The following is a 57,671-nucleotide window of genomic DNA, read 5'->3' on the forward strand; positions in this document are numbered from 1 at the left end:
TGACCTGTAAAACCTTGTGTAGACGGTTTTTAGCGCAGACAATATCTTCAGTAAGATTCTGATAGAAACGGCTAAGGTCTCGTAATTCTTGATAAAGCGCTTCTTGGACATAGCTTGGTTTACGATTGAGGATGAACTGAGACGCAGCTAGTTTTTCAGCGTCAATCTTATCAGTTTTACGTACTCGTAAGCTATCTAGTTGTTTTTTGGAGTCTAAGGGACTGAGGCGTGTATAAGCGTAACTATTATCCTCAAAGAAGGCCTGAAGACGACGAGAATAGACACCAGTCGCCTCGAAGACAATCTCTGGCTGGTGAACAGTCTTCAAGTCTCCAAGTAGTCGATTAAATCCGATGGCATCATTGGGTATGGTATAGCCATGTACTTTCTCTCCATTGATCAAGATGGCTACTTCTGAACTTGCTTTACTCACGTCAATCCCAAAAACTACTCGCATTATATTACCTCTTTGTCTTGAATGATTCCTTGCTTTAGTGATGTCATTTTCAATACTCGACGTTTTTCGTCCCACATACTTTGATAACATTCTTCCTAAAACAGGTGTCTTGCCAGTTTTAGTTACGACGTCTAGCGCCAAAGGACTCATCGACTTAACAAGACACCTCTACTTTAACATAACGAAAAAAAGTAGTGAGTACTTTCTCCCGTCGGAGATTTTCTCACTACTAATCTTAGTATGTTTTAATTTTACCTTAATTCGTTTGTTGTTGTAATAATCAATATAGTCTACAATAGCTTGTTCCAATTGCTCAAGTGAGTGAAACGTCTTCTCATAACCATAAAACATCTCAGACTTAAGAATGCCAAAGAAGGACTCCATCATACCATTGTCTGGACTATTTCCCTTACGTGACATGGACGGTTGAATCCCTTTATCCTCTAAAAATTGATGATAATACTGATGTTGGGATTGCCAACCGTGGTCACTATGGAGAATTGTATTTTCGTAATGCTCCTCTGTGAAGGCCTGGTCTAACATAGCTTTCACTTGTTCTAAGTTTGGTGAAGTTGAGAGATTATAGGCGAAATTCAGGAAAATTATTATGAGCATAAAGGAAATTATGGCTATCGCCGAATAGTGGACCATCTAGAATACAACAAACGATAGACTTTTGGTGGACATCAATTCCACAACAAGTTTCAATCATAACTTCCATTACAAAAACCTCCTGTTAACTATTGAACAATAGAACAAGAGGCTACTAGTAATTTTATTTTCATGCTCAAGGCATATTCGAGTTATCTCATGACTCTTGTTCATCCAGTTTTTGTTACAGGCTAGGCAAAGCCCTATTAAAAACTACGGATTTGTATTGTTCACCTTCATTATAAGCCGAACTTTCTTTTCTGTCATGAGTTAGCAGGCTAATCCTGCTTAGAGTTTTTGTTGCACTTCATTTTACAACAGGGTGAAAAGTTTTCTTCATGTATTTGTCGAAATTCTAAATTGAATAATCGTGAATAAATGTTATAATACAGACGAGTAAGCGATTTCTTTAGACGGAGGAAAGTATGGTCGAAAAAATTCGGATGTACATCGGAGTTCTTTCTTATAAAAAGGAAGGCCGAGAGGGACAAAAGGGAACAGGTTGTATTTTTAGTTATAAAGGGAAATGGTTCTTAGCAACTGCAGCACATTGCGTTTATGATATAGATGAAGATAAATTTTACACCGATTTTAAATTTACTCAGCCAAATAGTGGAAAGGAATATATACTTGGTGATGTTTACTTACATAAATTTTGGTCGAGTTTATATGCCCCAGAGTATGATATTGCTTTTTTTAATATTTATTGTGATGATAATTTTTTTAATTTGGATAGGACTTATTTAACACCTTATTTTGAAATTTCAAATGATAACAAATTTACAATTGCTGGTTTTCCTGGAAAGATACTTAGAAATAAATTATATATAAAGAGGGATAACAACGGGATTAGCGATAGAATGTATTCGTCGAGTTTAATAGGAATAAGGACCTGTAAAAAAGAGGGAATGTCGGGAGGACCTTTAATATGTCAAAATGAAGATAGTTTGAGTATAGTTGGTACTATTAGTTTGTCTTTTGTATCTGAAAAAGGGATTTTATGGTGTGCTCCATGGAATAAAGACTTCAAGGCTATTCTTGAGTTTCTGACAAGTGATAAACAAGCGGAGCCAGACTTTATGGAAATGTATAATTGGAAAATATAGAAATGGAGGATAACAATGGATGTAAGGTATGAAATGTATTTAGCCCCCAATAATAAATTTTACAAACGAGCAGGAGCAACCAACAAAAAGAAAACTATGCTTTATGTAAAAGATTTACCAGAGGGATGGTATTCAAAAATTGGTAAGGAGAAGCACTGGCATTATTGTGGTCCAATTGGTGTTCCTATCCCACCACAAGGTTGGAAGATTCACATCAGTTCTACATTAGACAATGCTCAAAAAACACTTGATATCGTATCAAAAATACTAATCTCTAGAAACACTCATTTTAAATTTGTAATGAGTTCATGGGATTTATTTGTGAAAAATTCAAAATATGGTGATAGAAGCGCTTCGGGAAAATTTATTACAATTTATCCGGCGACGATTTATTTGTTTTTTACTTTACTTGATGAATTGGATAAAGCACTTTCTGGATTAGAAAATGGGGCTTATATATTAAATGATAATCGTTGGTTCTTTGGAAATGTATACTTTAGATACGGTGGTTTCTTAGAAATGCATACTCAAGAGGGAGAAGATGGTATAATTAATGAGTACGGAGAAATTATACCAGATCAACGAATTCCTGGATATGTTGTTCCTTCTTTTGTGGAAATACCTGAGAAATTAAAAGCGATGGAGTTGGAAAAAGAAAATAAGTCTTTAGATGCTAGTAAATTAGATGATTATAATATATCTGAAGCAATGCATTTTAGTAATGGAGGTGGAGTTTATAAAGCAACTAACGTATCTTCTGGAGAAAATGTAATAATAAAGGAGGGAAGGCCGGAGGCAGGTCTGGACAGTACAGGAAAAGATGGTTTTAAAAGGCTATCAATTGAATTTGAAACATTGTCTAAATTGGCAGATGTTGATGAAGTTGTTGATGTTTATGAATATTTTAAAGCGTGGGAAAATGTTTATTTAGTTGAAGAAGTGGTAAATGGGATTCCTCTCCAATCTTGGATTGCTCAAAATTATCCATTTGGTGGATCAGAGGATAAAAAGAAAAGCTATCTTCGTAAGACGTTGGATATTACAGAAAAAATAAAAACTGGTTTACAAAAGATACACGATAAAGATGTTGGAATAGGTGATTTATCACCATCTAATATTTTAATTAACAATGATACACTCGAAATCAAGTTTATAGATTTCGAAACTGCGGGAGTTGCTGATGCTAAATATTCACCAAGTTTAGCCACTCCGGGTTTTGTTTCAAAGTATTCTAAAACAAGGAAACAATCTGATTGGTTTAGTTTTTATAGGATTGTATATTCTATGTTAGCACCAATTGCTCCAATTCAAGATATCGAAATTAAAAATGAACAAAAAATAGATAAGTGGATTTTAATGACATTTGGTAGCGAGGCATATAATTACGTTAATAACTTAAAAAAACTTCTTCCTCTATCTAAGCGTATGTATTACTCAGATGTTCAAGAAAACAGATTGGATTATGATTTAGATAATTTAACTTCAAAAGTTCGTCTAGGAATAATATCTCATTTACAACCTAGTAAGAAGCAATTGATTCCGGGAGACATAAGGCAATTTGAATACTCAGGTGGTATGTATAATGTTTTAACTGGTGGTTTTGGGGTAATAATGTCACTTGTTAGAACTGGGGAAATTTCACAATCTATTAAAGAATGGGCAATTAGATATTCAAAGGAAAAGTATTTGGCGGAGTTAGATTCGGGACTATTTTCTGGAAAATCAGGAATTGCTTGTATATTATTTGAATTAGGAGAAATCCAACGCTCTAAGGAAATAATTGGCTCAATTACTATTCCAAATGAAGCTTCAGATATTTCTCTAATGACAGGTCTATCTGGGATAGGACTTGCACTTTTATCATTTTATACTTCATTAAATGAACATTCATATTTAGAAAAGGCTACCAAAGCTGCTAATGAGATAAAAAATATCTTTAGTAAAAATACTGAAATCTATTCAAAAGATCCAGATTTTTTTCCTAAAGGTCTATTTGATGGATGGAGTGGAGCTGTGATGTTTTTCGGTGCATTATATACAGTCACAAAAAATAAAGAGTGGCTTGATTTTGCAGAGAAAATGATGAGTAGAGAATTAGAAAGTTGTGTTTTAGATGATGATGGAATTCTTCATATTGAAGATGAGCAAAGACTACTTCCCTATTTAGCGGGAGGAGGAGTGGGTGTAGCAGTCGCTCTACTTTCTCTTGCTAAGAAAACAAATAAAGAATTTTACTTTAAAAAATTTGAACAGACTCTTCCATTAGCCTCAACTGTTTGTTGTTATAATAGTGGTCTATTTAGAGGATATGCTGGTTTTTTACTTTTTGTTTCCTTTTTAGAACAAGAGTATGGTATAATAAATAGAGAGAAAACGCTGACATTACTGAGTACAATTCAATTGTATGCAGTAACAACGACAGGGCAGGAAGTAATGTTTCCTGGAGACTATGGCTACAGATTGTCAGGTGATTTATTTTCTGGTTCTTCAGGTGTACTTATTGCTCTAGAAGCAATGAGAGGGAAGAGTTGGAAAAACTGGATTCCATTGATTTCTGAAACGATGGATGTGTTATTGTGATTGAGTTTTTATTAAGATATTATATTTTATATAATCCCAATTTGTAAAATTAAGCTAGACAGAAAAAGCCATCTATGTTAGGCTCAGATAAACACCACATTTGTCTGAAAGGAACTAACATAAATGACCTATACTCATCTTATCACAAACGAGCTTGTAATGATAGAGGCTTACTATCAAGAAGACATAAAAGTTTCAGATATTGTGACTTCACTTGGCAGATCAAAACAGACAATCTACAATGTCATCAACTATCTGAAAGAGGGGCACTCTGCTTATGATTACTATAACCGATATAAAATCAATAAGAAACGCTGTGGCAGGAATAAAACCAGTCTTACGCAATCAGAAAAAGATTTTATCCAAACTCATTTAGAACAAAATTGGAGCCTTGATGTCATTAAAGGAACTTATCCAGATAGGGTTGCTTGTTCTATGAGAACTCTCTATCGACTAGCAGACCATGGTATTCTAAAGAAAGAGGATCTCCCTTGGAAAGGCAAAAGAAAACCAAATGGTCATAGCGAAAAACGAGGAAAACAAGCGTTGCGCAGAGATTTAAGTGAGAGAGCAGACAGTCATCCTAATTTTAAGACGGGATTCGGTCATCTAGAAGGGGATACAATTGTGGGAGAAAAACACAAAAGTGCAGTCATTACCTTAGTAGAATGCTTCTCAAAAGCCATCATCACACTGAAAATCAATGGATGGAAAGCAAGTGATATTGAGGCCTCCATCAATCAATGGTTGTCTCAAGTTCCCAGTCATCTCTTTAAGTCGATAACTTTTGATTGTGGGAAAGAATTTTCTAATTGGAAATCTATTTCGAATGCACATGACATTGATATTTTCTTTGCGGATCCAGGATGTCCTGGTCAAAGAGGTCTCAATGAACATTCTAATGGCTTATTAAGACGAAATGGATTACCGAAACAGATGGTTTTTACTAATATTTCTCAAAAATATTTATCAGCTATAGCTGATAAAAGAAATAGAATTTCTAGGAAATCATTGAATTATCAATCACCATACCAAGTTTTTCTGAGTTACTTGAAAAGTCTAACTTAATTTAACAATTTAGGAATATAGGGTATTATTAAGTGAAATCAATTTTTTTACAATAGATTCATACAGAGTCACTTATTCTTAAATAATGAAGGAGAACAGAAATGAAAAATATCTTATCTTTACAACAACTTAAAGTAAAAGAAAATACTAAATTGATGGCTAAATCATCAAAAAGCATAAACTGTAAAAATAGTAGCCATGCTAGCTGGTTTGTTTGCTAGTCTCTAAAATTAAAATTACTTTTCATTTTTTATCTTAGTTTTATAGGAGGAATCAAATGAAGAAAATACTATCTTTACAGCAATTAAAAAAAACAGAAAGAGCTAAAACGAAATCTAGTATGAGTTTGAACTGTCAAATGAGTAGTAATAATAGCTGGTTTTTCTGCTAAAAAAGTATTTTAAATGTTTACCTAATAATACCCTAACTAGCCTTGAAAGTTTTTCAAGGCTAGTTGCATAGTGAGAGTAATGATATGAAAAAAAATAATTATTTAGATATAGCTTATTTAAAAAAGTATCTACCAAATAATTTTTATCTTTTCTTTTTGAGCTTACTAATACTAACTGGTACGATTGTCTCTTTAAGTATTCCAATTTTTATTATGGGAATAATTAATAATATGAAAAATGGGATTCATATCAGTAGTATATTAGTTGTTATTTCACTTTTCCTTATAGAATTATGCTTCACAGCAGTTTCGTATTATTTCATTAATAAAACATCGGAAAGGATTGTAGAGCAGATACGTAACGAAATATGGATGCACATTTTAAAGTTGCCAGTCTCATATTTTGATAAAAATCGTTATGGGGCGGTTGTAACAAATATTATTCATGATACTGAAGAAATATTAGAATTTTTCAACAGTCAAATAAGCTCTTTTTTTACAAATGTTATATCTATAATTGGCTCTATTGTAATTTTGTTCGTATTGGATTGGAAGTTAGCAATTTTATTAGGTGTGGCTGTTCCTATAGCTGTTCTGCTTACTAGTTATTTTGGTAATCAAGAATACACGATATCAATGAGATATAGAGAAAGTATTGCGCACTTACAGAATAATCTTACATCTACTCTTTCAAAAATTAGGTTAGTAAAATCGACGACTTCGGAAGAGACCGAGTTTCAGAAAGAGAGTGAATTATTTAATTCTTTATATAAGACTGGTGTAGAAGAAGGAAAAATATTGGGTATTCTTTCACCAATTTCTTCTATGGTAGTTATGCTACTCTTAGTTGTAACCTTTGGTTACGGTACCTACCGGGTATCAAATGGAACCCTATCGAGTGGAGCATTAGTTGCAAGTATTGTATATTTATTTCAATTAGCTGATCCGTTTTCGCAAATTATTTCGTTTTTCACAAGCTATCAAAAATTTAGAGCCTCGGTCGTGAAGATAGGAGAATTACTTCAAGAACCGATTGAAGCTGATTTGGTTTTGGAGTTCAAACAGGCTAAATGTACAGATAGAGATGGTTTATTATTTAAAAATATCGATTTCTCTTATACAAAAGAAGATGTCATATTTAATAACCTAGACTTTGAATTTCAATTGTACAAAACAACGGCCATTATTGGTAGGAGTGGAGTTGGAAAAACAACAATATTTTCATTGATAGAAAGATTTTATGTACCAACTCAAGGTAGTATCTTATTCCGCAATAAAGATATTGCCAGTATTCCTTTAAAAACTTGGCGGTCTAAAATTGCTTATTTATCGCAGGATATTGATTTGTCATACGGGACACTTTTAGAAAATTTAACTTACGGTATACACAATTATACGATGAACAAAGTAGATAACTTAGTTGAGGAATTTGGATTAAAATCATTTTTAGATAGTCTAGAAATGGGATATAATACTATCATTGGCGAGAAGGGAGTAACAATTTCGGGTGGTCAAAAGCAGCGAATTGCCCTTATTAGGGCAATATTGAAAGATGCTGATATTTACTTACTTGATGAGCCAACCTCAGCACTTGATGCACATACAGAAAAACTTGTTCAAATCACCTTAGAAAGATATTTGAAAGGAAAGACTGTCCTAGTTATAGCACATAGATTGAAAACAATTACCTCTGCAGATGAAATTGTTATTGTAAATAATAAGAAAATTGAATATCACGGTACTCACAATGAATTATTAAATTCTTGTCACTTGTATAATCAGTTACTGGAGGATAGTGTACTATAAGAGAAAGGAATATATATATTTACTATTATGAACCATATAGTTCATTTAAAAGGATTTATTACTTTCTAAATTGGAATTTATATAAGGAATGCTATAAAAAATATGAAATCATTTTGTGAGTTGAGTCTTATTTTTTCAGGCTAGGAAACACCCCAATAACGAGGCGCCACAGAATTACCAAAGTCAGCTTGAGACTTGATTACGGATTTTCTCTTTATCCTAGAATAAATGTAAGCGTCCAATAATAAAGTATCTCCCCCTTACCTAAACTCCCTACTAAACTATTACTATGGAGCATGTAACGACATTACAATAAATAAATCTGGGACAGGTCCATATCTTTTGCGGAAAAACAGGCTTAAGAAAAGGAATTGACTCCCTGGTTTTTTTGGTGAAATCACAATACGATTTAGTCCCATTTTCAAAATCTATCTTTATCTTTTGCAGTAGACGAAGTAATCGCTTCAAAGTACTTTACTGGGATGGTGAGGTGGGGTACTCTACAAGAGGTATGAAAATAGAAAACTACCCGGCTAAGAGATGTTAACGAAGTTCGAGTTCTTACGGAAGAGGAAGTGGACTGGCTCATGAAGAGGGCTATTCACCGCAAAAAAATAGTACAAGAAGTCGTGTTCTCTATTGAGTCATGGATTTTGAACCAGTATAATAGAAAAATCAGTGTAACGTGGCTCTTTTCTACCATTTGTCAAGTATAATACGGTTTCTGATTCAACATTATTTATGAAAGTGTATGAAGGGAATTTATTGAGGAATAGTTCAAGCCGTTTTTTCTGACATTTGAGCATATAAAAACGACACCTTATCTGGTATTTTTTGAAACAAGGTGTTACAATAATACGGCATAGACAGCCTTATCGATTTTGGGTCAAAGAGTAATCGTAAAGTTTGTTATGCGTAATGAGGTAATACATTGTTCGAATGAGACGATGTATAGAGGCAATCGTATGTGGCTTAGTTGAAGCTATTGTCGATTGTCTTTTTCGTTTCTCATAGAAATCTGCGATATGGCAGGGATTGGTATGGCTAGCTGAAGCGATATTGTGAATACATTTGTACAGAATTTTTTTGCATAAGGATTCCCACGCTTAGTAATATGCTCTTGACCTAGGAAATCTCCCGATTCATAGTGTTTGAGATCAATACCGATAAAAGCGTTGATTTGATTAGCAGACGTAAAGCGACGAATGTCTCCTAATTCACCAATAACGCTTGTAGCCGTTGTCTCTGCGATGCCAGGAATAGAGAGAAGAATCTCATATTCAGGTAGAGGTTTAGCTAACTCTATCAACTGTTCTAAAACTTGTTCCCGACGGTTTGTCAACCTTATAAGTTCCTGTGCATTATACTTAACCTCTTCTATTATAGGAGAGGTTTTTGAAATGGCAGAATAAGATTGCTTTGCCAGTCCAACTAACTTCTCAGCCAAGTTATCTACTCTGTTCTCTGAAATGCGTTTAGAGGTTGACTGGCGAATAGTCTCTTTCAACTCAACTTCCGATAATTCCAGCACCCAATGCTTTGTTGGGAAGATGGACACGAGATTCCAATACTGCTCACCTGCAGGAGTAGATAGTAGAATCCCGATTTCTGGGAAGGCGACTTGAAGAACTTTGTGCAGCCTATTCTTCGTCCTTACGATATCCTCTGTCAGATTTTGGTAGAACCGGCTAAGATCATGCAAGTTTTGATAGACTTTTTCTTGAACATAAGTTGGCTTACGGTTTAAAACGAATTGTGACGAAGCTAGTTTCTCTGCGTCAATTTTATCGGTTTTCCGGACTCGTAAGCTATCAAGTTGCTTTTTAGCTTCCAAAGGATTAAGACGTGTATAGTCATAGCTGTTTTCTTCTAGAAAAGCCTGAAGTCGGCGAGAGTAGACACCAGTAGCTTCGGAAATAATTTCGGGGTTACTCACGGTCTTTAGGTCCTTCAGTAGACGAGAAAATCCGATAATGTCATTAGACATAGTATAACCGTGAACCCTTTCACCATTCACAAAAATAGCAACTTCTGAGCTTGCTTTACTCACATCAATTCCAAATACTGTCCGCATTATGTTTACCTCTTTGTCTTGAACGATTCCTTATTTTAGTGATTTCATTTTCAATACTCGACGTCTAGCGTCCAACATACTTTGATAAAATTCCATCTAAAACAGGTGTCTTGCCAGTTTTTTATACGGCGTCTAGCGCCAAAAGAAGCCACGACTTAACAAGACACCTCTACTTTAACACAAAGAAAAAGTAGTGAGTACTCACTCCCGTCGGAGATTTCTTCACTACTAATCTTAGTATGTTTTTTATATTCAGAGTGATGAAAACACGCTTCCTAAAGTTAATAAAGTTTCTAAAACCGAATCCCAGACGTTTGATGTCTTTGATAAGCTTATTGGTGCCCTCCAATTTTGCATTTGAGTAATGTGTTTCTAGTGCGTTTTTGATGTATTGTTTGTGTCTAAGAAAGGTTCTAAAGACAGTTTGAAAGTAGTGATTGACCTTACTTATATTCTCCTCTATGAGTTCAAAAAACTCATCAATTCTTTTTTCTGAAAATAAAAAAGCAAAAACTTGTAGAGGTTATAGTCATTAGCGAGCTCTTTTGAAAAGTCCAATATCTTCACGGTGACTTCATTTGACTTAAAGTTTGACAAAAGGTCTTTGAGTGAAATGAGTTACAAGATAACTTACGGCTATCCTTTTGGAAGAGTCTCCAGTGATTTTTCAAGGCTCGGTAGGGTAGTGACTTCTTATCAAACTGATTCATAATGGCAATTCTTGTCTTCAAAAAGGCTCGACCAAGGTGTTGGATGATGTGGAAACGATCAATAATGATTTCGGCATTTGGGAAAAGTCTACGAGCTAGTGGGATATAGGCTCCTGACATATCCATTGTAATAAACTGCACTTTTTGGCGAACCTTCAATGGATACTTCAAAAAGTGGTTTCGAATAGTGGTTTGACGGCGATTATCAAGGATGGTTATGAGTTTGTTGGTCTCATAGTTTTGTGCCACAAAAGCGAGTTCACCTTTCTTGAACCCAAACTCATCCCAAGACATAACAGCTGGGAGCTTGTCATAATGCTCCTTGAAAGTAAACTAGTCAAGCTTACGATAGACAGTGGACGTTGATACACGAAGTCTTCTGGCAATATCTGTTAGTGACACCTTTTCAGTAAGGAGCTGTGCAACTTTTTGCCGGACTAGATTGGAGATTTGGCAGTTTTTCTCAACGATTGATGTCTTAGCTACCGTGACTCTCCTACAACTTTTACACTGGAAACGACGCTTTTTAAGACGTAATAGTGTAGGTGTTCCAGCTTGTTCAAGGAGAGAAATTTTAGAAGGCTTTTGAAAGTCATATGTGATCAACTTTCCTTGGCAGTGAGGACATGATGGTGCAGGGGAATCCAGTTTTGCATGAATTTCGATATGAGTATCAGTTTCAAAAACAAGAGAAATAATGATGTTAGGGTCTTTAATTCCGATTAATTCTGTGGTATTCTTAATAAGTCTCATAAGTTCTTCCTAATGATGGTTTGGTTGCTTTTCATTATAGTTCTTATGGGACTTTTTGTCTGCATTCAAAAAGCTCTATAATCTCTACAGTGGTTTTACCCACTACAGAAATTATAGAGCCTGTTACACCTTGTTATTGAATACTTACGAATAAATAGCCAATTTTTTAAAATTATTGACAAAAAAATATTATTGTCTTACAATAATATCGAAGAAAGAATTATTGTAAGGCAATAATTGAGGTGTTTAACATGAAAAAAATATTAAAAATAACAAGTCATCTCTTGTCTCTAATGAGGTATCCTGTTTGGGGAATAAATTTCCTGTTATTTTTAGGAATAGTAGGAGTTTTATTTGGGGGACAGAGAAGTCATTGGATGTTTACATTTGACTATGGTGATTCCATTATTGATGTTCCAATAATTTTTCCATTAGTTATTCTTATATTGTTGATTATAATTTTTGTTTTTATTATCCAGTTATTAAAAATTTGGAGTAAGTTGTTATTTGGTTTCAGTAAGGGTCAATTTTTTAGTGGTGAGAATCTTAAAAAATTAAAAAGATCGATGATATTTCTAGTTTTGGTGACTGCTATTCAATTATTGATTAATCTAATATTCAACTATTTAAGTGTAGAAAATGTTAGTGAAGTATTTGATTTTTCGTTGAAAAATTACGTGGTACATACTGTATTCATATTATTTAACGCTATATTGATTATCGTATTGGAAAAAGGAAAAAATATTCAAAAAGAAAATGAGGACTTTATTTAATGTAATGGATAAGATACAAATAAATTTAGAAAAGTTAATTAAAGAAAAGAAACTTACATCTAAAGAAGTTGCAAAAAGAATAAATATCACAGAGGCAAATCTATCAATTTTGAAAACGGGAAAAGCAAAAGGCATACGTTTCACTACACTCTTACGAATATGTAGAGCACTTGATTGTCAACCTGGTGATATTTTAGAGTATGTTAGGAGTGAAAACCATGAAGATTAAAAAAGTAATATTATGTATGATCTTTACTCTTGCAAGCATTATGCTAGTTTCATGTAGTATAAATGAAACAGTAAAAGATGTTACACAAGAAATAGAACAACAAATATCCAAAGATGATACAGATAATTTAGGTATAACTTATATTACGGAACAAAAAGAAGGGGAGACTCTAAAAGCATCATTTACTGATTTTGATGGGGTTATTTATGTAATTAGTACTAAAGAGAATATTGAGTCAATAAAGAATTCAGATTTTAGTTTGGATAATAAAAATTTCGAAGATGTTAAAACTGATTCCTACGATGATTTCAATATTCGTTATAAAAATAAAACTTATTTTTCGGTTAAAAAACTTGATATAGAGTCAAATAATATTACTTCATTAAAATTTAATTCAGATTATTCAAAGAGTATTTTATTAGTTTATAGAACAAAAAACTAGTTTGTAGTCATAACTAGGGGGGTAGTAGTACTATGGCGAATATTTCGCTTATAGTGCTTTTGTGTACGACGTCATGTCGTACATCTGTGGTGAAATTCCCACGGTTCACTTGTTACGGGCGAAACAAATAACCCAATAGAGACTCCTAAGTTTGACGATTGTGATCTTGAGGAGAGGGGAAGTGATAGCAAAATTGTGGCTCTACAAACAAAATCAGATATAGGTAGATGAGGAAATCTAAAGTGTTCTTGCCAAAGTTTAGTTGAGCAGTCGTATGCCGAACGACATGTACGGTGGTAGTAGAGGCGCTACAAGTTGGCCTCTACTCTATTTTAGTGATTTTAGTCCGTTTTATTCCGCAGGAGAAAAAAACACTAGGTGCTAGAGGTAATTGAAAAAGTCAGTCACAGCAAATATTATTCATATAATATTTGCTGTGAAGAAAAGTACAAACATAAAATCGAATGATAGACAATTTCTGAGTTTTATAGGAAATATATCATTCGGTTTTTACTAACTGAAATGCTAATGCTTTTACAATTTTCAGTTGACTAGGCAAGTGCTGACTGGTTTATAGCCTTTTACAAGATGCACGATTGATGGGTGGTTGTTATTTTTTTCTGGAAGAGACAGGAAAAATCAAAATCTTACTGATTTTCTCAAATTTTAACAATAAGAAATCATATGATATCAATTGACATCAATGTTTTTTAATAAAAGATTTAAAGCGATTTTGTTAATTATGTTAATATAGATTTTTGCCCCAAAATATCATGGCCAAATTATTAATGGACGATATAAAGCAAGTATCGGTCATAATAATTTGAGATTTGTGTGAACGAAAAGGTGTTATCATACATGAAGCTAATGCTTGTTCAGATTATATTCGCATATTAGTCAGTATATCATCCAAATTAAGTGTTTTAGGTTTTATGGGCTACTTAAAAGGTAAAAGTTGATTGATGATTTTTGGCAAATGTGTGAATTTTAAATACAAATAAGGGAACAGAAAATTTTGGTGTAGTGGTTACTTATTATGGTCGCAATCAAAAAGTGATTGCAGAATATATACAAAATCAATTGCAAGATGACAGGGTAGCTGACCAACTGACCTTGCTTGAGACAGTTGATCCGTTTACAAGCGAAGCAAATAAAAAAGTAGGATAGTGGTGCGCAAGGAAGCTACTTTGGGTGAGGTTGTGTCCTAGGTCGGTAAGAGTGACCTTTCTCGATATCTTTAGAATCTTGTCCATTTCTCAGAAACAGTCTTGGCTAAGAGATGTTTTTTGGGGTTATTTGGGCGTAATAGAACTTTTTTCAAAAATCATACCAAGGATAACTTTATAGACATGGGGTGCCGGTGCCTTATTGAGTGGGTGACAACCACCTTATCCTTTAGTAGAATGGGCCTCTTAACGCTCTTTGAAATAGCTGTAGGCGCTTATACTGCCCAATGTTTTTGAAAGTCGTTCTATATGGATATCCACTCTATCTGAAAGAGTTAAGTGTTTATATTTCATAGCTTCTTCTCTAGCAGAAAAGCTTCAGACTTGATACCACCACAAAACACGATTCATGTTAACTTCCGATTTTGAAGATAATGTGGAACTTAATATGAAAAATAACTCGATGAGGTAATTTTTTATTTTACTTTCCAAATTTAAAAAAGATATGATATAATATGTAAGAAGAAAGCGCTATCACTACCCTGAAATGAGGTGAAATTACTTTCCGATATGAAAATAATATTCAATAATTACAATATTCACTAACATATTGGGTATTCGATTTTTCTAATTTATTAAGTGAAATTAATTCTTTTACAATAGATTTATACAGAGTCACTTATTCTTAAATAATGAAGGAGAACAGAAATGAAAAATATCTTATCTTTACAACAACTTAAAGTAAAAGAAAATACTAAATTGATGGCTAAATCATCAAAAAGTATGAATTGTAAAAATAGTAGCCATGCTAGCTGGTTTGTTTGCTAGTCTCTAAAATTAAATTACTTTTCATTTTTTATCTTAGTTTTATAGGAGGAATCAAATGAAGAAAATACTATCTTTACAAACGTTGATTTCTACTGAAAAAGCAACGTTGTGCAATGCCTCCAATCTTAGTGTGACGTGTAAAAAACAAAGTTCAATTAGCTTGTTTTTATGTGTTAAAACTACGGATAAATAGCTGATTGCAATAAGACTTTGATTTATTGTTTAAGGTTGATTTAAAACTTAACAACTATAAAAATTGTAAATTAATTTTTATAGTTGTTTTTTTGTATTACCTCTAACCTTCGTACTAAGCTATTGCCTTCCAAATAAGAAGTGATAAGTACAATAAGAGTCCTTCCATTACTTTGGAGTCTTGGAGTGGTTTATCAACATCCCTTGAGGAAGATGACTTTTTGGAAGACAAACGTCAAGTAACCCTTGTTCAACCTGGAGAAACAAGTGTTAAAGCGTTTGGTATTGATATTTCCCTATCTGAAGTGAAGGTTTTAAGAGCCTCTTTTGGAAATAGCTTACAAAGTTGTTCGATGGCTGAAAACATGGATTTGGCTGTTCTGTCTGGTATCTTGAAAGCTAGGTAAAAGTGCGTTTTTCGCTCTAGAAAGGTCGCTAAACAGCCCTTGCTTTTGCCTCTGGAAGACACCACAGTATCGCTCTCCCAGTGACCAAAGGTCTCACGATTCCTGACCTCTTTAGGACGTTTGGCAATCGACGTACCAATCCTAAAGGTTCCACGTGTTTCTTTGGGTTGTCGAGTTTTTCCTTTACGACGAAGGACGCTTAAATCCAGATCAATCAAACCAGCATAGAGCCAGTTATAGATAGTTTTAAAAGCTACCATTGCCTTTTGTTCAAGCTGATAGCGGCCACAAATCTGTTCCGGCGATCAGGAGGATTTTAAACCGTCCTCAATTTCCTTTTTCAACTTTGGTGTCAAACGAGACTTCCGACCTTTTTGCTTAGCCCTGTGGTCATACTGTTCCTGTGCTAAGGCTGCGGAATAACCATTTTGGTATCGTCTTAACTCTCTTGAAATAGTAGACTTATGGACGCCAAGTTTATTTGTAATTTGGCAAGGTTTCAAACCTAATTCCAAGTAGGTTTCTATCTTTATTCGGTCGGTTATGGTAAGATGGGAGTAGCTCATAGTTTTTCCTCGGGTTCTGTTTGTGTGGTTACTTACAGTTTACACCAATGAAACGCTATGAGTTTTTTTGTTGCACTTGACTTGACAATTAGGGATTTTTCTTTAAATTCAATACGAAGTATAATAAGAACAGTTCAAATATTTATGTAGCTATTTTAAGTGATGGAGGTAAAGAAATTAAAATCAATGAACTTGATTCAAGTGCTAAAGACGATAATTATGTTTATAATTTCACTGGTAAAGCCGAATAGAACAGAAACTTTTTACTCTTATAATGCAAAAGAAGCCCTTAGAAGAAAAACTTCCGAGAGCTTCTTTTTTAGTCTGAGATTAACCATAGGTTAGTCTTTTTATTGTTCATTGAGCAATAGTTATAATCGCAATAAAACCAATGCTACATAAATACAACCTTACCAAAGATGGTGAAGTCGTCCTTTTCAGAAAGGGTATTTGGTACCTTGCTAGAATTTAGTGAGTTTAGAAGAATGTCACCATTATCTCTATTTTGACTCACCTTCATTACGTGGTACTGACACTTTAGCTGCACGATGCAGATATCGCCTGTTCGAAGGACGGAGTCTTTCATGACAAATATTACTTCATCATCGAAGAAACTAGGTTCCAAGGAATCACCAACAACCTTAAACGCAATATCATGTACCGGAATAGGAACAGGATAGTCAAGGCAGTCAACTGGAACCTCTGATAGTTCAAATCCATGTGCGTTGGCTCTAGCATAAATACTGACTCTTTTGGTTGGTCGTTCATCTTGTCCAACTAGTTGTTTTCTATGGTCTTTTTCTCTGATTTCTTTAGAGATATGCTGATTATCTAATCGTTTTTCCAGTATTTAAAGTGAGTTGGTTTAAGTCTAGTGTACCAGCTTACAGGCAAGATATTTGTTTAGAACAAAATAAAAACTAGGGGGGAACCCTAGTTAGCAGTAGACGTTCATACAAGAGTATTATGTAAATAAGAATGTTAGAGTGAAGTCTCTATGATAGAAGCTAATTAGAGACAAAGGGAAGATTAATTCATAGTTTGATGTATGTGTCTACTACTGAGATTATAACAGTGCGGTTAGAATTTTTCAACAAGTTTTGTTAAAAGTCAAATTCTCAACTTAGGTAAGATAACATTTCAGATTAAGCTAAAAATTTTTTGAGACAAGTAAAATTGTAATTAGGGATGCCTCAAAGCTGTTCATATTTAGTAATTTAACAGCATTTTAGATTCTGATGATGAATTGATAATTAAATTTAAGTGGCTAAATAATTACTATGCATATGAGAAAATAATATAATTAGATTGTATGACGATTGTCATTTAGATTATATTGTGCTATATTACTTCTTAGATAGTTTATCTATGTATCATCTCCCAAGGTAGATGGGTAAACTGTGGAATATTAATGCAGAAAAACGCAGGAGTTACTCTTGCGTGCATTAGGGAGGGATGTCGATTGTTTCTTGGTGAACAATTTTATTGAGCAAGTTGTGAATAACAACGATACTTAAATATTTAAAATAATTTCTTGAAGGATGAAAAATAACCTAATAGAAGAATATTTTGTCATAGTTGAAAGTTTATTTGAAAATAAAAAACAGCTCTTTTCACAATGGAAGGAGCCAGACTTTTATAGATAGCTTTTATTATATGGATTTGATATACTCTTATATGTAGAAAAGTGATAGACGGTGGCTTTCAATTATTAGAGAGGAGTGATGCCTATGGGCAAACATTCAAAATCTAGTAGAGAGGAGAGCCGTTTTGACAGCGTTCGAGATTGTGCAAACCATTCTAGGCTTTGGTAGTTTTACTATCGCTCTAATTGGATTATGCTACAAACTCTTTAAAGACGATGACAAAAAATAATCCGTCCCCACTTTTGGCGAAGTAAGACGGATTATTTTCGTTTAAAACTAGCCACCGTCTTTTAAACGGCTCTACATGGAAGTTGAGTGACTGCTCAACTTCTTTTTTTCTACCACAATTTTATCAGAATAAACAATTTAAGTCAATTCGAAATATACAGATATTGATAAACTGACAGTACCAATGATAAATGAGTATATAGAAAAAGTAGTAGTCCATGAAGCAACAGGGGGAAGAAAAGGAAAAGATAGAAAACAACAAGTCGATGTTTACTTTAATTTTATAGGCAACTGTCAAGTGCTATGAAAAGCGAGCATAGAAAAAATGACTTAAAAATGGTAAAATATTATTAGTTAATTTAGACTAACTTGCAATTAGCTTTCATCTTTAAGGAATAATGTGAAATGCTAAAAGCGGAGAGAGTTTAAAATTTGTTGTTGGGAAGAGTTTTGCTGGTGAGTGATAAGAGTAACAAAAAATTTTGGGATAAATTCGCCAAGTTGTATGCTCCTTTTATGAAGAAGGATAAAGGTGTTTATGATAAAGTTTGCGGATACATAAACCCCTATTTGAGTAAGGATATGAATGTACTTGAACTTGCTTGTGGTTCAGGTCAATTATCCTTTAACCTTTCAAAATATACGAAAAGTTGGATTGCAACTGATTTTTCTAAACAAATGATTTTTGAAGCAAGAAAACATGGAGAATACGAGAACCTTGTCTTTGAAATAGCTGATGCTACTTCATTGATTTATACAGATGAGAAATTTGATTGTGTAGTAATAGCTAATGCACTTCATATTATGCCCGAGCCTGACAAGGCAATGAAAGAAATATATAGGGTATTAAAACCTAATGGTACTTTGTTTGCTCCCACTTTTTTATGGAAAGAGGAAAAACAAAGTAAATTCAAAAAACGGCTGATGTCTATTGTAGGGTTTAAGATGTATAAAGAATGGGATAAAAAGCAATTTGAAGAATTTATCCATGAATATGGATTTTCAGTAGCTGAAATGAAATTGGTAAATGGAGGTCTTGCACCAGTTGGTGTAATGATTGCATATAAAAAGTAATATTAAATTATTATTTACAAAGTAATATGAATTTAAAAGCGGTAGTGTAAAATAAGTTGTGTACACTCAAAAAGCTCTATAATCTCTACAGTGGTTTTACCCACTACAGAAATTATAGAGCCGTAAAATGAAGGTACTTTCTTTTATTCCTGTAAGTTAGATACTTGCAGTTTATGGCAACTCCATTGGGGTTGCCTTTTTACTTATTGATTATGTAATCAAAATGAATCATTATGACTAACCTTACATAAGTACAATCTTGCCAAAAATGCTGAAATCATCCTTTTCTGACAAGGTGATAGGTGCCTCGTTAGAATTTAACGAGTTAAGAAGAATGTCACCATTATCTATATTTTGACTTACCTTCATTACGTGGTACTTACTCTTTAGCTGCACGATGCAGATATCACCTGTTCGAAGGATGGAGTCTTTCATGACAAACATTACTTCATCATCGAAGAAACTAGGTTCCAAGGAATCACCAACAACCTTAAACGCAATATCATGTACCGGAATAGGAACAGGGTAGTCGAGACAGTCAACTGGGACCTCTGATACTTCAAACCCTTGTGCATCTACTTTAGCATAAATACTAACTCTTTTGGTTGGTCGTTGATCTTGTTTAACTATTTGTTTTCTATGGTCATTTTCTTTGATTTCTTTAGAGATATGCTGATTATCTAATCGATTTTCTATGAAATCAACAGTCGCGTCTTGGTTTCCTTCATCAAGCTCCTTAAACATTTCCTCTACTTGCTCTTGCTTATTGTCGTTAATTGGTGGGTAAGCATACTTGCTTGGTGAGTCCGATAATCCTAGTAAGTAGTCTGACGTCACCCCAAATAATCCAACTAACTTCACAAGATCTTTAAATGTAGGGGCATTACTTCCATTTTCCCACTTTCCAACAGTTTGTTGTGTTTTCCCTATTTTGGCACTAAATTCCTTTTTAGTCCAACCTCTAGCTTGTCGGAGTTTAATTAATCGGTCAGTAAACATTTCCCCCATTAAATTATTACTATCCTTACACTCTTTCATGTATTATCCCTATAACATCTTCCTAAAAAAATTATAATTTTTTATAATCAAAATTATTATAGCAGTTTTAGAAACAATAAACAAATGTAGAAATAACAGTATTCAAAAGACTTTATAGACTGTATAAAATAGCTATATAAGACTGAGTCACACTGAATGAAAATGAAATAATTACTAATTTAACACTAAGTTATAATTAAAACAAACCCACGTTTTAGTAGAAAATCATAGCTTTTTAGTTAAAGTAATATGAGTTAGGTGTAATTTAATTATAAAATTTTCTTGATTGTTTGCCATAAAAATAGTAAAATCATTTCAGGACTATATTGATTAGGCAGGTTATATATATACATGGGAAATATTATTTCAGAATTGAGACGACGAAAGAAGCTCTCAAAGAAAGCGTTAGCTCATAATCTTAATGTTGATGCAGGGACTATCGACAAATGGGAAAATGGAGCTAATATTCGTATGGAAAACGTTGTAGCCTTAGCTGAATACTTTGGTGTTTCTACTGACGATATTTTAGGAATAAGATAGCACTAATTACTAATCTTTGGCATCTAAAATATTACGCAGCGTTTTATGATGGAAGATAAGGGAGGGACAATGACAACAGCAATCACGAACCCTAAAAAAATCACTTTAGAAGACCTAGAAGAAAAGCTAGAATCGTTCATCCAGGTATTTAATGATGACCTATGCCGAACCATTATTGAGTATATGATTGACTCGGAAGGGCCATTTGCAATTACTCGATATAAGAAATTTGGATCACCGTGGTTTTATCAGGCAACCAGAGATATTTCTGATAAACTCTGGAGAAAACTAATCGAAGAGGGAAAATCAGAGACTGAAGCTAAAGCCATAGCTAAAGACGTGATATCAACGTACTATCAATATATGTTATTTGATATGTTACTTGCGGGACAAAATAAGCTAGCTTCTAAAGAAGTCCAAGTCAGGATCTCCAGTTTGACAAATAACCGGCAACAAAATGAAGTAAAAAAATTAGCCTTCATGAAAGGTTGCAGGGAATACATTCAGAATTTACCATTGAAGACACTCACTAATTACATTCCTCTAGCCGAATTGTTTAAATATGCTGGTGTCGGAGAAGTTCCAGATTTAGCTAAAATCTTCAGCTTACTTGATTCCAGTGAAGCGGGATGTTTGAAAAAAGTCGGAGAAGTTATCCATTTTGACGATGCTGCAGTAGATGAAGTGATTGAAAAAAGATTTTTAAGGAGTTCTCAACTTCGTTTCTCTAGCGGTAAACTATTGTACAACTCAGAAAGTGTTGTGTTTAAGTAGATTTTAGAATTAAATATAGAATGAATAAAGGGGAAAAGGATATAAAAACATATCCTTTTTTTGTGTCTTCATAAACAAGGTGGGTGTCACTGGGTTATAGAAGGTATATGAGTTTTAGTATAATGGTTCCAAAAAATTGAAGAGAAGGACTAGACAAATGACAAGAATACCAGGTAATAAAAAATGGTTACAAAATATTGCTAAGAAAATCAATCTTCCACTTTATCCGAAGAAAAAATTTAATGGGGAAGAAGTCACACTCTTGCCTGATGGGACAGTCCGATTATCTGAAACAGGAGAAAAGCCTTCTGCTGAAGCACTGGAAGCCTATCAAGACTTCGTTAAGAAATTCAATGAAAGACTACGCCGTTTTGGGGTAAGAACAATCGATGGAAAAGCAACATTGAATACTGTCTCTCGATTTTCGGACGACTATTATAAGAAGTATGCCTCGACACCATTACTGAAACAAGTTTACCCAAACAATGACTTTCCTTTCCATTTGCAACTTCAAGAAGATTACATCATTCAAATCAACTATAGTCAAGAAACGGATTATGAGTTAATTAGTAAGCAACTAAACCAGTTAGATATGGATATCCTACTATTTATAGCTACTTTCCGAAATGTTCAACTACTACAAATTTCAAGGGAGTTTGGTTTACCGATTCCTAAAATCAAACCACATCTCAAACGACTCAGAGAGTTTTACTTAGTTCAAGAGTGGGAGTTCGAACGTGAAGATACTCCAGGGGCTCTTGCGACAAGCTATTCTATTTACAGTCATGGAACAATGTTGCTCTTACTAGCAAATAAGATCACTAGAAACTTCACTTATAAATGGAAAGATATCCTTCGGGAAGAAGATAACTACTCTCCTATTCGATACTGGAAGGTCGTAGATGCCTATCAGAACTTCAAATTTAATCAAAACTATGCCTATTTTGTTCCTACGTCAAACCTGGAGAAGTTCACGTATACAGTGACAAAGACACAAGAAAAGAGTGAGGGGACAAGTCCTCTTTCTGGTATGGAGAAACGAAAATCAGAATTACAATCCAAAAAGGCGAAGAAGAAAGAGCGTACGTATACAGTCCATGTTCCTAGATATCTTTTTATCGGTCAGTTAGCTCTCAATAAAAAGGAAGATGACGGTACAAAGAATCTTTTTGATGTGTATCCTTATATTACTAACGTTGGTGATACCAGCGATCTTGATAAATTGCTCAATGTCTTTAAACACTTTGGACGTTTCGAGGAGGGTTTAGATGAAGAAGGCAACAAACGTTATCTACTGATTATCGTTGATAATTTTGACGACATTCAAGAAATTGAAGACAAGTATATGCTTATTGAAAATGGTGGCTATAAGAACCTTAATAACATTATTTTCCTCAACCTAGAGCTTGCTGCTGAAGAAGGAATTGACAAGTCTCTTGTTGTTATCAGAAGTCAAAATACAACTGATGGTAGTCGCGTGGCTAAATACATGCCTTTTAGAATGAATGAAGCGTTTAATGAGCGTCCACTAATCAAAGACTCTGAACTAGAAGAGTTAAATCAAGAAGAAGGTGATACTGATGCTTAATATCTATATTGATCCCTACGTCCTATCTCCTTTTGAAGCCTCTCCCTTTTTTCATAAGCTGACTAACTTTGCAAAATCTAAAGACCACAGAGTCGCTATTATGGGGTTTAAGTCCCATATCTCTTGGAATGCTCTATCGTATTTAGAAGATAAAGCTAAGATTACGATTACCCACAATCAAGCAGACCTAGAGGATGAGAAAAAACATGCCGTTCTGCTAGCGGGCTATTTAAAAAAGGATATTGAGTTAGTCACGTCTCCAACAAGCCACATTACAGACATCTTTCTCTTTGATGAGCAGGCTCAGATGGATACGAATACTTTGTCTCAGCTACTCAGCAAGGTCCCTTACGTACATTACCTATCAACAGAGCATTTTTTCCATTCTCCTCACGTCAATAATTTCCCTAAGAACAGGCCATTTATTTTCAATACCCAACTTTTCCGAGACATGAGAAATATTTATTTTGCTAACAGTTTAGTAGAGGGACACGATTCTTTATTTGAGTGTTTAGCTAAAAATGATATTACCCAACAATCTTTTTTTGGTAGCAACAACTATATCTATATACCAGGTCATAATGGAAAAGAAGAAGCACGTGCTAAGGTTATTATGAACGTCACAAAAATTGAAGATTTGACGGTTGAAAGCATAAAACCTTTAGAGCCAGTATCAGCCACTGCAGAACCTCAACAAAGTATGAAAGAGCTACGTTTAGACGAAATTGAAGAACGTCTTAAGCAGAAAATGAAAAGCTCAGATACAATTAAAAACAATGAAAATTCAAGTGAGGTCTTGAAAATTACTTCTGAAACCCTTACAATGATAAGGAAGGTAATGGATTGTATTGGGAGGATGGAAAATAGTTTAAATGCTAAGATGACTGAACAAACTGACGACAACAATAAACTTGATTCAGATTTTGATCCATTATACGCCTTCAGGGCCCAACATGATAAAATAGGGGAAGATTAAACAATATTAAAGGGTTGAAGGAGATAAAAATGGCCGATGAAGTAATGACTAAAAAAAACATTTACTTAGTGTCAGACGTTGACAAAGCCAGGGAACTTGAGGCATACATCGTAAGTACTAAAGATGGTATGGAAGTCTTCGGACTTATTGGTTGTGATGAGCTTGAGGAATTAACAGATGCTCAACGAGATTTTGTGCAGAGCGACGAAGCGATGCAATTCAAAAGTAACTAAGCAAAGACCTTTATGAAAATAAACTACAAATAGATTATTTTTCTGAAGACTATATCTGATTTGAAGAGGATTTTCAACGTTATTCAGCATTGAATATTCCGTTAACATTTCTGATTGATGATATTTTGATAACTATGGCCATGAACCAGATAAATTATTTTTACTTTGAGATTTCAGTTATAAAATCAAGGAAGAATATTAGAATGTTTCGGTACAGAGGAGAGACGTTAAAAATTTAAAGTTCTACATATTGTGTCTTATAAGTGTTTACCAACACAATATATAGGGGCTTGACAAGTATGATATAATAAAAATAGATATTGGAGGTTGTATGGAAAAAGTTCCAGAAGTGGTTTGGGAACGATTAACTGATTTTTTTGGTTTTAGTATGCCACTAGGTGTCGTTATTATTCTCTTTATTATGGGGGTAGTTTTTTACATGAATTCTTCTTCTAGTTTAAGAAAGAGTTCTAAGGCCTTATCGGAACACTATAACGGATTATTTCAAAATATGACCACCAGTAACGAACAGCTACAGAAACAAAACCAACAGTTGAGTGAACAATTAGAGCAATCTCAAGCTAGAAATGAAAAACTCGAGGATAAGATAGTAGCAATGCTTGAAAGGACAGAGTAGGGAGGAAAATATTATGGTTATCGCTATTTTCTTTACAGTGCTATCAATCTTAACGTTTGTTTTTTTGACAGAGAAAAGAAAGAATCAGCAAACGACTTTTGAAATTTTGGGACAGCTACATGACTCATATCTAACATATTATTTAATTCAAAATAAGGAATTAGCCGACACCCATCCTACTTTTTATGGGATAGTAAAATCCTTTAAAAATATTGATTTTAGTAAGACAGAGATCCTTAAAAAATCAATGAGACGTGTCGGAGAAGATGATAGTACGATTTCTGAACTATTGAAAAATGAAATGATTGACATTGCAGAAAATGGTGATACATCAGCCAAGGCTTTGCTAGGTTGGTATGTAACAACATGCCGTACCATTGATGAAGTAATCTCTGAACCAAGTTTCGAACTTAAATTTAAAGATAATATTGGAGAAATCGTTATTCAACCGCAGAATATAAGTCGCAGTGATGTATCAGCATCTAGTAATCTTTGTGTAGCATAATTGTGGCTCTTTGTCAACTGTAGTGGGTGACGAAAAGCTAACATCTAGAGAGGACCTGATAGGTCTTCTCTTTTTTTATGTTCAGAGTGATTAAGATCCGCTTCCTAAAGTTGATGAAGTTTCTAAAACCAAATCCTAGACGTTTGATGTCTTTGATCAACTTGTTAGTCGCTTCAAGTTTTGCATTTGAATAGTCCGTTTCTAGTGCGTTTTTGATGTATTGCTTGTGTCTAAGAAAAGTCCTAAAGACAGTTTGAAAATAATGATTAACCTTGCTCCTATTTTCCTCTATCAGCTCAAAGAACTCAGCTACTCTCTTCTCCTGAAAATGAAAAAGTAAGATCTGATAAAGTGTATAGTAGTCGGTAAGCTCTTCTGAAAAGTCTAGTGTTTTCCCAACAACTTCATGTGGACTTAAGGTTTGGTGGAATGTCTTTGAATAAAAAGAGTTGAGAGATAACTTACGGCTGTCCTTTTGGAAGAGTCGCCAATGATTTTTCAAGGCTCGATAGGGTAGTGACTTCTTATCGAACTGGTTCATAATCGCAATTCTTGTCTTTAAAAAGGCACGACCAAGGTGCTGGATAATGTGGAAACGATCAAGAACGATTTTAGCGTTTGGAAAAAGTCTTTTGGCAAGTGGAATATAAGCTCCAGACATATCCATCGTGATAAACTGCACCTGTTGGCGAGCTTTTAATGGATACTTTAAAAAGTAGTTTCGTATAGAGGTTTGGCGACGATTATCAAGGATGGTTATGAGTTCGTTTGTCTCATAATTCTGCGCCACAAAAGCCAATTCCCCTTTCTTGAACCCAAACTCATCCCAGGACATAACAGCTGGAAGTTTGTCATAATGTTCTTTGAAAGTGAACTGGTCAAGCTTACGATAGACAGTGGACGTCGACACACGAAGTCTTCTGGCAATATCAGTTAGTGAGACCTTCTCAGTTAGGAGTTGTGCAACCTTTTGTCGGACTAGATTGGAGATTTGGCAGTTTTTCTCAACGATTGATGTCTCAGCTACCGTGACTCGTCTACAACTTTTACACTGAAAGCGACGTTTCTTCAGACGTAGTAGTGTTGGAGTTCCCGTTTGCTCGAGAAGAGGGATTTTAGAAGGCTTTTGAAAGTCATATTTGATCATCTTTCCTTGGCAGTGAGGACATGATGGTGCAGGGTAATCAAGTTTTGCTTGAATCTCTATATGAGTGTCAGTTTCAAAAACAAGTGAAATCTTGATATTTTGGTCTTTAATTCCGATTAATTCTGTGGTATTCTTAATAAGTCTCATAAGTTCTTCCTAATGATGGTTTGGTCGCTTTTCATTATAGTTCTTATGGGACTTTTTGTGTACACTTAAAAAGCTCTATAATCTCTACAGTGGTTTTACCCACTACAGAAATTATAGAGCCATAATTGTCTGTTGAGCCTATTTTAACGGCTCTTTTTTTGGCTCTCAGATACATGCCTAGCTCCAGATAAACTTACAATTTAAAAAGCTGCTGACGTCTATTCGGAAAACAGTTATTTGTTGAATACACATGTTAGCTATGATAAACTACTACTAACAAGAAAATTGTTAGATTTGAGGCTAATATGAAACAAGAAACACTAATGAAAAATATAAACGAGTTGCTTGAGATTATGCCTTGGTATGTTAAGGAATATTATCAAGCAAAGCTCGTTATTCCATATAGCTATAAGACACTGTATGAGTACTTAAAGGAATATAGACGATTTTTTGAATGGTTGATTAGTGATCATGAGAAATTGGGTGAAACTGTACGATATGCAGATTATGATACGATTGCCGATGTTCATATTGATGAGCTGGCCCATTTACCAAAGTCTGTTATCGAAGCCTATTTTGTCTATCTTCGTGAAAATACTGAGCGTCGTTCAATCTCTGAAGTCAGCATTGTTCGGACTAAGGATGCTCTCTCAAGTTTGTTTAAGTATCTTACTCAAGAGACTGAGGATGACGAGGGTGAGCCTTATTTTTACCGAAATGTCATGGTTAAGGTCAAAATCAAGAAACCTAAAGATACCTTGGCAAGTCGTGCTGATAACATGAAAGAAAAACTCTTTTTAAATGATACACAGTCTTTCTTGGACTATATCGATAATGAGCATGAAAAGAAAATCTCAAAACGTGCCCAGGTATCCTTTGTCAAAAATAAAGAGCGTGATCTTGCTGTCATAGCACTTCTACTCTCTACTGGAGTCCGGTTATCTGAATTAGTGAACCTAGATATGCAAGATGTCAATCTAGCCACAAGAACAATTACAGTCATTCGAAAAGGTGGGAAAAAGGACGTTGTAAATATCGCTCCATTTGGACTACCTTATATCGAGCGATACTTAGAAATTAGGAAGGGACGCTACTCAGCAAGTGATTCAGATAAAGCATTCTTCTTAACAACTCAGAATAAAGTGCCTGCAAGGCTTGGAACACGTTCTGTCGAGCTATTGGTGAAGAAGTTATCTACCGCCTATGGTAAACCCACTACTCCTCACAAATTGCGACACACACTTGCGACACGTCTATATGAGCAAACAAAAGACAGCCTCCTAGTCTCCCAACAATTGGGACACAAGGGGACTGCAATGGTAGAGGTATATGCACACGTAGCTGCAGAGACAACTAAGGAAGCTTTGAGTGATTTATAAATCATTTAATGGTTAATACATTATACACGATATATAGTTAATAGATAAACTATGTATATGGTAATGAAGACTATAAATTGTTAACACGGTTTATGATAAGTTAGAAAAAACGAGGAATCTTCTTAAATAAGAGTAGATTCCTCGTTTTTCGTTATTATTTAAAATTTAAAGACGACTGTTTCAATGGTCTCGTTCTTTAAGTTTGCCTCTAGTCATTGTTTATTATGAACGTCTGTGACGCCCTTTATAAACGAAGCTTGTCAAACCAAGTCCTACCAAAACCATACCTAGCATACCAACTTTAGAGTTTGTATCTCCTGTTTTTGGTAAATCGTGACTTGTCAATTTTCCATCAGCTTCCGATTTAATTCCTGCATTACGTGTTTGTGTAAATGGAGAAGTGACAGAATTCATGGAATGAATGTTTTTTGAAGGCACTAGACTTGTAGCAGGTGTTGTGCTGACCGCAGGTGCTTCACTTGTAGCAGGTGTTGTGCTAACTGCAGGTGCTTCACTTGTAGCAGGTGTTGTGCTAACTGCAGGTGCTTCACTAGTAGCAGGTGTTGTGCTAACCGCAGGTGCTTCACTTGTAGCAGGTGTTGTGCTGACCGCAGGTGCTTCACTTGTAGCAGGTGTTGTGCTAACTGCAGGTGCTTCACTTGTAGCAGGTGTTGTGCTAACTGCAGGTGCTTCACTAGTAGCAGGTGTTGTGCTAACTGCAGGTGCTTCACTAGTAGCAGGCGTTGTGCTGACTGCAGGTGCTTCACTTACTGAATTAGGGTTAGTTCTATAATAACGATAATATAGGGCATCATCCTCATAGTTGGCATGGCCAAATAACCCTGGTTCTTCCGTTGTGATAATATCTCCAACCGAATACTTCTTACCATTAGATCCAGTAATTGTGTAGTATGGGTACCCTTCCAGCTCGTCACCTGGCATTACAGTATATCCTTTAGGGGTAACTACGTTACCAGTGAGCCAGCTGATTGTAGGGTCATCTGATGCTGAATAATTAAGGTATAACATGCGATTAAGACTAGGATCGTTATCAGATATTGGATTTTCACTAGTAGCCGGCGTTGTGCTAACCGCAGGCGCCTCACTAGTAGCCGGCGTTGTGCTGTTCGCAGGTGCTTCACTTGTATTATCAGAGTTTAGAGGATAATAGTAGTAATATAGTCTATTATCTTCCTCGTTCTTGTGATTTACTAAAGGATCATTGACAGTTATAATATCGCCGACATTGTAATGTTTGCCGGTGTCATCGAATACGTCATAATGACTATATGTTCCAGGGTTACGAAAGTTCTCATCTACAACGTATGGTTCGCTAGGTTTAATAACCCGACCTGACATACTACCACTATCAGGTTTATCGGGATAATCTGCCGAATAAACATAGAACATACGCCAATCATTATAGTTAGCATCACTAGCTGTTTCTTCAGCATATACCTTTGTAGATGACTGACCGAATTGAGTTTGCACAGCAGTTGCAAGAGTAATTGCTGCAACTAAAACAATTCCATATTTAGAAAACTTATTAATAGACAAAATAAACCTCCAGGGCAACATTATATAATTTTTAGAAATATAAATTATCACACTTAATATATCAGAAAAATAAATAAAGTCAATGTTTTTTTAAAAAAACTTTGACTTTTTACTCATTCTCAGTAAATTATTTTTCTAACTTCTTAGAGTTGGTGCAATTTGAAGGATATTATCGAGTTGAACTAATCTATACCCTTCACTAGTCTTTATTGATATTTCCTTACGAGACAGTTCTCTCACTTCACCAAATAAAGTAATTTTATTATCACGATGTTTGATAGTGAATTGCCCTTTAAGTTGGTTGGCATAGAGTTGAGAAAGTAATAAGAGTTTTTGAGGTTTACTTAAGTCTGTTGTGAAGTCAACACGATATTTAGCAGCATGTAATGATGAGGTATGCTCGGACAGAAAGAATCCCATCCACTTTTGCATCCCTGGATCCTGGTATTCTCTTGCTGCTTGAAATGGTAAATAAGAACGATCAATCATTTTAAACCATCCAATCCTCCAGCAGAATGTCCTCCGATGAGCCTACTTCTGGCAATACTTCTTGATGCCCCGTCAAGTGCATTAGCTTTTAGCAGAGAGGTAAAGCCAAATTGGTCTCTGATAGAATCTATTGCTGTCTGGAGCCTTTCTTCTTTTTCAATTTGTTCGACATCATCGAATAGTGAGATTAATCCAAAAGATTCATCTACAAACCCAGAATAATTAACCGCTACACTTCGGATTGCCCCTGAAGTGTATTTATTATGGAATAATTTCAACACATAGTTTGTCAGCATGTCGGTGTTATTCGTTGGTTCAATTTTCATTTGGGTATTGATAGAACGCTTGTTCTCATGCTTAGAGTAGCCAAGGTGTATTGAAACAACAGTCGCTTTCTTGCCTATCTTTCTCAGTCGGATAGCAACTTGTTCGGCCATCTCTCTAAGGACAATTTCAATATCTCGTTGTCTAAAATAGTCTCTAGGGAGAACCTGGGAGTTGCCTAGACCTTTTGATTTTGGTTTATAGGGTTTATGAACGTTACTTTCATCAATACCATTAGCATGAAACCATAAACGAAGGCCCGCTTCTCCTAGTTCTTTCTTCAAGATATCTGGGTTAGCATTTGCCAAGTCTTTGATTGAGTGGATATCTAACGTGTTGAAGCGTTTCTCCATTCTTTTACCTATACCCCAGAAATCAGTCATCTTAGGAATAGACCAGACCTTATTCTCCACATCCTCATAGGACCAGTTAGCTCTCATGGTTGAAGTTTTCTTTGCTTCATTATCAAGTGCTAGTTTAGCTAGTAAAGGGTTAGCATTGGACATACCAACGGTTGAATAGATGCCAGTTTGTCTCCAGATGTCCCTTTGGATCCTCGCAGAAATAAGGTCGAGCTTTTGCTTTCGAGATAACTGCTTATCTGGAACGAAGTAATTAAGAGAACTAGACAGGTCGATAAAACCCTCGTCTATAGAATAAGGGTAAATATCATTTGGGCTACCATAGTTTTGAAAAATGCCTTGGATTTCCATATTAACTGAGATATATTCGTCCATTCTAGGAGGAACGATGAAAGTCACTTTTGCCCAATCTTCAATGAATCTCACGTATTCTGGATCTGTTCTCAGTCCTTGTCTCTTGGCATTGTAATACGAGAACCTTCTTGTTTGAACATCAAAAGGGAGATCGTATGCTCTTCCAACATTTGATTTTCCAAACACTTTCTTAAATATCGGTGAAGAAGCAAGGATAAGACCTGCAGAGTTATCAGCTCTACTCATAACACATAAAGAAGTCTTTAAAGGATGTAGTCCTCTCTCAACACATTCGACGCTAGCGTAAAACGACTTCATATCGATAAAAGCGATATCGCTTCTTGGTTCTCTTGAATAATCAAAATATCCCATGTGCCACCTCTTTTGTTAGTTTATAAGCTAACAAAAAGTATAGACTATTTTGGTGAGGTTTTCAAGTGTTACAACGTTGCCAATAGTCTTTGAGAGTAAAAAAACACCAATAACTATGTAATTGGCGTTTTCAGTGGTCTTCTGATTCTTTTTAAAAAGAGTATAGTGTTATAAGGAACTTATTCAGAACTTCCTGTTGATGATGATGGCTCGGTAGTAGCATGATAGTTATTTGCCTCGTCAACCATATCTTGCATATAAACACCCAAGAGTCTGTTATAACCATTTTCATCAAAATTACTATGAAATTCAGGATTTACACTTGTTTCTTTTGATGATTCGGGAACTCCAGCATCTTGTTGTTGAGCAGGTGTTGTTGGGGCACTTCCGGCTACCGTATTGGTGTTACTCTGAGCTGATTCACTAACTGTTGTTTGAGTAGAGCTTGAACTAGACGATGATGATGGTTGCGTAGAGGATGAGGTTTCCGTTTTTGAGGAGTTTTTGCTTGTGCTATCATCTTTAATCTCAATTAACTTCTCATATATCTTTTGCGTCAAAGCATTTTGTTGAGAGGCCGTTAATGATGCTGCGACACGAATAACAACCGTTCCATAAACATAGTGTGAACCAGGGTTAATGACAGTTGGAAGGCCATCGAAAGCACTTAAATAGTCATTTCGTTTTTTGGCATCTTCTACCGTTTTATAAACCTCTACGCATCCCCCTGCATCCGTACCTTTTGCTACTAAATCAGCACCAGCAACTGGATTAGTCACTTCATTGTCAGAGAAATAAACTGCTGCCGTATAACTTCCTTGTTTGTTTAAGCCTTGGTTTGGATCATTATCTTCTGTAGCTGACTGAACATCTGAAATCGTATCAATTTCCTTAAGACGACTTTCCACAAATGTATTGGAAGGATTTGTAATTTGTTTTAACTGCTTAACACTTGTTGAATACTTCTGGTTTTTATCTTGAAGTTCTTTTATCTCTGTTGTGTAGTTAATTGGTTTTTTTAGTGATTTAACTTGTTTATTGATGTCGCTTGTTTTCTTTTTAATTTTAGGAATTACTTGTTTCTTCTTTTCAGCAGTTGAGACTTCGTTTTTTAACTCAACCGTCAGCTTTTCGTCTAAGGGTTTATCTTTACTACTAAGTAGTTTCTTAGATACTTTGATTGTTTCCTCTAAGCTACGGTTTTCTTTTTGAATTTTGGCTGTTACTTCATTAAATGACTGTACCGCTCTTTGATGTGGTGAAATTGCAAGTACATAGTACCCTATACCGAAACAAAATAGTGCGATAAGAGAAATTATGGCACTTTTCTTTGTACTAATTCTTTTCATAAAATCAAATTTCATTTTCAATCTCCAAAAATCAAGTCTTCAGTATCCCAGATAGTTAACAGGGACTTCCTATTAAGTATTCTGTTTTTATTATACTTAAATATTCTCATATTTTAAAGTAGTCTTTTGATTATTATTCAAGAAAATTACTAGAGTTGTGAAGTGAAGTGTTGCGCGTGGTATATGATTCAATACAAAAAGGATAGCATATAGTGATGCTATCCTCAGAATGATGAATTGTACCGTTTCCATCAACCTGTGGGGAAACAATATACTTATGGTAAAGGGATGAAACAGTTATCCGAAGTAGAACAGTTACGTTTGCAGGTAGAATTACTAAAAAAGTATCAGAGCTTGGTAAGAGAATCTAAAAAGTAAGTCTTATAATCTCGTCGTTCTACAACCCTTATGCTTTGACCCTAATCAATTGATTAGTTTTTCTTACGTTTGCGACCAGCAAATCCAAGAAGGCCAAGAAGACCAATACCTGCAACACTTGCAATAATACCGCCATTATCACCTGTTTCTGGAAGTGTGTGACCATGTCCGGCTTTAACAGCTACTGCGGTAGCTTCTGCTACAGTGTTGACTGTTTGTTCTTGTGTCTTGTTGAATTTAGATACTGATACTGGTGCTGCTTCGACTTGACTGCTTACCACTTTCGGTGCCACAACATCGTCATATTTAGCTTTTGCACCTTGATTTGGTTTTACAACGTCAGTTTCTGGCTTAGTATTGTCAGTTTTACCAGATTCAGGTTTAGTATCAGGTGTCACAATATTACCTTTTTTAGCGTCATCTAACGCTTTTTGAACTTCATATTTAGTCAACACGGTTTCATATTCTGATTTAGCTGATGCATATTTGCTACGAGCGTCTGTAAGTTTAGCTTGTTCAGCGGCAAGTTTAGCTTGAGCGTTGACAAGTTTAACTTGAGCGGCTGCAAGTTTAACTTGAGCGGCTGCAAGTTTAGCTTGTGCATTTTCCAACTCAGATTTATGAGCTTTAGCAGCTTCTACTGCAGATTTTGCGTTGTTAAGAGCTTTTTGAGCAGCAACAACATCATTGTTTGCTTTTTCAGCCGATGATTTAAGATCTGCTAATTTAGCTTGTTCAGTTGCAAGTGCAACCATTGCATCATCAGCTTTTTCTTTTGCAACTTTAGCATCTTCTTTTGCTTGTGCAAGCGCTTGGGCTTTAGTTGCTTCTTCAGCTGTTACGGATGCAAGCACAACTTTAGCCACTGCAAGTTTACCTTCAGCTTCTGTTAACTTAGCTTGAGCAGCTCTCAATTCAGCTTCTGCTTTTGGTGTTTGACGTTCACGTGATTCAAGCTCTGCTACTTTTGCTTTGGCGTCATCGACAGCCTTTTGAGCCGTTGTGACTGCTGTTTTGGCTACGGTAACATCTTCTTGAGCAGCTTTCAACGCAACACCTGCAGTTGTTTGTTTCAATACTACTTTATTGTATGCATCTACACTTGGCTCAAAGTTTGCTCGACCGGCTGACAATACATCATATACATGACCACCCCAAATGTCTTGTGCAAATTTAGCTTCATGCAAGCTTGAAGTTGTAGTTACAACATTGAATTCTGCTGGAACTTCAATAAACGAATTACTGTTGTCTTGTAGGTACATTGAAATACCTTGTTGGTCGTAGTCCGTCAAACTAGCTGTATGACTATAATAATTTGTCCCATCATCCACTGTGAATAAAAATACAGCTTCACGAACACCCTCTAGAATTTCGCTTAATGTTGCATAATGAGATCGTTTGTATGCCAAATCACCTGAAAACGGTTTGAAGTGACGTTGATTTGTTAAGTTTTCTCTAACATACAAGTGCTCCAATTCGGGTTTTTTTGTTGAAAGCTCAATTGAGTAGTCAGATCCCGTTTCATCAGTGTTATCACGTAATGCGTTGTATTTCACCGCACGTGCTTTTGCAAGATCCATCATTAAAGTGTTTACTGTTGCATCTGGTAAACCTAGTGCACGACGAAAGGCATTAACTTGGTCTACAAAATATTGGTTTACAATATTGTTCACGTTTTCCGGGAGATTTTCGACATCATATTGAGTATTATCAGCTACTGTGATTGTGTCTGGATAAAAGTAATTACAAATCCCATTATCGTTTGCGTCGTAATGGATATCACCATCATAAACATGTACGATTTTATTATATTGGTTAATGATGTTGAAATCTGTTTTGATTGGAAGCGCGTTATAAATTGCAAGAGCTTCATCAGCTGCTTTCACACGGTCTTCACCTTTAGCATTCACCCATTTCTTCAATGCATTCAAGTATTCTTCTGGAATATTGACTTTTGATTCCCATGTCGCTAATGGCTTGACAGCGTCTGCAGCCGCTTTTGCTTGGTCAAAGGCTGTTTGTGCTTGACTTACGACAGTTTCTTTAGCTGTTACAGTTTGTTTTGCATCTTTAACACCTTGTTCAGCTGTTGATACGGAACCGTTTGCATCTGAAATTGCTTGGTCAAGTTTTGAATCTGCCTTTTTAGCTGTTTCAAGGTTTGTTTCAGCTGTTTTCACATCTGATTTAGCTCGTACTACAGTTGCTTCTGCCACTGTTACATTATCTTGAGCTGTTGATACATCTGTTGATTCTTTTGCAAGAGCATCTACTTTTGCTTGAGCAGCGTCACTTTTAGCTTGTGCCTTATCTGCAGCCGCTTGAGCGTCTGATACAACAGCTTTTTGGTTTGTCACAGTCGTTTGAGCGTTTGTAGCGGTAGCTTGTGCGTCAGTTACTGCCTTTTCTGCAACAGGTACGTGACTGTCAGCTGTTGTGATCGCATTAGTAGCTTGAGCAATGGCTTCAGGTGTCGCTTGTGCTGCTGTTGCTTGTGCGTCAGTCACTTGACTTTGAGCAGCATTCACTTGATTTTGAGCGTCATTTACTTGATTTTGAGCCAAACCAGTTGCTGATTCTTGAATAACAGCGGCTGTTTCAGCTTTTTCCATATTTTGTTTCGCATCTGATACTTGTTGTTCAGTAACGGTTGATTGAGCTTGTGTTTCAGATACAGCATTTGTGTCTGGTGTAGTTACTGTTACTTCATCAGCATTTACAACACCTGTTGCACAAGCCGCAGCTACAATTGCAGCAGTACCAGCGATAAATTTCATTTTGTTGTTTGTTTCTTTCATAAGTGTTATCCCTCAATAAAATAATTTGTTTTCAAAAATAATAAGGGGTTCCGAGGTTTAACCCCGTATTCGCGCCCGCATAGGCTGGCGTGAAATTAACCCTGGATGAATAATTATTTACAACTATTAGAATTTTACTCCCGAAATTTAAGGGTGTCAAGTATTTTTTGAAAATTTAAACCATTATTTCGAGTTAATAAATTCTTTTAAAATAAGGTTTTTCAATATATTCTAGAATTATTATTATCATTTAATTATTATTAAGATTAGATTGATAATTAAAAAATTACTGTTTTTACACAATTTAAAAAAAGCGTAAAACCATTACAATTGCAGTGAAAATGCTAATATATGCTCGTTTTATTTTCCTTTAATTTTTTGAGGATGCAGAAAGCTAAACCTTCACATATTCATCAAGATTTCTAATTTATTTTTTCTTAAAAGCATCCAAATAATTCTACTCTTTAAAAATAAAATTTTTATAAATAACGGTATATTTTTCCCTAAATATTGAAAAATACTCCCCATAAAAGAAATTATCAATACAATTTATTTCACAATACATAAATACGACACACAAACTCAATATCATTTTATAAAGTAACTCCAAACTTTTAGAAAAGAAGCTCATAATATTCACACAAAATACTTAAACTCATCAAAAAAAGCCGGACCTCAGTCCAGCTCAGAATGAAGAAAAACATCAAAAACGATGTTTGTCTTTTTTTTATAGTCACACTTAATTCTCCCATAATCCAATAATATTGAGGTATTATGTGAAGCCCATCAAGCGTATAGAAACCTAATTGACGACGATTATATTCAAGATTATCTTTGTGAAACATAGGAGTACCTCATCAAATACTTTTTTTATTATACTCCTTCGAAGCAAGAAAACTCCCCAGATAACTTCTGAGGACTTTATCTTCATTCTGAGGATAGCATCACTATATATGCTATCCTTAGCTAGTCCTATGATTATTGTGCAGGTCTCAAGGTTGCTGCTACTGTTCTGATAGAACTTTGTGTAAGTTCATCATGTCGTTCTTCATCTGTGATTACACGAGGTTTTGGAAAGTTCTCGATAGGCTTTTCATGTTCTTGGGCTTGCTTTTTAGCTTGTTCAAGTCGTTGGTGTTGAGCTTCTGGTCCCCAGTCTTTTTCTGCAGCAATCTCAGAGACCATAAAGGCACTATATCGATATGCCTCTGGAACAATCTTCTGGATTTGTTCTTTCGTGAAGCGGTCTCCCTCACTATAATCAACGACATCCCAAATTAGTCCGCCATTGCCATCTTCTTGTGCTGCAAGGAAATGTTCACATCCAATAGGATTTGATAGGTTGATCATAAAGAGTTCTTCAGACCATTCTCCAGTCATTACAGCATCAATAAATGTTTTATATTCATCGTCCGAGGCAAAATTTAGACGCCCGTTCTTTTCAGCTTTTTGAGCTTCACATAATACCTCAAAGCGTTCTTGGTATAGAGAGAAATTGTACTGTTTCAAAAAACTTGCTTGTTCCGTTGTTAAAATATTTTTCTTCATCGTGATTACCTCTTATTCTAAGTTAAATGTCAGTGTTACTTTAGTTAATGGGATATGTTTAAACCCAAGAAATCCGGATTTTAGCAAGACCTTGAACATTCCAGCTACATTACCCTTTGTGTCTTGCCTAAATTTTTCATCTCTGATTTCCATAAGTCCTTTAAATTCAGGAGTAATGCTACTAGTTATAGATGAACGCATAGAATCCTTTATATTTTCTACAGAATCAAATCGTCCTCTGATATTTGCATTGTGTCTATCGTCAAAAATGATTTTATTGATTTGACCTTTGCTGAAGTTTCTTAAGGCAATAGCTACAACATAAGGAAGTGCAATCCCCAGTGTAACTAGAGGGTGTGTTAGAATATCAAACACAATACCTTTTAGAGTGGTGATCAGGACGATATATGCCAATGCTCCTATCAATTTAAAGTAATTAACTGACATCGTAAATTTATTTTTTCGATTAGCTAATAACAAACCAATACATACATAAACTACCAGTAATACCAGGGCGATAATATGAATCGTCTTTGTTGAAACATTGAGAATATTGTTTGCTAATAACAGAACTGAAGTGGCTGTTATAAATATGATTTCAAGGAAATAAATACTTTCAGCAAACCATTTCATCAGCAACATGAACATTAATTTATTATTTTTCAAATAGATACCTTCTTTCTACCTATATGGTCTTGATTTCATAAGTCCATAATTATATAAATTATCAGTTCTCATATAAGCAACAAATTCCTTCCTAGTTTGTTTTAAAGTACTTCTTTATTATAGGAAAACAAATATCTATTTGTAACCCAGTGACACCTCTTAAAAAACACAACTCTTGTGAGCTGTGCTTTTAGTGAATTATGAATTTAGAATTTTGAATAGGGAAAAGGATTTTTTAAGAAGTGGGTGGTATCTTAGCATTCTTTACTACGTTTTGAGAAACCAAGCATACCTAGTGCAGTAGTTAGAACAACTGTACCTACTGCAGCAATAGCTGAAGTTGATTTTTCACCAGTATTAGGAAGAACCTTAATAGCTTGTTGTTGGACAGGCACTTCTTCTACTGGAGTTACTGGGGTAGAAGTAGGTCCGCCAGACTCTCCTACTGGTGCTGCTGGTGGTGTATCGAATGAAACAAGATTTGATTTATAGGCATTACCAAAATCAATCTGATAGAAATCATTTTCTACAGTAGTACCTGCAGGGACTTTCAATGTAGCAGGGAGATTAACTGTTACATTATTGTTTTTAAGAATGTAGTCTTGGTAATAATCAACTGGATTTTTGGCTACCCAAAGATAGAATTCACCAGTTGGGTTAAGACCAGATTTTTCTAGGATCTTGTTGATGGCATCAGTACGTCCTTCATCCGAAAGTACGTGATACATATCAAATAGGTCTTTGACATCTTTGTTATTGCTATCGCGAATAGTAATAGCATCTTCATCTACTGTATAAGCACCATCTTGCACGTCATCAAGGAGCGCAAATTCAAGTGCTTTCTTAGATGCAGCCATATCTTTGTATGGACTATAATCAGTTGTCAAATGGAAGGTTACTTTGTCATCGTCAGTAGTTTTTCCATCGATGTCATTTCCTTTTGAATCAGTAACAGACTTATGTGGTTTAGGAGCTGTTGGCGTCTTGTTAGTGACAGTATCAGAGAAGGTTTCGTAACCGTTACGATCAGCTTTATAAGTATTATCGTAGAAACCGTTATCGTCCGTTGCTACGAACTTGATTGTAGGTGCTTCGAGAGCTTTACCATCGTATTTGGCAGTAAATGTGTAGGTCTTAGAAGCCTCATCATAATCAACGTTCCAACCTTTAGCCTCATTTTCAGCCTTGTTGGCTTCGATATTTGGAACTTCACCGAATTCAAGTGGATCACGAGTTGTCACAGTATCGCCAACCTTTGCATTGGCAAAGATATTTCCGTTATTCAAAACATAGGTATGTTCATCATTTTTAGGAATCATCTTACCATTAACATTTTCACCGTCGCTGTTGAGGACAGTCTTAGTTACAGTTGGTTGATAATTCATACTGTAGTCATGATAACTTGCTGATGGAATTTCTGGTTTAACAGGTTCATTAACCTTTTTAACTGTAGCTGATGGAACAGTGTTTGGATTAGTGAAATCGAGACTTAGCTGACCATGAGTATTGATAATCCAATTATCATCGATGTTAAGAATTGGGATAATACCAGTAGTTTCGCCTGGTTTCAAGACATAGGACTTGTTAAGTGCAATACTACGATTGATATCTTCCGCAAAGCTTGAGTTACCATCATGGTTTACTGAGTAAATTTCTTCACCATCAGTATAAACGTGGTAGTTAAGATTTTGGTTAACACCAGTGTTGGGACGGTTACTTGTGTAGGCATAGTTCCACAAATCGAGACTATTAAGTGTTACGGTTGTCGAACCGTCTCCGTTAGCTGCAGACGTGAAATTAACCTTACCATTAAGGGTACCTGTACCCAAAACACCCAAGCTATCATTAGCTGAGTCATTCATATCGTGCGTGAATGAGAAGGTCCCATCCGGATTAACGCTACCATTTTGAACCGAGTTTCCATAAGTCAACTGGTCAACATTTTGTGTTGTTACTCGTCCGTCAACATTAACGTTAGCATTATCCTTCATAGCAGCATAGTCTTTGTTAAATTTGTCGATGGTTTCTTTGTTCGAAGCAATCTGCTTATTAACCTGATCAGTATAGGTGTTGTAATCACCTACATTTTTACCATCCCCACTTGAGATTTCAGTAGCTTCAGCTTTAATAAGTCCATTACTATCTTTAACAGCTTTGTCTACTTGAGTTTCAAGGGTGTCGTGAGCTTTATCAGCTGCATCATAGGCTGATTGACGTCCAGATGCATCCTGGGTGGCTTGTTTGATTGAAGCTACTTGTTCATTTTGGTCAGCCTTGATTTCAGCTTGCTTTGTTGCAAGTTCTTCACTCGTAGTTGGTGTCCCTTTATCTTGGGTAGCATCTTGCGACACTTTAACACCACTGTCTTTGGCAGTAGCAACTGCATCCGTGACAGCTGAGTTGTCGATAGCAACTTTTTCAGCTTCCGTTGATGTATTAGCTTTTTCTGCGTAAGCATTATTATCATTAGTGCTTACTGGTTGTGTAGTAGCTACTTCTGCTACTTTTTCAGTAGGTTGTGAATCAGAAGTGTTTGTTGCAGTCGCTGAGGTTGTCGGAGTAGAGACATCTGATGTTGCAACAGCTGTAGCTTGTGACATCAGACTGTCTGCGTTTGCTTGAGAGGTAGCAACTGGCTCTGAATTTACAGGTGCTTCAGTTACTTCATCTGCGGATGCTTGAGAAGCTCCCCCAACAATTGCTGCAGCACCGAGAGCAAGTACACCGACAGCTCCATAGACATTGTTTTTACGAATAGAGCCATGTCCTTTCGTGTTATTTGAGTCTTTAAACATTTAAATAATAACCTTTCTTAGTTTGAATACCACTTTTCTTGTTTCACAGCTGTACGTTGAAGACCAAGTGCTGCCAAAATCAAGAATCCAAAGGTAACGAGTTTTGTTCCAGTTTCCCCTGTTTCAGGAAGTGTTACCATTTCTCCTGCCTCGGTCTTAACAGAGACAGTTCCATCCTCATTCACTGCTCCTCCTGCCTGTGAAGCTGGAACTGAGGCTACAGAACCATCGAAGTTTTGTACGACAAGATCACTATTGTTTGTTGAGACAACTTTATAACCAGTATTTGTAACGACTGGTTGACTAGGAGTCACATTAAGTACAACTTGTTTTGTTGAAGGAGAAACGTCCCCTGGTTTAGGTGTTTCTTGAACATTCGTGTCGCTAACTTTAGGAGCTTCTTCAGTTTTAGGAGACTCAACTACCTTGTTTGAAGTTGCTGCTGAAGTTGAAGCTACTTCTGTACGACTGTCTGATTTATGTTCAGATGGCGTAGAGACACCAGTTCCATTGGTTCCGTCAAGAATATGAGGAGTGTTTGTAGCAGTTTCAGACAGTTCTGGAGAAGTTGATGATTTCTCAGAAGATGTTGTTCCTTCGCTACTTGGCAAACTTACACCTGTTCCAGAAGTTCCATCAGACACTTTTGGTGTTTCTGAACTTGTTGAAGAAGATTCAGCTGAAGTTGATGAGCCACTAGGTGCTTCAGAACTTGAAGCGTTATTCCCTTCAGTTGGTGCTGGAGTTGGTGTGGCAACCGTTGACCCTTTATCATTAACAGTATTTGTTGAACTTTCACTGCTACTGCTAGTGTTATTTTCACTATTGTGGTTAGCATTAGCAGTATCCGTAGCGTTAGGCTTAGTAGGAGTTTCAGTTACTGTGTGCTCTGAAGGGGTAGGAGTTTCTGATGCAGTTGAAGTTGTATCAGAAGTAGAGTTTCCTTCACTTCCTTCAGAGGTAGCTGTAGACGTTTCAGCAGTTGTACTTGCATTTTCAGAAGTCGTAGGTGTAGCCTCAGAATTTTCTGAAGTCTTCCCTTCGTCATGATTTGGCGTAGTAACGCTTGGTGTTGTAGGTGTAGCTACGCCAGTACTAGTAGAACCGTCAGTTACTTTAGGTGTTTCAGTTGTTACACCTTCATTTTTAGGAGTATCAACTTTAGGTGCTTCAACAGTTGGGACATCTGTGGTATTGGTACCGGGTGTCGCTGGTGTTGATGAAGCGGGAGGGAGAAGTGTATCGGAGTGTCCAGTCGCAACAGTAGCATTATCTGTTGGTCCAGTTGGTGTGGCAGTTTCGTCTGCTGATACCCCATTATTAACCAAACCTGCTGCTACAAGAGCTGTTAAAAAAGCTCCACATTTAAAGATCATTGAACTTTTGTTTTTGTCCATAAATAAGCAATTTCCTTTCTTAAAAAATTACAATTAGATGATAGCAAAAGTCATCCCTGACTCAAACCCAGTGACACCCTTTAAATACACAAAAAAAAGAGCGTACTGCTCTTTTATAATCTATTATGCAAGTCCTTGAAAAGCATATTAATTGAATGCCCGTCTACGCATTGAAATGCCAACTTCTTGCCAAGATATCTCCATATCATCAGAGGGCGTGTTTCCTAATAGAAAAACAGACTTATTATGGAATAGAGTATCAAATCCAATGTCTTCATAAAAGAGTTCTTCGTCATCATATTGATAGCCAGAATCAATATCGAATTCATTCTCAAATATAGCACGGCAGATAAAGTAAGCCCCTAGACCATAGTAAGTAATAGGTTCGTTGGAACCTTTAGGTGTGGCTTCAAATCGATAGTACTTTTCTACTTCAATGGAGTCTTGAGCATTGACTTCAATAGGCTTAAGGTAACAGAACCCACGACTAGCGAGAGCTTCATCTAATTGCTGACGTAGAGGACTTTTTTTATGAGCAATAAGACCAGGGATGGAATCTGCATTACTTTCGATAAAGTCACACGCATTCAGAAGAATCAAACCTTTTTGAAAAAAGTTTGGGCTAGTCTGTCTGTCTAGCCATTCACCTAAAAATCGGTTAATACGAGGTGTATTCATATTTTTCTCCTTTCTTAGATATTTGTATCGTCTCTTCTTAAACTAAGATTAGTGTAGCACAGAGGAAATTACAAGAGCAAGCGCAGAGAGCACAAAATTTTTAAAAGACATTTAAAATGAACTATTTTTTAGATGTTGCTTTATCAACTTCAAGGTTTACTTGATAAATTCCTTTTTCTTCGTTGAAAGAAAGATAAACGTAAGCATCGAATGGGCCATATTTGCCTTCGATGTTCTTGATAAGGTTTGTTCGTCCTTTATCAGATAAAAGGTCACTGATTTGTTTCTTGGTGAGTGTTTTTTTCTTGTCTTTAATAAAACCTACAGTGATCCAGAAGTTAAAGCTACAAACAGGTGTTGCACCTGTTTCTCTTTCTTCTTTTGATAAGATATTATCTTCGCACTGAGCTACTTTTGATTTTCCTAAGACTTTGACGGCCTTTCCACATAAAGGACAGTTACCAAGCTTGCCATCAGCTTTTGCTACTGCTTGCTCGATAAAGTCTTGGAAAGGGACATAATCAGTTCTATCTACAGCTTTAATCAGATTTTCGATGAGGTTGTTGTGAGGATTCTCGATACCGAGATACCTATAGATGTTTTTTAGGAACTTTTCTTGTGTATTTGTCCCTTCAGCAATTTTACTGAGCGATTGCTCCCATATTGCTGTTGTTTCTGGTTGAGATAAGACACGTTCATCTTTAAGTGTCTCACAGATCAACCAACCAAGTTCAGATAAATAGATTTTTCCTTGCTTGACTATCACCCACTTATTAACGACGATTTCATCCAGTATTGCTCCTCTAGTTGCTGCAGTACCTAAACCTTTGATTTGTTTCATGATAGCGATAAGCTCTTCATCATCTAGGTCCCGGCCAGCAGTTCTCATTGCTCGAAGCCAGGTACTATTCGTGTGGCGAGGCGGTTTTTTAACATGTCTTTCCACTGGCACTAGGTGAGAAGTGACAGTATCGTTGGTTTGGACTTTAATAAGCTCCCTCGCCTCACTTTCTTCTATCACTCTATCAAGCAGGCTCGCACTATCTTGGAATAAAACTTGCCAACCAGGGTTTTTAGGGACTTGTCCTGCCGTTCTAAACCTTCCAGCTCCTACCTGAGTAATGATTGTCGTCTGTTCATACTGGTATTTCGGGAAAAACATAGTTAGTGTTCTTCTGATAACTGCTTTGTAGACAATCTTCAGTGCATCAGGAAGGGATTCTACTTCTTCTTCAGTGGGTATTAAGGTAGTTGGAACTACTGCTGAGTGGTTTGCAGCTTTCTTGTCATTTACAAAAAAGCCATCTGGACGCTCTGGGAATACCAAATCCTCTTCACTGAAACCAACTAATCGAGCTAACGCTGGTGCTTGTTGCTTTAAAGTCTCATAACGTTCCCTAGAAATATAAAAAGACAAAGATCTTGGGTACGTGATTAGTTTTCTCACCTCATATAATTCTTGGCAAGGGCCTTCTAGAACTTCTTTTGCTGTCAATCCTAAGAGTTTCCCTAATTCTTCTTGTATCGAGTCAAGGCAATAAAGCCTTGGTGGTCGTTTTTCTTTTAGTTCAACTTCATGTTCAACGATAACACCTTTGTTACTATCTCCAATAATTTTTGGATTCTGAATAAGCTTTTCCCAATCTTCTCTAGTAGGACAGTCGCCTTCCCAAGGTTCACCCTTCTTGTCACCTTTAGAGTACGGAATATCAAGAGGAACATAATTACCCTTGTAGATGCCATTAGGATGTTCAAAGGTGGCTTCTAATTCCCAATAAGTTGTTGGAACAAAATCTCGGATGGCTAATTCTCTTAAATAGATCAAAAATAGAGCTACGGTTTTGATTCTACCAACTGCAATCTTACCGTCCTTACCAGACCTATCCAGTTTCAATCCTATCTTATCTTCTAATAGGAGACTTAAAGCACGGGAAGCATTCATTCCAAGAAGCCAGTCAGCAATAGCTCGCGTTTGGGCTTCAATCGCTTGTAAGACACGATAGTCTATCTCACGTAGTTTTTTCACTCCTTCTTGAATCTTTGTTGGTGTTAATTCATCAACCCAAAGGGACTTGATCATTTTCTTTGGACCTTTCTGGTCTAAAATACCAGTCATAAGGCTAATACTATAGGCAATATGACTACCTTCACGGTCTATATCAGTGGCCCAAACAATCATCCTAGATTTCTCAAAGAAATCCTTAACCTTCTTGAACTGCCATTCCTTCTGTGTCATAACCTTATATTCAAATTTTTCAGGAATAATAGGTAAGGTGTCCAAACGCCACTCTTTCCAATCAGCTTTATAGTCTTCTGGTTCTTTTAACTCTAGCATATGTCCTTGAGCCCAGATAATCGTGATCAATTCTCCATTGTGGTAAGCAGCATTTTTAAATTGAATATAACCTTGTTTTTTATATTTTTCATCTAGTTGAGTTGCAGAAAGTGTATTATCTGCAGCAAGGGCCATATAGTAGGCTATTCCTTGGTCTCTTTTTTCTGCTAAATATGTAATCATAAGCGAATTCTAACATAAAGAAATTCCCTTTTATAACCCAGTGACATGGGGTGATTTCGTGAAAAGACATTAAAAAAAGCCAAAGCTTAAGCTTCAGCTTTTATAGTCTCAAATCATCTGTTAACACGACACTGATAGGATCTTCAGTATATTTACGATATCTCTTCAGACATACTAGTGAAACAACTACCGAAAGTAATATCAAAAAGACACCACAGACAACCATTGCAAAGACCTGTTCAGGACGAGTGCCATAGTTCTCAGTATAGTTCAATAGTGATGCACTACTTTCCATTTTTTGGATAACATTGGGAACAAAGTTCCAGGAGACAATTGTAAAGACTGCTAAAAAGAGCAACATTCCAAACGCCCAACTTAGAACGTAACGTTGCTGACGAGTCATAAAGTCACGCTGGTTGTATTCTTCAACACATAGTCCCTTATATTGTCCATCCTTAGAAAAGAAACGTGGTTCTTCTCCATTTTTGATACGTTGAATATCACTTAAAATTTCAGCACTTAAGTGTCTAGCCGGTAACTCTTGAGCTAATTTATTTTGTTCTTCAATATTTAGTCCAGAAACCTCATCAGTATATTTTAAAAGATGTTCTTTAGTCTGACCGTCAAACAACCTAACTAATTTTCTTAAAAGACGCTTTGTTTCTTTTTCCATGATCCCTCATCTCCAATCGTTCTTTAATCATATTCTCTTATTATCACTAATTCTTTAATCCTTGTGCTATGGCACTATTATATCAAGGATTAAGAAGATATGCACTTACACAGGGACAAAAATTCTATTTGAGTTAAATATATAAAGAAAAGCTCCATCTCATGATGAAGCTAAACAAGATATGTAAGACGCATTGACTACTTCTAGTCATGGCCATGTTCAGCATGGTCAGCTTCAGCTACTCCATGAACTGATGTTACTTCTATTTGAGTTGTTCCCATAACGTAATTCCCACAGAAATAAAGTTTTGCTCCGTCTGGGTTAGCAACCTCAAGGACAAACTGACGAACATTGTCCGCTTTAGCTTTAAATACTTGCGTTTTAGCATCAGAGTACTTATAACCTAGCATAAATTTCGCTACAAGCTCATACTGCATCTTGGTTCCAGTAATCGTTAAGTGATTTTGATAATCTGGCTTAACATCGGTTACGTTCTGAACAGTCTCAACATAAGAACACATTTCTTTCAGTGCATTCTTTACAGTTTGCGTATCAGCATCATCTGCAGGTGTTTGTGTTTCTAAGGTCGCAAGTGCCTCTTTACGCCATCTCTCATACTTATCTTCTTTTGGAATGTCTTCCGAGGATGAATCTTCAATCACCTGTTCGGTGCTAGGCGGTGTTGCTTTTTTCTTAGGTTCATTCTTCTTCATTAACGCAGAGACCAAAAACATGACTCCAAGAGCGAGGAAAATGACCACCAAAATAATAATGTATTTATAATCTTTTTTCATGGATTTAGTATAGCACCTTTCTATGTATTAAAAAAGAGACTTAGGGGGTGTCACATCCCCCAAGTTATATCTAGTCACTTGACAGTTGGTTAATAGAGTTAATACCCACTAAAATACAGTAGAAATATATGGTATAATGACACCGAGTCTATTTAGAAAGAATTAGTAGTAATGAACACTAGAGAACAGAAAAAGCAAGCCAAGGCTTTTATTAAGCGTTGGGAAAACCGTGGTAGCGAAAGACAAGATAGCCAATCTTTCTGGCTAGACCTACTGCAATCTGTTTATGGGATTGAAAACCCAACAGAATATATTAGTTTTGAAAATAAAGTAGCGTTGGATCACACTAGCTTCATTGATGGTTTCATCGACAAAACAAAGGTTATGATTGAACAAAAAGGGGCAAACAAAGACCTCAATAAAGCTATTAGACAGTCTGATGGTACTTATCTTACACCTTTCCAACAAGCGAAACGTTATTCAGCTAACGTCCCCTACTCTAGACGTCCTAGATGGATTATTACTTGTAATTTCAAAGAGTTCTATATCTATGATATGGAGCAGCCTAATGGCGAACCTAAAGTTGTTCAATTAGCAGACCTTGATAAAGAAGCCTATCGACTAGAATTTCTCGTAGATAAGACCAACGAACACCTAGAACGTGAAATGAAAGTCTCAATGGAGGCTGGGGAAATCGTAGGCGAAATCTATGACGGATTGCTAAAACAATATGTCAATCCAGACAATCCAGATAGTCTACATGCGATTAACCAACTTGTCGTACGCCTTGTATTTTGTTTGTATGCAGAGGATGCTGGTATCTTTGGACACAAAATGATGTTCCATGACTACCTAGCTCGTTTTGGAAGTCGTGACTTTCGTCGTGGGTTAATGGACCTTTTCTCTGTCCTTGACACACCAATCGACACGCGCGACCCCTACCTTGATAGCGAACTAAACGCCTTCCCTTATGTAAACGGTGGGATGTTTGCAGAGAATAATCTAGAAATACCTAATTTCACCGATGAACTCCGAGAGCTTATACTTGAACACGCTTCTTCTGGCTTTGACTGGTCAGAAATCAGTCCAACTATCTTTGGTGCAGTGTTTGAATCAACTCTTAACCCAGAAACACGTCGAAGTGGTGGGATGCATTATACTTCGATTGAAAACATCCATAAAGTTATTGATCCGTTATTCTTGGACGAGCTAAAAGAAGAGTTAAATGAAATACGTCAATTTAAGCAACCTAAAACGGTTGAACAAAAAGCAAAACAGTTTCAATCAAAACTAGCGAGTCTTCTTTTCTTCGACCCAGCTTGTGGTTCTGGAAATTTCTTAACTGAAACATACGTCTCTCTTAGACGCTTAGAAAATGAAGCTATTAAGCTATATATGGGTGATACCGTTGCTTTGGATCTCGGTCAAGATTTAGTCAAAGTAAAGCTGAAGCAATTCTATGGTATTGAGATTAATGACTTTGCAGTTTCTGTAGCCAAAACAGCTCTCTGGATTGCAGAAAGCCAAATGCTTGAAGAGACTAAAGATATTGTATTTGCAAATATCGACTTCCTTCCACTTAAGTCATATACCAATATCGTTGAAGGAAATGCTTTAGAGCTGGATTGGGAAAGTGTAGTTCCCAAAGAAAAGCTAAACTATATCATTGGGAATCCACCGTTTGTCGGAGCTAATGGTGTCAGTAAATCCCAGAAACAAGAATTAATAAACTTGTTTGGCGAAAAGAGTAATGCAGGAATTTTAGATTACGTAGGAGGATGGTATGCTAAATCCGCAATATTAATTAACGATACAAATATTAGGTGTGCATTTGTATCAACTAATTCCATTTCTCAAGGTGAGCAAGTTTCTGTTTTATGGGACTTCCTATTAAAGAAAAATATTTCTATAGATTTTGCGTATAAAACTTTTGTATGGAATAGTGAGGCAAAAGAGAAAGCAAAAGTCCACTGTATTATTATTGGATTTAGCTCAGTGAAACAGAGTAAGTTAATCCTTTTTGATAAGGACAACAAAGAAATTGTCGAAGCAATTAGTCCATATCTAATTGAAGGAAAAATGATCTATGTAAGGAGAAGAAACAAGCCTATATCCCAAAAGTTACAAATGTCTAGAGGTAATCAACCAACTGATGGCGGGAATTTAATAATTAAAGCTGAAGAGTATGATAGTTTTATCAAATCTGAACCAACAGCAAAAAAATATATAAAAAAATTAATCGGTTCTAGGGAGTTCATTAACAGTTTAGATAGATATTGTTTATGGCTTGTAGGAGTTTCCCCAAAAGAGTTACGTTCTATGCCTAAAGTCTTAGAACGTGTAAATTTGGTTAAAGAAATGAGACTAAACAGTTCGGCTTTGGGGACTAGAAAATTAGCGGAGAGGTCTCATGAATTTAGAGAAACTAAAAATCCAAATACATATCTAATTATTCCAAGAGTTTCATCAGAGAGTAGACGGTACATTCCAATTGGTTTTTTAGACTCTGATACTATTCCTACAGATTCAGTAACAATTATTGAAGATGCTTCTCTTTACGACTTCGGTATTTTAACTTCAAATGTACATATGGCATGGATGCGTACAGTTGCTGGACGCCTTAAATCAGATTATCGCTACTCTGCCAAAATCGTATACAATAACTTCCCTTGGCCTGAAGTAACAGATGCCCAAAAAGAGAAAATATCAAAAACTGCTCAAGCAATTCTTGATGCGCGTGCACTTTATCCAGACAGTTCATTAGCTGATCTCTATGATGAGCTAACCATGCCTAAAGAACTTCGTCGAGCCCACCAAGCTAATGATAAAGCAGTTATGGAAGCATATGGATTAACCAAAATAGTCGATGGCAAAAAAACTTGGCTAACTGAGAGTGAGACAGTCGCAAGACTATTTGAGTTATATGAGCAGATTACAAACAGCAAATCATAGAGTAAGAGACATCTCGTTATAAAATAAAAAAGACTGCTAGTCTTTTTTATTTTATATCTTTGACTCTCTGTACAAAATGGCAGCAAATGATTCTGTGACAATTTGTGGGAAATTTTTGTAAAATTCAAGATGCCCCAGGACAGCAAGGTCATAGGTTGTATGCTCATCAATAACATCTTGAGCCATGCCTCTAAAAATACTGGTCTTTCTGATCCACTCCTCGCCTCTCTTGGTCTTCACAATTAATATATACCGTTTCCCCTTCTTGGTTTCTCGCTCTTCAACTGATAACCTTACCTTACCATAAAAAAGGAACATATTGTCTTCATCTGCTTTATCAAACCACCCATTCATAGATTTTCTTCGGATTGCTCTTCGGTTAGGCTGATGGTTTCTTGCTCCTATATCTATTACGAATGGAGTCTGTTGTTCAGCATTTACTGCATTTTCATCGTCTCCTATATCCCTAGGCAACAAGCTATTTAACATTGCTTCAAGTCTATCACGTACTTGTTCATCTGTTAATGTTGCTACAAATTGCTTAACTGCCCTATTTGAAGCTAGGTCATAATTATATGAACAACCTTCTTCATGGTTTGAAGTTGGAAGGGTTGACAAAAATGCCCTTCTTTCTGATGTTTTATGTGTAAAACGTAAATTTGCTATCTGACATTCTGGACACAACATTTTATCTCGGTATTTTGAAATATCTCCCTTTTTCTGTTCATATTCTTTTTGAACTTCATATACACTATGGAGCTGTTGATCCTCAACATAAAAAAAATCTTCGTAACTATGATTTGGCATATCTAAGTTCCTCCTTATTGAAATCAATTATGCACTTTTTCAAATTCTATTATAACTTTTCTCATAGAAATTAACAAAGAGACCTAGTTTTAGTAAAACTTTTTCTCGTGACCGAAATTTAAAAAATCAAGCAAATAAAAAGGAGTCAAAAGATGACTCCTTTTTTGTATTTACATAATTATGTTTATGTATTATTTTGCCTTATTTTCACTAACAGTTAGGTCAATTAGGGGTAGATAGCTTGGAGAAAACCTACCATTGATTCCAAATGGATGGAAGTTAAAATGAAGATGGTATAGCGTATCTTTCGTTTCAAACGTATGTTTGATATTCCCTGGAGCAGTTCCCTCTCTATAATAACGAGGAGAAATTACTTTCTCACATTCCATATTAGTAACCTCAACAATCGACCTATACTCCGGCTTAATAGCATTCTTATTGATTATTGTCATTTGAGCATTAGTGTCATAGCCTGTCAATTCAATATCATTAATAAGTGAATGTTCATTATATAAGCTGGTTTCAGTAGATTTCTTCAAACCAAGATAATCCACATCCATAACATTCTTGAATAGATAACGTTTAAATAAGCTAGAACTTAGTTTCGTTCCCAAATAATAAAGGGCAAGACTAACTAACAATAGCTCAAAAATCAATGTCATGCTTGCATCCGTAACCCGGATTGGTTTCATCAAAAGAATACATAAACCAAACATTTCCATTATACTTACAAGGGAGGTAAATACCCACCAGTCACTACCACTCTTATATTTAAAAACAGCCCTTAGCGTAAAGAGACCGAGGTAAACTCCTTGAAAGATATAAAGGAAGACCGTTACTTGATTTATAGGCAGTGTATTAATAAAAACATTAAGGAAAATCGTTACCATAATTATAACGAACCATAAGAAAGCTTTTCTCAAACACCAGTCTAGGCCTTGCACAGCCAATAATGACATGCTTTTCGGATTAATTTTTGATTGTTTACTCATTTATTCTCTTTTTCTCCTTTTTGATTTATTCTTTAGATGGTGCTCCACCTTTTTGTGTCTTAGGATCAATCACCATACCAACTTGTGGTTGGGTATCTCCTAAAATAATTGATGCTGGACTCAAGAAATCACCATACTGGAAGACTTTCGTTTTCCGACGTTCAAAGTGAATGTGTGGTCCAGTAGCTGCACCTGTTTGTCCAACATATCCGATAAGTTGGCCTTTTTTGACCTTATCCCCTTTCTTAACAAGAGGAACATCACGCATATGTCCATAATAAATAATAGTGCCATCTGGAAGAGTGTGCATCACGTGGTTACCGTCGATATTCATCGCCTCTTCATTGACCTCTACTACTTCACCGTCTGTTACGGCATAAATTGGAGAGCCTTCTGGTGCTGCAAGGTCCATTCCTGTGTGTCCTGAACCCGCATTTGGTCCACCTGCATTAGCTGCTGCACCGAAAAGTTGGGTAATGGTATAAGGAACATCGAGTGGCTGACCAGTATCAGTGCTGAGATTACTACTATCGCTGTCGCCACACGTATCTGCATCTACTTCCTCCTTGTCATCATCCTTATCCTTCTTGTCTTTCGGACGATAGACATAGACTTTTCCGTAGTCCATAGTAATACGGTCTCGATATTGGCCATAATTATTCTCAGCAATCCCGTCGGTTGATGGAGAACATTGGATAATATTCTCCTTATCCTCAACTAGCATGGTCTGTCCTTTATCGCCAGAGCTACTACCTTTCGTACCCCAGATAATGACATCTCCTTTTTCACGGTTTTGAACATCATCTTTAGATGACCAGGCACCCTCATACACCAATTCATAACCATTGTCTTTCAACCAGTCGTGTTCTGAATCGGTATCTACTGGAGATCCAGATTCTTTAGCACCACCGTCAACAAGGGCATAATAGAGAGCAGATGAATGGTCATAGCTATCTGGCCCAGTACGAGCATCACGAGAATACTTGACCTTCCCTAGCTTATCCTTATACCACTTGATAGCTTTGTCAGTATCAATAGTCTTTTTATCCTTATCGCTGTCTTTTTTGCTAGCCTTGTTGCTAGAGTCACTTGATGAACTGCTTGAACTGCTATCATTATCATCGTCTTCGTTGTCGCTATCTTCTTCATCGTCGTCACCGTCATCATCATCTGAACTTTGACTACTTGACGAGGAGTTATTGGAAGAAGCACCGCCACCACCAAACGCCTTTTGGAACTTGGCATCATCGTACTTATATTTACTTGCTTCGAAGACTTCCGCAAACTTCCTTGCATCCGCCTTCTTCTGGTCTGGTTTGACATAAGCCATATTACCTCGTTCGTAGGCATTCCATGACATAGCAGTTTCATCGATATTGGTTTGTTTCGCAAACTCCTGGAATGACCAGTTATGGCCAGATTCGTCATAAGCTGGGTTCCAGTCACCTTTTGAGATGGCATCGATAACAAAGGCAACCATCTTATCAGCATCTTCCCAATCAGGACTATTAAGAGGTGCATATTTCGTGTAGGGGTCAAACTGGAAGATTCCACCACCACCAAGTGTGTTAGATGTCCCACCTGTCGTTGGAACAGCTCCCTTAGAAATGGAGTCATTGATACCACCACCATAATGCCCTTGGGCACGTCCAATGATGTCATAGCTCCCTTCAGAGTTTGCCCAACCAACAGCACCTGCAGCAGATTCCCCAGACAATCCAGCATTCACAAAAGCCATAAAGACTTTGTGGGCATTTTCATAGGCTTTTGTCCCCTTCGTAAAGGGATCAGAGTCGCCAGCAGATGCTGAGTCAGTTTTAGTAGAAGTCGATTGAGGCTTAGAGCCATCATCGTCTTCTTCATCATCGTCTTCTTCATCGCCATCTTTTTGGTAGGTTACACATTGGGCGTTAGTCTTGCTACCTTTCCCACCGGAAGTACTAATTGTCCCCATTAAACCAGTGATAATTGCAATTAAGATAACCGCAAAAGTTAAAATAGTTCCTATAATAATGGTTGTCTTCACTCCAAAAATCGTTAGAAGAACACGAGCAGCCTTATCACCTATTCGTTTCAAATATCTTAGTCACCCCCTTAATGAAGTAGTGCGGTTAGCCAATACCAACCAAATACAAGTAAAAGTCCTAGGGCAAGAAAGATACTTTGTTTAATGAATTTTCGATTTCGTTTTTGTTGTTGCTTTCGCATCCAAAATGAATCTTCATCTGAGTAATAGTCTTTGTGACGTTCCACTTGCAAATTATAATAGTCTGTCACATCCTCCTTGACACTGGATAACCTTTCTTTCCCACGCGCAATGAGACCTTGTTTTTTCTCTTGTTCACGTGCGATACTATCCTCACCAAAACCGTCATAGTAGGTATCGTAAAACGCTGAATAATCTACTTGCTCTTCGAGGCTTTCCGGATAGACTTGGTCTTGATGCTCATCAAGAGGATCTAGCTCTAGTTCACGCTGAATATACTGACCATCTCGTTTAAAACGATAAGATACCATATATTAAAACCTCCTTAAGCCAATAATAGGCATTTTTTGTGGAGCAATATAGAGTTTATCTGTTACTGTTACCTTAGAAAAAGGTACACCTTTGATTTTGAAAGTACGGTGTAACTCCTTAACAACGAGACCAACTTTATAATCTTTTTCCGTCACTTCTTCCTTAAAGAGTTCTTCATAAGCTGACACCTGAATCAAGTCTAGGAGACGATAAGCAGATTGATAAGCATAATAGTTACTTCGATTGGCTAATCTCTTTTCAAAAAGAGGTGAATATTCCTTTGAGAAGAATGATACGATCTTAACAGCTCGTTTTCTATGGTTATATTCTAGTTTAGCCATAACCCATGCAAGCCCCCAAGTCACTAACGTGATAAAGCCCCAGGTGTTCATCAAACAAATAGGAAGAAGACTAAACATAAGGATACGCTTTGCTTTCTTGATACGTTCACGTCTCTTACCAGCAAGTAGCTGATAAAGGGCTACAATCAAGGCACAAAACACATATGATGTATAGGCAATAGCCATAAAATGAACACCGTAGGCGAATAAAAGTGTCTGATAGAGCATGAGATAGCTATAGAAACCAACCAAACCAAGAACTAAACTGATAATAAAGGAGACTATCCTAAAAAAACGTAGTGTCTTAATGTCATAAGCAATATTGTTAACCCATAGTGACATTTGCATTAGTGTGGTCATTATTTAATTTTCCTCCTCTGGTTCTTCTTCTGATTCAAATATTCTCGACTCAAATCGAGCAGGTTCTTGGTAGATAATCATGGCTGAGTACTCATCCACTTGCTGACTTCCAAATAAGCCACATAAACTACTTAAAAGATGTGTTTTTCGCATCTGATAAGTAATATCAACAACACGACAGGTCTTTTTGTAAGCCAAGATCTCTAAGTAATCATTTACAATTCTTTCCAAATCATGCGGATTATCCTTTGTCAGAATTTTAGTTTGCAGTTGGAATGCCTCACCAGAATATGGTTGTTGTAGGTTCATTGTATTTCCCCCTTTCACCATTTCTAAGGTAAGAATGCATAGCGAACATGTTCATCATACGGATACTTACCATAAGACCTATTATCCGCTAGTTGATGGTTGAAGACTAAGTTCTTGACAGAAGCAATATTTAGGAAGAAATCACCATCTCTTAAATATTTAAGTGAGGAAAGCTCACTCTCGGTCATTTCCCCTTGTAAAGCATCCGCTAGACGAGGGATAGTCAAATCACCTAATTGAGAAAAGACACGATACGTCATCATAGAGAAAATCGCACGTGTCGCTAAAACGTAGTCCACTGCGTCCGTAGAGTTTGCATTCAAGAGGATGTTATCTAACGAACTCATTTCCATAATAAATGCGGAATAGTTACTACTTACATTCTCAATCAAATCCTTTAGAAAGTTAAGAGACTCTGAATAACGATAATTGAAGAGCTTATGTGCTCCGTTAATGGTAATAATGCTATGAGGTCGCTGGCTCTTATCTCCCCCGATAATCCCTCTACGGAAATACTCAGATACCCTTCTACCATTTGCTACAGCGTATGATGAAATGATAGATAACACTTGGTAAAGCTGAATATTAAGAAGTTCAGTATCTTGAATCCCAGAGAGGTCAAAGGTTACAACTTGTTCATTTGAGAAATCTTCAAACTGTGAGGTCGCATTTAAGAAGCGATAATCCCCCAAGAGACCAGAGAAAGCATTATAGAGACGGTCATAACTTGCAGCATCAATTTCATTCCCCTCTGCGATTTTGTCCTCTTTAAGCTTGTTTAAGCGTTCTACCCAATGAGATAGAGTCGGATAATCTTCTGGAATAACATTCGTAATCGTTAAGTCTTCTTGGTCCATGACTTCTGCATTACGGTTCCACAGACTACGGTCTTCATAAAAGTCGTTTAAAGCAGACGACAAATTATTGAGGTCAGAATTCTTTAACCCTGGATCAAGAATTTGAGCCAAAGCACGTAGTTTATTACGGTGGGCATAGAAAGATTGAACCTGGTCCGTTGTTTCTCCATCTGCAGAGGAAGCCGTCGCAATAATTTGCATGAGGTTAATATGATTTCGATTATTAGTACCAGACATCTTAACATATCGACCACCTTGAAGTTCCGTAAGTTCTTTTAAGTTACCAGTAAGGTCAATGTTAAAAATGGTATGGCCTTTAGCAAAATAGGTATCAATCAAATTACCTAACAGTTTCATTTTCCCGTTTCCTGCTCCGGCAATCAGCATTGATGGAATTTTACGTTCCCTATCTTCATGCAAAAGGTCAAAGTTAACCACACCACCAGTACGTGTTTCTCCCAAGTAAACACCATAGGTATCCATTAAGTTCGTATGATTAAAAGGATAGCCAGCACCTAAATCCCAGACGGATGCTGCTTGCCCTTTTCGACGTAGTGGGGTGTCTTCCAAACGAGAAGCGGGGATAAAGGCTGTATGATATTCGACATCTTGCATGCCATCTGAAGAAGAGATAGAATACTGATTCAACTGTTGCTTGAGGTCAGCTTCTCGTTCTACCAGTTGCTCCAATGTGTTTGCAGCTAATAAAAAGCGGGTGTGAATTTTTTTAGAAGGAACATTATTACCAAGTTTTTCGCGATAGTCTAACAAAGAACTAATACGCATCTTATCATCTGCATCTTGTGCAGCCTTTGTGTTTTGCGTTGCTAACATATTAGAGATAGCTTTTGAGGCTAATTCTGACATTTCGCTATTTGAAGCATGTTCTAAAGACATAAAGCTGATAACATTATCAACAAGCATTAAATCGCTCATCCAGAAGTCAGGTAAACCGTGTTCTGGGTATCGGTCATATGGAACATGAGCAATCTTATAATAACCGTTTGCTTGTCTCCAATATCTATCATCATATTTAAAATCTGGAATATCACTTTGAATCCTACTAATAAGATTGAGGTCATAACCCTCTCGAATATATTTCTTGATTTTTCGTGAACTTAAATCCATGTAAACTCCTTCTAATACTGGTTAGGCGAAACATTCAGTGAATCATTAAAGTTGTAATATTGAGTCAACAACTCTTCCTTCTTTTCGACAGATACAACTTTAGGGGCAAATCCGTGGCTCGAAGCAATCGTTAGTGTGGTACGTGTATTGGAATCAATTTCAGCCAAAGTATCTCCAAACACCCAAATAAAGAACTCGATATTTTGTTGATTGATTGCAATGACTTGTTGGACGAGATATTTTG

At 36.2% G+C, this 57,671-nt stretch carries 48 protein-coding genes and 10 pseudogenes (2 of these 58 cut by a window edge); 28 read left to right on the forward strand and 30 right to left on the reverse strand.

Annotated elements, in window-relative coordinates; translation table 11 throughout:
- The 3 genes and pseudogenes from V471_RS10570 to V471_RS11130 form a co-directional block, all read right to left on the reverse strand.
- A protein-coding gene (locus tag V471_RS10570; RefSeq protein WP_084871557.1) for an IS110 family RNA-guided transposase crosses the window boundary here: on the reverse strand, positions 1-457 show its beginning. Its footprint begins 746 nt before the window's first position; 457 of the gene's 1,203 nt are visible here — the first part of the coding sequence; its start codon is at positions 455-457; the stop codon falls past the left edge of the window.
- 168 nt (positions 458-625) lie between these two features.
- Positions 626-1,045 (reverse strand): annotated as a pseudogene (locus V471_RS10575) (transposase); the annotation flags it as partial.
- Positions 1,038-1,178 (reverse strand): hypothetical protein, encoded by a 141-nt coding sequence (locus V471_RS11130; protein WP_198166474.1) that lies wholly within the window; start codon positions 1,176-1,178, stop codon positions 1,038-1,040. The gene V471_RS11130 and the pseudogene V471_RS10575, both read right to left, overlap by 8 nt.
- 355 nt (positions 1,179-1,533) lie before the next feature.
- On the opposite strand from V471_RS11130, the gene V471_RS10580 reads away from it, so the two are divergent.
- The 7 genes from V471_RS10580 (at position 1,534) to tnpB (ending at position 8,606) form a co-directional block, all read left to right on the forward strand.
- Positions 1,534-2,214, forward strand: coding sequence for a trypsin-like serine peptidase (locus tag V471_RS10580; RefSeq protein ID WP_084871558.1), 681 nt, complete (start codon positions 1,534-1,536; stop codon positions 2,212-2,214).
- Between the two features lie 15 nt (positions 2,215-2,229).
- Positions 2,230-4,794, forward strand: a complete 2,565-nt coding sequence (gene lanKC / locus V471_RS10585) for a class III lanthionine synthetase LanKC (protein ID WP_084871559.1) — start codon at positions 2,230-2,232, stop codon at positions 4,792-4,794.
- Positions 4,795-4,917: 123 nt separating this feature from the next.
- Positions 4,918-5,862 (forward strand): IS30 family transposase, encoded by a 945-nt coding sequence (locus tag V471_RS10590; protein WP_084871560.1) that lies wholly within the window; start codon positions 4,918-4,920, stop codon positions 5,860-5,862.
- Between the two features lie 101 nt (positions 5,863-5,963).
- Positions 5,964-6,083: a class III lanthipeptide gene (locus V471_RS11135; protein WP_198166467.1), complete on the forward strand. Its 120-nt coding sequence runs from the start codon at positions 5,964-5,966 to the stop codon at positions 6,081-6,083.
- A gap of 56 nt (positions 6,084-6,139) precedes the next feature.
- The gene (locus V471_RS11450) at positions 6,140-6,253 is read left to right on the forward strand and encodes a class III lanthipeptide (RefSeq protein WP_198166468.1); all 114 of its coding nucleotides are present in this window, start codon (positions 6,140-6,142) and stop codon (positions 6,251-6,253) included.
- Positions 6,254-6,337: 84 nt separating this feature from the next.
- The gene (locus V471_RS10595) at positions 6,338-8,059 is read left to right on the forward strand and encodes an ABC transporter ATP-binding protein (protein WP_084871561.1); all 1,722 of its coding nucleotides are present in this window, start codon (positions 6,338-6,340) and stop codon (positions 8,057-8,059) included.
- 388 nt (positions 8,060-8,447) lie between these two features.
- The gene (tnpB, locus tag V471_RS11265; protein WP_232326848.1) at positions 8,448-8,606 is read left to right on the forward strand and encodes a transposase; all 159 of its coding nucleotides are present in this window, start codon (positions 8,448-8,450) and stop codon (positions 8,604-8,606) included.
- A 325-nt stretch (positions 8,607-8,931) separates the two neighbouring features.
- Here tnpB and V471_RS10605 read toward each other — a convergent pair.
- Positions 8,932-10,133 (reverse strand): annotated as a pseudogene (locus tag V471_RS10605) (IS110 family RNA-guided transposase).
- 169 nt (positions 10,134-10,302) lie between these two features.
- A pseudogene (locus tag V471_RS10610) lies at positions 10,303-11,596 on the reverse strand (ISL3 family transposase).
- A gap of 251 nt (positions 11,597-11,847) precedes the next feature.
- On the opposite strand from V471_RS10610, the gene V471_RS10615 reads away from it, so the two are divergent.
- The 7 genes and pseudogenes from V471_RS10615 to V471_RS11155 form a co-directional block, all read left to right on the forward strand.
- Positions 11,848-12,369 (forward strand): DUF2975 domain-containing protein, encoded by a 522-nt coding sequence (locus V471_RS10615; protein WP_084871563.1) that lies wholly within the window; start codon positions 11,848-11,850, stop codon positions 12,367-12,369.
- A 4-nt stretch (positions 12,370-12,373) separates the two neighbouring features.
- Positions 12,374-12,598, forward strand: a complete 225-nt coding sequence (locus V471_RS10620; protein WP_157108268.1) for a helix-turn-helix domain-containing protein — start codon at positions 12,374-12,376, stop codon at positions 12,596-12,598.
- Complete coding sequence (locus V471_RS10625) at positions 12,588-13,040, forward strand: hypothetical protein (RefSeq protein ID WP_084871565.1); 453 nt, start codon at positions 12,588-12,590, stop codon at positions 13,038-13,040. The genes V471_RS10620 and V471_RS10625 overlap by 11 nt, the downstream gene beginning before the upstream one ends.
- A gap of 754 nt (positions 13,041-13,794) precedes the next feature.
- A pseudogene (gene tnpA / locus V471_RS10630) lies at positions 13,795-14,207 on the forward strand (IS200/IS605 family transposase).
- A gap of 707 nt (positions 14,208-14,914) precedes the next feature.
- Complete coding sequence (locus V471_RS11145) at positions 14,915-15,034, forward strand: class III lanthipeptide (RefSeq protein ID WP_198166469.1); 120 nt, start codon at positions 14,915-14,917, stop codon at positions 15,032-15,034.
- Positions 15,035-15,089: 55 nt separating this feature from the next.
- Positions 15,090-15,227 (forward strand): class III lanthipeptide, encoded by a 138-nt coding sequence (locus tag V471_RS11455; RefSeq protein ID WP_198166470.1) that lies wholly within the window; start codon positions 15,090-15,092, stop codon positions 15,225-15,227.
- A gap of 151 nt (positions 15,228-15,378) precedes the next feature.
- Positions 15,379-15,519 (forward strand): annotated as a pseudogene (locus V471_RS11155) (aldose 1-epimerase family protein); the annotation flags it as partial.
- Positions 15,520-15,521: 2 nt separating this feature from the next.
- Here V471_RS11155 and V471_RS10640 read toward each other — a convergent pair.
- Positions 15,522-16,199: pseudogene (locus V471_RS10640) on the reverse strand (IS30 family transposase); the annotation flags it as partial.
- Between the two features lie 394 nt (positions 16,200-16,593).
- Entirely contained in the window at positions 16,594-16,824 is a 231-nt protein-coding gene (locus V471_RS11270; RefSeq protein ID WP_232326849.1) for a S24 family peptidase, read from the reverse strand.
- 1,115 nt (positions 16,825-17,939) lie between these two features.
- Here V471_RS11270 and V471_RS11400 point away from each other — a divergent pair.
- The 3 genes and pseudogenes from V471_RS11400 to V471_RS10660 all read left to right on the forward strand — a co-directional run bounded on the left by V471_RS11400 (position 17,940) and on the right by V471_RS10660 (position 19,147).
- Positions 17,940-18,074: a putative holin-like toxin gene (locus V471_RS11400; RefSeq protein ID WP_105291367.1), complete on the forward strand. Its 135-nt coding sequence runs from the start codon at positions 17,940-17,942 to the stop codon at positions 18,072-18,074.
- A gap of 150 nt (positions 18,075-18,224) precedes the next feature.
- A pseudogene (locus V471_RS10655) lies at positions 18,225-18,380 on the forward strand (DUF4368 domain-containing protein); the annotation flags it as partial.
- Positions 18,381-18,529: 149 nt separating this feature from the next.
- Positions 18,530-19,147 (forward strand): class I SAM-dependent methyltransferase, encoded by a 618-nt coding sequence (locus tag V471_RS10660; protein ID WP_002886378.1) that lies wholly within the window; start codon positions 18,530-18,532, stop codon positions 19,145-19,147.
- Positions 19,148-19,390: 243 nt separating this feature from the next.
- Here the strand turns inward: V471_RS10660 and V471_RS10665 are convergent, their stop codons facing one another.
- Complete coding sequence (locus V471_RS10665; protein ID WP_084871567.1) at positions 19,391-20,185, reverse strand: helix-turn-helix domain-containing protein; 795 nt, start codon at positions 20,183-20,185, stop codon at positions 19,391-19,393.
- Between the two features lie 351 nt (positions 20,186-20,536).
- On the opposite strand from V471_RS10665, the gene V471_RS10670 reads away from it, so the two are divergent.
- From V471_RS10670 to V471_RS10705, 8 genes and pseudogenes are all read left to right on the forward strand, one after another.
- Positions 20,537-20,725 carry a helix-turn-helix domain-containing protein gene (locus tag V471_RS10670; RefSeq protein ID WP_070439336.1) on the forward strand — a complete coding sequence of 63 codons (189 nt, stop codon included), beginning with the start codon at positions 20,537-20,539 and terminating at the stop codon, positions 20,723-20,725.
- A gap of 69 nt (positions 20,726-20,794) precedes the next feature.
- The gene (locus tag V471_RS10675) at positions 20,795-21,499 is read left to right on the forward strand and encodes a hypothetical protein (RefSeq protein WP_232326850.1); all 705 of its coding nucleotides are present in this window, start codon (positions 20,795-20,797) and stop codon (positions 21,497-21,499) included.
- A 157-nt stretch (positions 21,500-21,656) separates the two neighbouring features.
- Positions 21,657-23,087, forward strand: a complete 1,431-nt coding sequence (locus V471_RS10680; RefSeq protein ID WP_084871569.1) for a hypothetical protein — start codon at positions 21,657-21,659, stop codon at positions 23,085-23,087.
- A complete protein-coding gene (locus tag V471_RS10685; protein ID WP_084871570.1) occupies positions 23,080-24,063 on the forward strand; it encodes a hypothetical protein in 984 nt (327 codons plus the stop codon). The genes V471_RS10680 and V471_RS10685 overlap by 8 nt, the downstream gene beginning before the upstream one ends.
- Before the next feature lie 29 nt (positions 24,064-24,092).
- On the forward strand, positions 24,093-24,296 hold the full coding sequence (locus V471_RS10690) for a hypothetical protein (protein WP_084871571.1): 204 nt from the start codon (positions 24,093-24,095) through the stop codon (positions 24,294-24,296).
- Positions 24,297-24,325: 29 nt separating this feature from the next.
- Positions 24,326-24,535: pseudogene (locus V471_RS11275) on the forward strand (DUF5960 family protein).
- A 92-nt stretch (positions 24,536-24,627) separates the two neighbouring features.
- Positions 24,628-24,933: a tropomyosin gene (locus V471_RS10700; protein WP_084871572.1), complete on the forward strand. Its 306-nt coding sequence runs from the start codon at positions 24,628-24,630 to the stop codon at positions 24,931-24,933.
- Positions 24,934-24,946: 13 nt separating this feature from the next.
- Positions 24,947-25,438 carry a hypothetical protein gene (locus V471_RS10705; protein WP_084871573.1) on the forward strand — a complete coding sequence of 164 codons (492 nt, stop codon included), beginning with the start codon at positions 24,947-24,949 and terminating at the stop codon, positions 25,436-25,438.
- Positions 25,439-25,482: 44 nt separating this feature from the next.
- On the opposite strand, the pseudogene V471_RS10710 reads toward V471_RS10705, so the two are convergent.
- Positions 25,483-26,732 (reverse strand): annotated as a pseudogene (locus V471_RS10710) (ISL3 family transposase).
- A 305-nt stretch (positions 26,733-27,037) separates the two neighbouring features.
- Between V471_RS10710 and xerS the strand changes: the two are divergent.
- Entirely contained in the window at positions 27,038-28,111 is a 1,074-nt protein-coding gene (gene xerS, locus V471_RS10715) for a tyrosine recombinase XerS (RefSeq protein WP_084871574.1), read from the forward strand.
- A 222-nt stretch (positions 28,112-28,333) separates the two neighbouring features.
- Here xerS and V471_RS10720 read toward each other — a convergent pair whose 3' ends face one another.
- From V471_RS10720 to V471_RS10735, 4 genes are all read right to left on the reverse strand, one after another.
- Positions 28,334-29,668, reverse strand: a complete 1,335-nt coding sequence (locus tag V471_RS10720; protein ID WP_198166471.1) for an LPXTG cell wall anchor domain-containing protein — start codon at positions 29,666-29,668, stop codon at positions 28,334-28,336.
- Positions 29,669-29,803: 135 nt separating this feature from the next.
- Complete coding sequence (locus V471_RS10725; protein ID WP_073950054.1) at positions 29,804-30,157, reverse strand: hypothetical protein; 354 nt, start codon at positions 30,155-30,157, stop codon at positions 29,804-29,806.
- A complete protein-coding gene (locus V471_RS10730) occupies positions 30,154-31,569 on the reverse strand; it encodes a Y-family DNA polymerase (RefSeq protein ID WP_084871576.1) in 1,416 nt (471 codons plus the stop codon). Before V471_RS10730 ends, V471_RS10725 begins: the two co-directional genes overlap by 4 nt.
- Before the next feature lie 179 nt (positions 31,570-31,748).
- Positions 31,749-32,933, reverse strand: coding sequence for a hypothetical protein (locus tag V471_RS10735; RefSeq protein ID WP_232326851.1), 1,185 nt, complete (start codon positions 32,931-32,933; stop codon positions 31,749-31,751).
- Between the two features lie 210 nt (positions 32,934-33,143).
- Between V471_RS10735 and V471_RS11280 the strand changes: the two are divergent.
- Positions 33,144-33,263, forward strand: a pseudogene (locus tag V471_RS11280) (IS3-like element ISBt2 family transposase); the annotation flags it as partial.
- Positions 33,264-33,349: 86 nt separating this feature from the next.
- Here the strand turns inward: V471_RS11280 and V471_RS10745 are convergent.
- From V471_RS10745 to V471_RS10790, 9 genes are all read right to left on the reverse strand, one after another.
- Entirely contained in the window at positions 33,350-36,094 is a 2,745-nt protein-coding gene (locus V471_RS10745; protein WP_084871602.1) for an SEC10/PgrA surface exclusion domain-containing protein, read from the reverse strand.
- Between the two features lie 978 nt (positions 36,095-37,072).
- On the reverse strand, positions 37,073-37,642 hold the full coding sequence (locus V471_RS10755) for a hypothetical protein (protein WP_084871578.1): 570 nt from the start codon (positions 37,640-37,642) through the stop codon (positions 37,073-37,075).
- Positions 37,643-37,654: 12 nt separating this feature from the next.
- On the reverse strand, positions 37,655-38,284 hold the full coding sequence (locus V471_RS10760; protein WP_232326852.1) for a hypothetical protein: 630 nt from the start codon (positions 38,282-38,284) through the stop codon (positions 37,655-37,657).
- A gap of 278 nt (positions 38,285-38,562) precedes the next feature.
- Entirely contained in the window at positions 38,563-41,103 is a 2,541-nt protein-coding gene (locus V471_RS10765) for an SspB-related isopeptide-forming adhesin (RefSeq protein ID WP_084871580.1), read from the reverse strand.
- A gap of 17 nt (positions 41,104-41,120) precedes the next feature.
- Positions 41,121-42,500: a hypothetical protein gene (locus V471_RS10770; protein WP_084871581.1), complete on the reverse strand. Its 1,380-nt coding sequence runs from the start codon at positions 42,498-42,500 to the stop codon at positions 41,121-41,123.
- A 147-nt stretch (positions 42,501-42,647) separates the two neighbouring features.
- Positions 42,648-43,178, reverse strand: coding sequence for a hypothetical protein (locus V471_RS10775; protein WP_084871582.1), 531 nt, complete (start codon positions 43,176-43,178; stop codon positions 42,648-42,650).
- 121 nt (positions 43,179-43,299) lie between these two features.
- Positions 43,300-45,696, reverse strand: a complete 2,397-nt coding sequence (locus V471_RS10780; RefSeq protein ID WP_232326853.1) for a DNA topoisomerase — start codon at positions 45,694-45,696, stop codon at positions 43,300-43,302.
- A 100-nt stretch (positions 45,697-45,796) separates the two neighbouring features.
- The gene (locus tag V471_RS10785) at positions 45,797-46,369 is read right to left on the reverse strand and encodes a hypothetical protein (protein WP_084871584.1); all 573 of its coding nucleotides are present in this window, start codon (positions 46,367-46,369) and stop codon (positions 45,797-45,799) included.
- Positions 46,370-46,572: 203 nt separating this feature from the next.
- The gene (locus V471_RS10790) at positions 46,573-47,163 is read right to left on the reverse strand and encodes a hypothetical protein (RefSeq protein WP_084871585.1); all 591 of its coding nucleotides are present in this window, start codon (positions 47,161-47,163) and stop codon (positions 46,573-46,575) included.
- 171 nt (positions 47,164-47,334) lie between these two features.
- Here V471_RS10790 and V471_RS10795 point away from each other — a divergent pair, with 171 nt between their 5' ends.
- The gene (locus V471_RS10795; protein WP_084871586.1) at positions 47,335-50,115 is read left to right on the forward strand and encodes a DNA methyltransferase; all 2,781 of its coding nucleotides are present in this window, start codon (positions 47,335-47,337) and stop codon (positions 50,113-50,115) included.
- A gap of 51 nt (positions 50,116-50,166) precedes the next feature.
- On the opposite strand, the gene V471_RS10800 is transcribed toward V471_RS10795, so the two are convergent.
- The 8 genes from V471_RS10800 to V471_RS10835 form a co-directional block, all read right to left on the reverse strand.
- Positions 50,167-50,922, reverse strand: a complete 756-nt coding sequence (locus V471_RS10800) for a hypothetical protein (RefSeq protein ID WP_084871587.1) — start codon at positions 50,920-50,922, stop codon at positions 50,167-50,169.
- Positions 50,923-51,113: 191 nt separating this feature from the next.
- Complete coding sequence (locus V471_RS10805) at positions 51,114-51,914, reverse strand: hypothetical protein (protein WP_232326854.1); 801 nt, start codon at positions 51,912-51,914, stop codon at positions 51,114-51,116.
- A gap of 25 nt (positions 51,915-51,939) precedes the next feature.
- The gene (locus V471_RS10810; RefSeq protein WP_198166472.1) at positions 51,940-53,991 is read right to left on the reverse strand and encodes a phage tail tip lysozyme; all 2,052 of its coding nucleotides are present in this window, start codon (positions 53,989-53,991) and stop codon (positions 51,940-51,942) included.
- Between the two features lie 17 nt (positions 53,992-54,008).
- Positions 54,009-54,431 (reverse strand): hypothetical protein, encoded by a 423-nt coding sequence (locus tag V471_RS10815; protein ID WP_084871588.1) that lies wholly within the window; start codon positions 54,429-54,431, stop codon positions 54,009-54,011.
- Between the two features lie 3 nt (positions 54,432-54,434).
- The gene (locus V471_RS10820) at positions 54,435-55,133 is read right to left on the reverse strand and encodes a hypothetical protein (RefSeq protein ID WP_084871589.1); all 699 of its coding nucleotides are present in this window, start codon (positions 55,131-55,133) and stop codon (positions 54,435-54,437) included.
- A gap of 3 nt (positions 55,134-55,136) precedes the next feature.
- A complete protein-coding gene (locus V471_RS10825; RefSeq protein ID WP_232326855.1) occupies positions 55,137-55,442 on the reverse strand; it encodes a hypothetical protein in 306 nt (101 codons plus the stop codon).
- A gap of 23 nt (positions 55,443-55,465) precedes the next feature.
- The gene (locus V471_RS10830) at positions 55,466-57,427 is read right to left on the reverse strand and encodes a TraG/VirB4 family ATPase (RefSeq protein WP_073686861.1); all 1,962 of its coding nucleotides are present in this window, start codon (positions 57,425-57,427) and stop codon (positions 55,466-55,468) included.
- Between the two features lie 11 nt (positions 57,428-57,438).
- A protein-coding gene (locus tag V471_RS10835) for a hypothetical protein (RefSeq protein ID WP_232326856.1) crosses the window boundary here: on the reverse strand, positions 57,439-57,671 show its 3' portion. Its footprint extends 604 nt past the window's final position; 233 of the gene's 837 nt are visible here — the last part of the coding sequence; its start codon lies off the right edge, out of view; the stop codon is at positions 57,439-57,441.

Origin of the sequence: Streptococcus salivarius, from assembly GCF_002094975.1 — a bacterium.
In the GTDB taxonomy this organism is placed as follows: Bacteria; Bacillota; Bacilli; order Lactobacillales; family Streptococcaceae; genus Streptococcus; species Streptococcus salivarius_D.

Bases quoted from the DNA above. Each gene is read 5' to 3' on its own strand.
- V471_RS11130 (WP_198166474.1), bottom strand. From the start codon at position 1,178: ATGGAAGTTATGATTGAAACTTGTTGTGGAATTGATGTCCACCAAAAG.
- V471_RS10580 (WP_084871558.1), top strand. From the start codon at position 1,534: ATGGTCGAAAAAATTCGGATGTACATCGGAGTTCTTTCTTATAAAAAG.
- lanKC (WP_084871559.1), top strand. From the start codon at position 2,230: ATGGATGTAAGGTATGAAATGTATTTAGCCCCCAATAATAAATTTTAC.
- V471_RS10590 (WP_084871560.1), top strand. From the start codon at position 4,918: ATGACCTATACTCATCTTATCACAAACGAGCTTGTAATGATAGAGGCT.
- V471_RS11135 (WP_198166467.1), top strand. From the start codon at position 5,964: ATGAAAAATATCTTATCTTTACAACAACTTAAAGTAAAAGAAAATACT.
- V471_RS11450 (WP_198166468.1), top strand. From the start codon at position 6,140: ATGAAGAAAATACTATCTTTACAGCAATTAAAAAAAACAGAAAGAGCT.
- V471_RS10595 (WP_084871561.1), top strand. From the start codon at position 6,338: ATGAAAAAAAATAATTATTTAGATATAGCTTATTTAAAAAAGTATCTA.
- V471_RS10615 (WP_084871563.1), top strand. From the start codon at position 11,848: ATGAAAAAAATATTAAAAATAACAAGTCATCTCTTGTCTCTAATGAGG.
- V471_RS10620 (WP_157108268.1), top strand. From the start codon at position 12,374: ATGGATAAGATACAAATAAATTTAGAAAAGTTAATTAAAGAAAAGAAA.
- V471_RS10625 (WP_084871565.1), top strand. From the start codon at position 12,588: ATGAAGATTAAAAAAGTAATATTATGTATGATCTTTACTCTTGCAAGC.
- V471_RS11145 (WP_198166469.1), top strand. From the start codon at position 14,915: ATGAAAAATATCTTATCTTTACAACAACTTAAAGTAAAAGAAAATACT.
- V471_RS11455 (WP_198166470.1), top strand. From the start codon at position 15,090: ATGAAGAAAATACTATCTTTACAAACGTTGATTTCTACTGAAAAAGCA.
- V471_RS10665 (WP_084871567.1), bottom strand. From the start codon at position 20,185: ATGAAAGAGTGTAAGGATAGTAATAATTTAATGGGGGAAATGTTTACT.
- V471_RS10670 (WP_070439336.1), top strand. From the start codon at position 20,537: ATGGGAAATATTATTTCAGAATTGAGACGACGAAAGAAGCTCTCAAAG.
- V471_RS10675 (WP_232326850.1), top strand. From the start codon at position 20,795: ATGACAACAGCAATCACGAACCCTAAAAAAATCACTTTAGAAGACCTA.
- V471_RS10680 (WP_084871569.1), top strand. From the start codon at position 21,657: ATGACAAGAATACCAGGTAATAAAAAATGGTTACAAAATATTGCTAAG.
- V471_RS10685 (WP_084871570.1), top strand. From the start codon at position 23,080: ATGCTTAATATCTATATTGATCCCTACGTCCTATCTCCTTTTGAAGCC.
- V471_RS10690 (WP_084871571.1), top strand. From the start codon at position 24,093: ATGGCCGATGAAGTAATGACTAAAAAAAACATTTACTTAGTGTCAGAC.
- V471_RS10700 (WP_084871572.1), top strand. From the start codon at position 24,628: ATGGAAAAAGTTCCAGAAGTGGTTTGGGAACGATTAACTGATTTTTTT.
- V471_RS10705 (WP_084871573.1), top strand. From the start codon at position 24,947: ATGGTTATCGCTATTTTCTTTACAGTGCTATCAATCTTAACGTTTGTT.
- xerS (WP_084871574.1), top strand. From the start codon at position 27,038: ATGAAACAAGAAACACTAATGAAAAATATAAACGAGTTGCTTGAGATT.
- V471_RS10725 (WP_073950054.1), bottom strand. From the start codon at position 30,157: ATGATTGATCGTTCTTATTTACCATTTCAAGCAGCAAGAGAATACCAG.
- V471_RS10730 (WP_084871576.1), bottom strand. From the start codon at position 31,569: ATGGGATATTTTGATTATTCAAGAGAACCAAGAAGCGATATCGCTTTT.
- V471_RS10735 (WP_232326851.1), bottom strand. From the start codon at position 32,933: ATGAAATTTGATTTTATGAAAAGAATTAGTACAAAGAAAAGTGCCATA.
- V471_RS10745 (WP_084871602.1), bottom strand. From the start codon at position 36,094: ATGAAAGAAACAAACAACAAAATGAAATTTATCGCTGGTACTGCTGCA.
- V471_RS10755 (WP_084871578.1), bottom strand. From the start codon at position 37,642: ATGAAGAAAAATATTTTAACAACGGAACAAGCAAGTTTTTTGAAACAG.
- V471_RS10760 (WP_232326852.1), bottom strand. From the start codon at position 38,284: ATGTTGCTGATGAAATGGTTTGCTGAAAGTATTTATTTCCTTGAAATC.
- V471_RS10765 (WP_084871580.1), bottom strand. From the start codon at position 41,103: ATGTTTAAAGACTCAAATAACACGAAAGGACATGGCTCTATTCGTAAA.
- V471_RS10770 (WP_084871581.1), bottom strand. From the start codon at position 42,500: ATGGACAAAAACAAAAGTTCAATGATCTTTAAATGTGGAGCTTTTTTA.
- V471_RS10775 (WP_084871582.1), bottom strand. From the start codon at position 43,178: ATGAATACACCTCGTATTAACCGATTTTTAGGTGAATGGCTAGACAGA.
- V471_RS10780 (WP_232326853.1), bottom strand. From the start codon at position 45,696: ATGATTACATATTTAGCAGAAAAAAGAGACCAAGGAATAGCCTACTAT.
- V471_RS10785 (WP_084871584.1), bottom strand. From the start codon at position 46,369: ATGGAAAAAGAAACAAAGCGTCTTTTAAGAAAATTAGTTAGGTTGTTT.
- V471_RS10790 (WP_084871585.1), bottom strand. From the start codon at position 47,163: ATGAAAAAAGATTATAAATACATTATTATTTTGGTGGTCATTTTCCTC.
- V471_RS10795 (WP_084871586.1), top strand. From the start codon at position 47,335: ATGAACACTAGAGAACAGAAAAAGCAAGCCAAGGCTTTTATTAAGCGT.
- V471_RS10800 (WP_084871587.1), bottom strand. From the start codon at position 50,922: ATGCCAAATCATAGTTACGAAGATTTTTTTTATGTTGAGGATCAACAG.
- V471_RS10805 (WP_232326854.1), bottom strand. From the start codon at position 51,914: ATGAGTAAACAATCAAAAATTAATCCGAAAAGCATGTCATTATTGGCT.
- V471_RS10815 (WP_084871588.1), bottom strand. From the start codon at position 54,431: ATGGTATCTTATCGTTTTAAACGAGATGGTCAGTATATTCAGCGTGAA.
- V471_RS10820 (WP_084871589.1), bottom strand. From the start codon at position 55,133: ATGACCACACTAATGCAAATGTCACTATGGGTTAACAATATTGCTTAT.
- V471_RS10825 (WP_232326855.1), bottom strand. From the start codon at position 55,442: ATGAACCTACAACAACCATATTCTGGTGAGGCATTCCAACTGCAAACT.
- V471_RS10830 (WP_073686861.1), bottom strand. From the start codon at position 57,427: ATGGATTTAAGTTCACGAAAAATCAAGAAATATATTCGAGAGGGTTAT.